The sequence below is a fragment of the Pseudomonas sp. B21-015 genome (assembly GCF_024749285.1).
GTDB lineage: Bacteria > Pseudomonadota > Gammaproteobacteria > Pseudomonadales > Pseudomonadaceae > Aquipseudomonas.
In genome coordinates, this window is sequence record NZ_CP087196.1 from 6,525,999 (window position 1) to 6,583,669 (window position 57,671).

Sequence of the window (57,671 nt, forward strand, 5' to 3'; positions counted from 1 at the left end):
CTTGGTTGGTCGCCTCCGCCGCTGCACCGCGCTCGCGGGAGATCAATGCCTGGGCGCCAATCTGCGCCGCTTGCACGCCGTGATAAGCGTTAGCCGCCCCCGCTGGCGGGTGAATGGCCTCGACCACCGTGGCGAGAATTTCCACGCCGCTGTCGAGTTTTTGCAGGTCCGCCTGCACGGCGCGACCGATCTCTTCGGCGAGCCCTACCCTGTCCTCGCCGAGCAAACCGTCGAGGGTTCTTGAGGCGAAGTCATGAACCAGAATTCGGCTGGCGGTGCTGCGGATCAGCGTCGGCACGTCGGCGCTGTTATACGTCGCGGCCAGCGCCGCCTGATCGCTCAGACCAATGCGATAGACGAAGCGCACGTCCATGTTGACGATCTGGAAGCTCTGTTTGTCGGCACGGCTGCTGGCAATGACCTGGGATTTGTCATTCACATGGCTGGCGTCCCACAAGCGATTGGCAATCGCCGGTGCCGGGCCGTCGGCAGGTTCGGCCTCGACCGGGGCCGACGTTTCGCCCACGCTGGTGGCCAACTCGTGGACCACACCGTTTTCGACGCTCAGCACCCGGCCCAGCGGCCACGGCAAACCGGTGCGCAAACCGGGGCCGAACACTTCCACCGGTTTGCCGAAACGTTCGTAGATGCCCCGCCCTTGTAGCGGTATTTCATGAATACCGGTGAGCGACCAACCGACGGTCGCCACCACCGCAAGCACCGGCAAAAAAGCGCGGCGCATGTAGGTGAAGGCCCAGATCTGCCGCAGATCGATACCGAAGCGATTGTGTATTTCGTGCTGCAATGCGAGCAGGGGTTGCGGCGGCCAGCGCAGCATGTCGGCGACAAAGCTTCGCGCCAGCAAGGCCGGTTCCAGTTGTTCACGACGAGGACTGAACAGCGACAACACGGCGCGCAGCAACAGCTCAACGGCGACCAGCCCCGGCAACAAGCCGATCAGCACCGCCAGACGCACTGGCCAGACTGACGTTTCACTGCCGAACAATAAACACAGGGCGCTGAGCACCAGGCCAATAATTGCAACCCGCGTCAGCTGCGCCAACGACCCGGCCTCGGGCCATTGGGCGACGTTTTCCTGGGCCAGTTGCCGCTCCAGCACCAACAAACCGAACGCCAGCAGCAACGACAGCGCGGCGCCGACACTAGCCGCGCTTCCCAACATAGCGGGCGGCAGGGCCAGGCTCCAGACTTGCTCGATGCTGTACAACGTCAACAACGCCCAGCCGCCAAGCCAGAGCGTCGGTGCACCGATCTGCCCCAGCAAGCGCAGCCAACGCTGACTGATGCGCTCCAGCAACCGCTCGTACCAGCCTTCGGCGGCAACGACGTCCTCGGCCACAGCCACCGGCACCAACACCGCTGGATTCATCACCCGTGCACGCCACTGCGTCACCCACCAGGCCGATTGCAAACCGGCGACCAGCACCAGCAAACCGGCGCTCTGATTGACCAATAACGCTGGCCAGAGCGACTGCGGTGCAAACAGGCCGACAAAAAACGCCAACACCAGCCCTGCCGCCGCCAAGGCACCCAAACCGATTGCCCATTGGCGCAATCGACGTCCTTGAACGACCGCCTGCTGAAAGCGCGGCAGCCCTGCTATCTGTGCTCCATCGCCATCGAGATCGACTTGCATACCACCCCAGTCATTGCTCACATCACAATTCGTTACGATATAACGAAAATGGTGAAATTTTCGTCCTGAATCGTTCTATCTAAAAGCGCTAAACCTGTCGCCAAGCTGAAGCCTTGACCGAAATGGCTCAAAACGCACATATTACGTTCGTAATTTTTTCGAAGACTACTTTTATCGATCCTGCACCCTTTCACCAGGAGTACCACTATGAGCACCTATGACGTCGTGATTCTGGGCGCAGGCCCCGGCGGTTATAACGCAGCGATCCGCGCCGGCCAGCTGGGTTTGAAAGCCGCGTGCGTGGAAGGCCGCGCCACTCTGGGCGGGACCTGCCTGAATGTCGGCTGCATGCCGTCCAAAGCCCTGCTGCATGCCTCCGAACTCTACGACGCGGCCATGGGGGCGGAATTCGCCAACCTCGGGATTGAGGTAAAACCTGTGCTCAACCTGGCTCAGATGATGAAACAGAAGGATGAAAGCGTCACCGGGCTGACCAAGGGCATCGAGTTTCTGTTTCGCAAAAACAAGGTCGACTGGATCAAGGGGTGGGGCCACATCGACGGGCCGGGCAAGGTCACGGTGACCGACAGCCACGGTGGCAAGACCCAGCTGAGTGCCAAAGACATCATCATCGCCACCGGTTCCGAACCCACTCCCCTGCCGGGCGTCGACATCGACAACAAACGCATCCTCGACTCCACGGGCGCGTTGTCGCTGGGCGAAGTGCCGAAGCACCTGGTGGTGATCGGTGCCGGAGTGATCGGCCTGGAGCTGGGCTCGGTATGGCGGCGCCTGGGCGCTCAGGTGACGGTGGTCGAATTTCTCGACCGGATCTGCCCCGGGGTGGATGGCGAGGCGGGCAAGACCCTTCAGCGTTCATTGAGCAAGCAAGGCATCAACTTCAAGTTGAGTTCGAAAGTCACCAGCGCCACGACGTCGACGAGCGGTGTTCAGCTCAGCGTCGAACCAGCCGCGGGTGGCACCGCCGAGTTGCTTGAAGCCGATTACGTGCTGGTGGCTATTGGTCGTCGTCCTTATACCCAAGGCCTGGGACTGGAAAACGTCGGTCTCGCCACGGATAAACGCGGCATGCTCACCAATAAGGGCCACCGCACGGAAGCCACGGGCGTCTGGGTGATCGGTGACGTCACATCGGGGCCGATGCTCGCCCACAAGGCCGAAGACGAAGCCATGGCCTGCATCGAGCAGATCGTCGGCAAGGCCGGCGAGGTCAATTACGACTTGATTCCCAGCGTGATCTACACCAAGCCGGAGCTGGCCAGCGTCGGCAAGACCGAAGAACAACTCAAGGCCGAAGGTCGCGCCTACAAAGTCGGCAAGTTCCCCTTCACCGCCAACAGCCGGGCGAAGATCAACCACGAGACTGAAGGCTTCGCCAAGGTACTGGCCGATGAACGCACCGACGAAGTCCTCGGCGTGCACCTTGTGGGCCCGAGCGTCAGCGAAATGATTGGCGAATATTGCGTGGCCATGGAATTCAGCGCCTCGGCTGAAGACATCGCCCTGACCTGTCATCCCCACCCGACCCGCTCCGAAGCCCTGCGCCAAGCGGCAATGGATGTGGAGGGGATGGCGACGCAGATGTAAGCCTGGAGGTCGATGGAGACTGAACTACCGCTATCGCGAGCAGGCTCGCTCCCACATTTGATCTGTGGCGTTCACAAAACCAATGTGGGAGCGAGCCTGCTCGCGATGCAGTCGACTCGGTCTAAAGCGGCAAATGCTCCAACGGCAGTGCCCCTGGCGTCTTCACCGTGTGAATCGCAAAGTTGCTGCGAATGTCGCTCACACCCGGCAATTTCAGCAGTCGCCCGGTGAGAAACCGGTCATAGGCGCGTAAATCCGGCACCACCACTTGCAACAGAAAATCAGACTCCCCTGACACCAGGAACGCCGAAATCACCTCAGGCAATGTCGTCACGGCCAGGCGAAAGGCTTCGGCCTGTTCATCGTTATGCCGTTCGACCTTGACCCCGACAAACACCGTCAGCCCAAGGCCCACTTCATCCCGATCCAGATTGGCCTGATAGCCGCGAATCACGCCCGCCTCTTCCAGCATCCGTACTCGACGCAAACAGGGCGAGGCGGACAGGCCGATCTCGTCGGCCAATTGCACGTTGCTCAGGCGTCCGTCCCGTTGCAGTGCCGCGAGAATCTTGCGGTCGTAGGCGTCCAGTTTCATGGCTTGGCAGATCCTGACTGTTCGATCATCACAAAGTGGCAGGTTATGCCAAATATTTAAGCTTTAGAAGCTGACTACGCAACCACCTGCCCTGCCCCTCGGCCGTAGACTGACCTCACCAAATCGACAACGAACGGGGTGCAACGTGGCAGAACTCTGGCTGTTTTTCGTGGCGTTGACAGTGGTTTACCTATTGCCCGGCCCGGATATGATTCTGCTGTTGCAGACCGGCGCGCGTCAGGGCAAAGGCGCGGCGCTGGCCACGGCGTTGGGGCTGGGCGTGGCACGCGGTTGTCATGTGGCCTTGGCGGCGTTGGGTTTGGCGGCGTTGTTCAAGACGGCCCCCTGGACTTTTGATGTGGTGCGCCTGGCCGGGGCCGCGTACCTGCTGTGGATCGGCATTCAGTGCCTGCGCACCACGATGCTGCCGAGCTTGAACGGTGCAGGCGCCACGACTGAAAAACCGCATTGGCGCGAGGCGATCCACCGCGGTTTGCTAACCAACCTGCTCAACCCCAAGGCACTGTTGTTCTGCTCGGTGCTGCTGCCGCAGTTCATTGAGCCTCACGCCGGACCAGTACTCGGGCAATTTGCAACGCTGGGCATGATGCTGGTCGGCGTCGGGTTGTTGTTCGACAGTGCTTATGCGCTGGTCGGCGCCGCACTGGGCCGTTGGCTGCAACGCAGTCCATCGGCCCAGCGGGTACAGCAGTGGTTGTTCGGCAGCCTGCTGATCGGCTTCGCGGTGCGGCTGACCTTTGTGCAACAGGCTTGAGCGTTACCGCGCTTTACGACGACGGCGACTGATCAGCAGCAACGCCGCCGCCGTGATCGCCACAATAGCGCCTACCTGCACCGGCTTCTTGTAAGGCCGCAACATCGAACGCGTAGCATCGGTGGCCTGGGTTACATAACGTTTGCTGGCGTTCTGAAAGTCGGGATAAGGGCATTGGTGACCGAAGTTCACCGCCCAATCCACGTACGGCCCTTCTTTTACATACCGTTGATAGAAGGCACTTTCCTCTTCAAGGCTGGTGTTCCACCCCGCCGCCGCACACAACACTGCCGCAAAAGCCTGGCTGGTATGAGGCAGATTATCGGCAGCACGACTGGCCAAAGCCGTTGCGATATAACGATAGTGATAGCGCTGATCGGGTTGAGCGGCGCTGGCTTGCTGACGCTGGACTTCATCTTCAGCCACTAACGGACCGACCTCGAGCTCGCGGCTCTCAAGGCTGTAATTACCGCCGAACGTGGCGTAATCCGGTGCCATCTCGTAGCCAAGAATCTCCATTCCCCATTGGCGTGCCGTCAAAGCCGCATTGAACAACGCCGCGGCACGTTTGGTCGGCCACCAGGCAGCGTCCGCCTCCTGACGCAACTGTCCATACGCCTTGGCCTTGTTCTGCAGATCGACGTTGTCGAAGTAAGCCGGTGCTTCGTCATAACGCCCTTCACGCAACAGGCGCCGCCCCAGCAGATTGCGCAGGCTCGCGGCCACTGGCAACGGCACATAATTGTCGCGATCCTGCTGGCTGAGCGCTGGCGGTGCCGGCACCTGAGTGTCGACGTACTGCTTGAGCTCATCGAGGGTCAGCACCCGCTCGGCAACCGTAGCCGCGTCGAACCAGTAGATGCCTTGGCTGCGATAGAGTTGATCGAAGGCTTGCAGATAATCCCCGCGTTGCAGGGCCAGGATCGCGCTTTCACCCTCGACCCGGCACTTGGGCTGGAGCGTTTCGTAATCCCAGTCCGGAGTCCGTCGTTCGCCCCAGGATTCGTTCTGCGGGAAGGCCTGGGCGGCCTTGGCATAGGCCGCCGCGGCAGCGTTTTTGTCGCCATCACGCAACGCCAGTTTCGCCCGCAGCCACCACGCGAGGCCGCCGTCACCGGCCTGTTCGAGGAAGGCTTTGGCGCTGGCGTAATCGCCCTGTTGATAATTCATTGCCGCCAGGCGATCTGCGTTATCGAGACTGCCACGGGTGCTGGTTTGCAGCAGTTTGATCAGTTTCTGTTCGTTCGGCGGTTGATCACCGAATGACCAGCCCAGTCGACTGATCAACGACGCCGTCACCAGTTGCTGCACCGCTTTGCCCTTGAGCACCTCGGCCAGTTGATCGTCAGGCATCGCCGCCAGATCGGCCATCAACAGCTTCAGCGAGGTGTAACCCACCGCCGAACCGTGGAGGTTCTGCGTGGCGTAGAGTTGGATGGCGTTGTTCCAGTCGCCAGCGGTGCGAGCCACTCGCGCTTCTTCGCCGAGGCTGGCGACACCCAGTTCCAACGGGTCGCTGAAGCCGTCAATGCTCAACTGACGAGTCTGCTCGAAGGCCTTTCGAGATTGAGCCAGCAGGTCCGGGCCGGCACCCGCTTCTGAACTCATGGCGAACAGTGCCCGCCCCAACGAATAAGCCGCCCAGGTGCTGCGCAACGGGCGTTGATCCGCCGGCAGCGCCAGCACTTTCTGAAAGTATTCGGCGGCCAAACCATGGTCACCGGCGTTGAACGCCACCGCGCCAGCCAGATAGAACGTGAACTCGGTCGGCAGATTCGCGCCTTGCTCTTCTACCTGACGGGCATCGGTCAGGCTGCGCAGCTGTTTCACCCGCGCTTGTTGCTCGGGCGTCAAACCGGCCTGTTCGGCGGTGTCGCGCTGACCGGTGTAATCGGGCGCATCGCCATAACCGTCCCCGGGAATGTTGGTGGCTGCGGTGACATTTTTCAGTCCCGCGATGGCATGCCCGAGGCGGTTGATCTCAAGGTTGAAGTTGCCTTCCGGCAGTTCCGCCAGCGACTGGTCACGGTTGTCCAGCAGGCGCATGGGGAAGTCCGGCCCGCAGGCCAGCACCGAACCCAACGGCAGGCTGAGGCTCAGGCAAAGCACATGGCGGGGCCAGTTACGGGTGAACATTCGAACCTCCTTGATCAATATTTGCGCAGCGTGCCCAACCGATGGCGCGCTGCCCGCCGGCCGGGATTCGACCGTCGCGCAGGCGGGTGAAGGTAAGCAGATCCGGGCGCTGTTGCAACGCATAACCGGCCAGCGCATCGGCACCCTCGCAGCCCCGCACCGCCAACGTCAGGCGTTCGGGCCAGGCACTGTCAAGGTTGCCTTGGTTGCTGACGCTGATGTCGTAGAGGCCGTCCTGCGCCGAGAGCTTCAGCCCCACGCGACTGTCGAGCGTATCGCCACGCGCCACAGCAACCAGCGTCGTCAGGCTCCAGGCCCGGCGATCATTGGCCAGGGGCAGGCGAAACCAGATCAGCCCGGCCAGATGGGCCGGCGGATCGGCGCGCAACTCGGCACCGAGCTTGCTCAGTTGCAGTGGATCCGCCATCAACTCCCGGCGTTTGCCACCCCGCTCGATGGGCACTTCGCTTTCCACAACCGGCGCGCCACCGGCCCCCGGCAACAGCGCCACGCCATAAGCCGGCAGCGCCAGATAAAACGGTTTCGAGGTGATACGGCTCCAGGCCTTGGCCCACTGTCGGGCCTGATCCGGGTCGAACAGCCCACGCCGTGGATCGCTCACCGCATGCACCTGCAAGACGCTGCTGTCGACCGTCGCCAGCAGCGCCGGCAACTCAGGGCTGTCGAGCCAGGCCGGCAACGCGGTGATGCTCAGCGGCAAGGAAGCCGGCAGGTCGGCGCGCAAATGCGTGAGAAATTCGCGGTAGGCCGGTAGCCGGGCGTTACCCGCATCGTGGTCGATTTCCACACCGGAGAGGACCAGCCCCTGCCCTTGCCAATCACTGAGCACTTGCTGGATTTGCGCCGTGACCTCGTCCTGATCCAGCCCCTTGAGCTGGCCATCCAGACGAATCACCGCAATCAGCGGTCGACCATCACGCTTGAGCCGCGCCGGATCGATCCGCGCCCGGCTCCAACCGGCCTGCGGAAATGCCTGCAAGGCCAGCACGCGCAAGCTCGAGAAGTCGGCGCGGCTGTCGCGCAGCGCGGCGTCATGGGCCGACGTCCATTGGCGCTGCCAGACATAGAGTTGCTGATCGAGCGGTGGCGCGTCCGGTCGCTCGCAACCGCTGAGCAACAGCAATGCGGCAAGCAAGGCCGACAGACGAATGAAAAACACAATGAACCCTCATCCTCTGTGGCGAGGGAGCTTGCTCCCGCTCGGCTGCGCAGCAGTCGAAAATGCAGCCAATGTGGTGTGTCTGATGAAATGAGGGGCTGCTTCGCAGCCCAGCGGGAGCAAGCTCCCTCGCCACAATTGATCTATTACGAATTCCCGGCAGCCTACTCAGCCATCGGCTTGCGAGCAATGATCACCTGACTTTTCGCCACGACCGCGTCCAGCGCCCGTTTGATCTGCGCGCCCCGTGGCGAGGACAGAACGGCCTGCCAGGTGTCGGCCCAATGGTTGAGCAACGGGTGGTCGGCGTTGCTGAAATCGACCTTGGCTTCCCAGAACAACAGCATCCACATCGACCAATAGAACCCGTACTGGCTGTGACTGATGACTTCCAGGCCAGCGTCGCTGACCATCGACTTGAACTGCTCTTCGCTGATGATGCGAATGTGGTTGGGCTTCTGGAAATACTCAGGCGCGGCGATGTCTTTTTGCAGGTCTTCGGAACTCGGGTGCGGAACACTGAGCAAATACAGTGCCCCGGGCTTGCCGACCCGCACCAGTTCGGCAAGGAACTGCGCCGGATCGTCGACGTGTTCGATGACTTCGGTGGACACCACCCGGGTCGCGGTCGCGTCGGCAATCGGCAGCGGGTTGCAGTCCGTGACGTGGCACTCGACGCCCCGCGCCGGCGTGTCGCTCAGGCGCTGACGAGTTGCTTCGACCTTGGCCGCGTCAATGTCGGCAATGATGATCTTCGCGCCGCGCATGCCGCAAAAATGCACGTTGCCCCCGTCGCCGCAGCCCACGTCCAACAGCGTGTCCTCGGGGCTGACCGGGAAACCTGTGAACAGCTCGCCGGTTTGCTGGTTGAACCAGCCACTGAGCATCGCGTCGTGCAGACCGAGCATGTACGGGTCGACCTTGTCGGATACCGATGGTGCTGGCGTCAGCGGCTGCGCGGCAGCGGGCGTGCCCGCCGTGAGTTTCTTCAAAAGGCTCAGCATGAGGTGGCTCCAGAGGATGGAAGGGCTGATCGGGACGCACGCAAGCGTTGCACCAGACGGGCACCCCGGTTGCGCATGGGTAGCTCGATGAATCGGTAGTTGAGTTCGCTCAGCAGCACGATCAGGGGCAGGGCGCAAAACAGCGCCAGTGCCGGCTGCGTCGCCACGTCCTGCGAACCGCCGGGCGCGAAACGAAACAAGCCTTCGCGCACGGCAAAAAACGCCGGGATGTGAATCAGGTAGATGCCATAGGACCGGGCGCCCAACCACACCAGTAGTTGTTTGAGCTTGCCCTTGGGCAGCAGGTAATCGCGATTGTAGGAAGCGATCCACACCAGCACCGCGCACAGCAAGGCAAGTGCTCCCGTCCGGTAACTCGCCAGATTGAACGGTGGACTCGCCATCACGCTCAACACCGCCGCCACACCGATCAGCATCAACGGGCCTGCCCAACGGCGGCTCAACAACCGCGGCTCCCAAACCAGATAACTCGGCCTTGAGCTCCACATCGCCAGCAACACGCCCAGTGCCAGGGCGTCGGTCCTGATGCTCATCAACAAGGCCGAGCGCCAGGTAAACAGCTGCACGGCAACCAAGGCCAGCAACACCCATATCAAGCGCTTGCGGCAAGCGAGGATCAGTAACGGCAGCAGCAGGTAGAACTGTTCTTCAAGGGACAGGCTCCAGTAAACGAAGCTGGCGCCGTATTCGAAATTCATGAAACTTTCGGCAAACCGAAAATTGGCAAACTGCAGAAAGCCAGCCAGCGTCGCCTGCAGATTGGCCTGCACCGTGCCAAAGGCGCCCGACTGGTTGAACAACAGCGCACCCGACAACATCAGCAGCAACCACAACCAGGCGGATGGCAACAGACGAAAGGCCCGGCGAACCCAGAAATCGCGGGTTTCCTGCCAAAAGGCCTGCGGTGTCCGGCATCCACGCAGCAGCGGAATCAGGCCACGGGCAATCACAAACCCCGAGATGACGAAAAACAGATCCACGCCCCACCAGAGTTGCCCGTAGTCCATGCCCGACTCGAAGCCCGGCAGCCCCCCCGGAAACGGCACGCTTTGCAGGTGATGCACCACCACGCCAAGCACGGCGATCCCGCGCAACAACTCGATATCGAGGATCCGTCGACTGCTCATGGCAGCGTCCCGGCTTTTGAGCCGCTCGTCATGGGTTTGCGCGCAATGATCACCTGGCTCTTGGGCATGAACTGATCGAGCATCTGCTTGATCGCCAGGCCATCAGGTTGCGCCAGCAGGTCTTGCCAGGTTTTCGCCCAGCTCTCCATCAGCGGCGGATACGGCGCCTGAATCCGATCCCGCACCGCGCCGCCCAGGTCGCGCCCGGCCGCGCGCTCGCTGGCCCAGAAGAAGATCATGCCCATCACCCAGAAAAACCCGGTGGCCTGGCGATGTTCGATCACCAGACTGGCGCCCTCCACCAGCGCGGCGAAGCGTTCCGGGGTAAAAATCTGTACGTGATTGGGTGACTGGAAATAGCTGGCCGGCGCGATACCCTGCTGCAAGTGCTCGCCCACCGGTGCCGGCACGCTGAGCAGATACTGCGCACCGGGACGACCCATGCGCACCAGCTCGGCCATGAACGGCTCGGGCCGGTCGATGTGTTCGAGCACTTCCATGCACACCACTTTGCTCGCGCAACCATCGGCCAGCGGCAACGGCAGGCTATTGCTGACCAGCCCCAGTCCTGGCTTGTCCGTCTGCACTTCCACTTGCCGGGCCAGGTCACGGACCTTGTCGTGTTCACTGTCGGTAAAAATCACCGACGCGCCCTGACGCACCGCAAACAACGTCGCAACGCCTTCGCCGCAACCGACATCCAGCAAGGTGTCGTTCGCGGTGATGGCAAAGCCCTTGAGCAGTTCACCGCTGTCGCCCGAAAACCAGCCGTCGAGCATGGCGTCGTGCAAGCCGACATCTCGCGGCGACACGCTGCCTTGCGCCACCGGTGCCGGCACAGGCACCGGTTCGGGTTTTGTCGCCGGACGCAGCCAACTCATCAATGCGCGGATCATGCCTCGGGGGTTTCCACGGCGGACGCAGTGCAGGGTTCGAACAGCCGGGCCAAAAATCCTTTCAGTCGCTGTTCAGCGGTTGCCTGGCTGCAGAAGTTCTGCAGGCTGGCCACCGCGTGGGTGGACATCCTTGCATAGCGTTGCGGGTCGTCCCGGGCCACGTCATAGCTGGCCCGATAGGCCGTGCATAACGAGGCCCAACTGGTGATGTAACGCAGGGTGCGAAACGCCTTGCGCGGGTCATGGGGCCAGGCCGTCAGCTCATCCGTGGAGTCGATGAGGAAAGCATTGTCGGCGTCCAGGTAATCGATCATCGCCGTGGTGCGCGGTGCCACCGCCGGTTTGCCGCACGACATGAATTCCATCAGTGGCAGGCACTGGCCCTCGCCGTAAGAAGTGTTCACCACGTAGCTGGTTGCTTGCACCAGACGCTCGTAGTCCGCATCCGCGAGGTAGCCGTAAATCAGCACGATGCGGCAGCGATAGGACTGGTTTTTGTACAAATGGTGAAGGATATCGGTCAGCGCTTCTTCGGCATCGTGATGCGTCAGTTTGAGCACCAGCGTTGCGTCTTCTACTTCGCGGAAAGTCACGCAGAAGGCACTGAGCATGTCTTCCCAATTCTTGCGCCCGTCGCCGGGGTTGAACACCGACGTGTAGATCACACCGTCGAGCACCAGCTCTTGTTCACGGACGGGCGCCTGAAAGTCGATGCCCTTGCCGGCACGCAAATGCGCAGGCCCAAAGGCTCGCAGATCAAGTTGACGACTGTCGGCCAGCAAACCTTTGATCTTCAAGCGCACCTGGCAGGCCAATGGCTGACGCTGCAATTGCGCACCACGTTCGGCAAAGCGATCCCACACCGGCGCCGGTACCGCGACGATCGGATAGTCGGCGCCCATGGCTTCGCGCACGGCATTGACGGTGTAGCTGGAATGGGTGATTGCCGCACCGCACGCACGCAACACGGTGCGCCAGTCATTACGCGGCTCGCCGGCGAACGGTTCGTTGGGAATGGTGCTGAATTCCCAGGCAAACACCGCCAGGGTCGGACAGGCGAAATGCACAGGCGTGCGATGGGGCGGCGAGAACGACAGGAACACGCAATCTTCGCCACGGGCCAGGCAGTCGAGGTACAGGGCATCGACTTCGGTTTGCGGGTCGCTGACTTCCACCACCCGACCCAGTCGCTCCAGCACCGGCCGATACTCCTTGAGCACGAAGTAGTAGCTGTACTCCGAACGGCCCAGGTTCTGGGCAATGGTGCGCTGGTTGGTTTCCGAATGAATGATGATCAGCATGAGGCGTTATCCGTCACGGCCGTTGCCGGCAGCACGTGCGGCGCCAGCTCGAAAAAGTCCGCCAGGCGCTGTTGCACCGGGGCGAAGGCGCAGTAATCGTGCATGCGCCCGACCGCGGCGTGAGACATGCGCTGGTACTCCAGCGGCTGTTCCCTGGCGATCCGGTAGCTGTTTTCGTAGGCCGTTTTCAACGACCCCCAGTCCGGTCGATAACGCAGGGTACGGTAGATGATGCGGGTGTCCTGGGGCCAGACGGTCAGCTCTTCGCTGGACTTGACCACAAACGCCACGCGCTCATCGATGTAATCCTCCATGGCCGTGTGGTCCGGGGCGATCACCGGTTTGCCGCTGGCCATGAACTCCATCAGCGGCAGGCACAGGCCCTCGCAGCGCGAGGCGTTGACGTAATAACTCGCCGCCTCATAGAGCCGGGCATATTGCGGATCGTCCAGGTAACCGTGCATCACCACCACCCGACAGGCGAACGGCGACAGCTGCGCCAGCAAGGTCATCAGCTCGGCGTAGTAGGACGACAGATCGCTCTGGGTAATCTTCAGCACCAGCGTGGCGTCCTCGGTTTCCCGGAATGCCCAGCAAAATGCGCTGATCAGTTGATGCCAGTTCTTGCGCCCGTCCTTGGGGTTGAACACGGTGACGTAGACCACGCCATCGACCTGTGTTTGAACCTGTTCCGTCGTGTCCGGCAGGTCCACCGGTGCCGGTACATGGACCGGCACCGACTGCGGACCGGCAATGGCCGGGAGGTATTTTGCGAGCCTGGAGTGAGCCGGAGCGGACAGCAGATCGCGAATCCCTTCCCAGTACCACTGGCTCAGAAAATGTGTGCGATGGACCGGTACCTGTTGCGCCTTGCCCAGGTCCAGCACCCACAGGCGCAGGTAGTGCCTGGCGATGACGAAGCGACGTCTCAGGGTCAGCGGCGGCGGCCGCAAGGCATCGAGTTCGGCCTGCTGCTCCGGGGTCAACGGCGGTGGAATCAGCGAGTCGGCGGACAGTTCGAGCGTGCGGGTATCGAAGATGCAGCCCTTGATGTCGAGGGTCGAACCGGCATTGACCGGTACACTGGTATGTCGGCTACGGATGGCCGCGAAGTTTTCCCACAACGGAGTCGGCAAGACCAACACCGGAAAGTCTTCGCCCATGGCCCGACGGATCGCCCGGGCGGTATGACTGGAGAGCGTGATCACCCGGCCCTGGCGCGCCAGCATGTGGGTCCAGTCCTGCCGTGGATCGTTGTCCCACTGCTCATCGGGAATCGAATCGAACTCCCAGGCCACCACGCAGATCGTCGGGCATTCAAGGTCGTTCGGGGTTTTCTGCGGCGGGGTGAAGGACAGGAACAGGCTGTCTTCGCCGGCGGCAAGCAGTTGCCTGTAGAGGGGGTCGACCTCGGCGGTGGAGGACACCACATGCACCCGCCCCAGGCTTTCGAGCACCGGGCGATAAGCCTTGAGCACGAAGTAATAACTGTATTCGGGACGACCGAGGCTCTGGCTGATGGAGCTGTCGTTGACGTCCGAGTAAAGAATGAAATTCATGGCATTCCACGATGAGGCCGCCATCCCGGCAGCCTCACTCTATGACGGCGAAACCACGGATCGAGTCGGCGTTTGCCCGCCCTCGTCCATCGTCTTCGTGCCCGTCTACGTTCTTGTTTTAGTGGTCAGGTTTCGCGGAGTTTCAGACAACCCTGCCGAACCCCGGGCGATCGTGACGAGGGGCATTCTAAACACATCCATTAAGGGTTCGTGAACCGTCCGGCGAGAATAAATAGGACGGCAAAAACGAGAACTGACCAGTCACGCTGAGAGCTGTTGAAATTGCTGCACAATTGGCACAGATTGGCGACCAAACAACCACAACAACGAACTTCGCCTGTCTTTCGACCCAGTAATCCACCCGGTCTGTCAGGCATTTCCGTCAAGCTTGTAGGGAATGGCGAAGTTTTATGATCAAGGGGTTTCGTTGCTTGAAAAAGCGTCTGTTCGTGACGGGTCTGAGTGGATTCGTGGGGCAACACATCCAATCTCGTCTGAAGACTGACGCCTCGGAATGGGACCTGCTGCCTGCCCCTTCCCGGTACGATCTCGCACAGCCAGAAAGCCTTGAAGGCCTATGGCCGGAGATGCCCGATGCGGTCATTCACCTGGCCGGCCAGACCTTCGTTCCCGAAGCCTTCCGTGATCCGGCGCGCACGCTGAACATCAACCTGCTGGGCACCCTCAACCTGCTTCAAGCCCTCAAGGCCCGCGGCTTCAACGGTACCTTCCTGTATGTCAGCTCCGGTGATGTCTATGGCCAGGTCAACGAAACAGATTTGCCCATCACCGAACTCCAACCGCCCTGCCCGCGCAATCCTTATGCGGTGAGCAAACTGTCGGCGGAGTTCTTGAGCCTGCAATGGGGTTTGAGCGAAAGCTGGCCGGTGCTGGTCGCCCGCCCGTTCAACCACATCGGTACCGGGCAGAAGGACAGCTTCGTCATCGCCAGCGCCGCGCGGCAGATCAGCCGGATCAAGCAAGGCCTGCAAGCACCACAACTGGAAGTCGGCGACATCGATGTCACCCGCGACTTCCTCGATGTGGGCGACGTGGTGTCGGCCTACCTGGCGTTACTGGAAAAAGGCACGCCGGGGCAGGTCTACAACATTTGCTCGGGGCGCGAGCAGAGCATTCGCAGTTTGATCGAACAACTGGGGGACCTCGCTCAGGTCGATATGCAACTGATTCAGGATCCGGCGCGTCTTCGTCGCGCGGATCAGCGTCGCGTTTGTGGCAGCCATGCCAAGCTCGCCCAGACCACAGGATGGACGCCTGACATCACAACACAACAATCCCTGCGGGCGATCCTGTCCGACTGGGAGACGCGAGTACGACAAGAATGACAAAAAGTGCACTGATCACAGGGATCACCGGCCAGGACGGCGCGTATCTGGCAAAACTGTTGCTCGATAAGGGTTACAAGGTCCACGGTCTGGTGGCGCGGCGCAGCAGCGATTCGCGTTGGCGGCTGCGCGAGACGGGGATCGAGGGCGATATCGTCTATCTGGACGGCGACATGGCCGATGCCTGCTCGGTGCAGCGCGCGGTGATCAAGTCGGCGCCGGACGAGGTCTATAACCTGGCCGCGCAAAGCTTTGTCGCCGCCTCCTGGGATCAACCGGTGAGCACCGGCATCGTCGACGGCCTGGGCGTGACTCACCTGCTCGAAGCGATCCGCCAGTTCAGTCCGCACACCCGTTTCTATCAAGCGTCCACCAGCGAAATGTTCGGCTTGATTCAGGCCGAGCAGCAGGATGAAAACACACCGTTCTACCCGCGCAGCCCTTACGGTGTGGCCAAGCTCTACGGTCACTGGATCACCGTGAACTACCGCGAAAGCTTCAACCTGCACGCCAGCAGCGGAATCCTGTTCAACCACGAATCACCGCTACGCGGCATCGAGTTCGTGACCCGCAAAGTCACCGACGCCGCCGCCCGCATCAAGCAGGGCAAACAGCAGGAACTGCGCTTGGGCAACATCGACACGAAACGTGATTGGGGGTTCGCCGGCGACTACGTCGAAGCCATGTGGCTGATGCTGCAACAGGACAAGCCTGACGATTACGTGGTCGCCACCGGCGTGACCACCACGGTGCGCGAAATGTGTCGCATCGCCTTTGATCACATCGGCCTCAATTACCGCGATTACGTGAAGATTGACCCGGCCTTCTTCCGCCCGGCCGAAGTCGACGTCCTGCTCGGCAACCCGGCCAAGGCCCGACGTGTACTGGGCTGGAAACCAAAAACCGACCTGGACACCTTGATCCGCATGATGATGGATGCGGACATGAAACGGGTTGCCAAGGAGTAGGTCATGCTGATCCCCGTGATTCTTTCCGGTGGTGCCGGGACCCGTTTGTGGCCGGTGTCTCGTGAAGGCCATCCCAAGCCGTTCATGGTTCTGCCCGATGGTCAGTCGCTGCTGGGCAAAACCTATCGACGTGCGGCCGGTTTGCTCGATGGCTGGGGCGATATCGTCACGGTGACCAACCGCGACTACTACTTCCAGAGCAAGGATCACTATCAGGACGCACGCCTGGAGCGCCATCGCGGGCATTTTCTGCTCGAACCGACGGGTCGCAATACGGCCCCGGCCATCGCGGCGGCGGCCCTTTCGCTACAAGCCCTGCACGGCGACGAAGCGATCATGGTGGTGATGCCTGCCGACCATCTGATCCTCAACGAAGACGCGTTGAAGAGCGCGGTCGAGCACGCCGTGACGCTGGCCAAGGCCGGTCATCTGGTGACGTTCGGCGTCGTGCCGACAGCCCCGGAAACCGGCTTCGGCTACATCGAAACCGGTGTCCCGCTGGACGACAAAGGCGCCGCCAAGGTGCAGCGCTTCGTCGAAAAACCCGACCTGCAAACCGCCACGCATTATCTGGAAAGCGGCAATTTCCTGTGGAATTCGGGGATGTTCTGTTTCTCGATCGCCACGCTGCTGGCCGAGTTGCACCTTCATGCGCCCGAGCTGCTTGAACAGGCTCGGGCCTGCATGGCGGCCAGCGCGCCGCTGGAAACCGGTGGTTGCCTGCAACAGGAGCTTTCGCCGACCCATTTCGCCAGGATCACCGACATCTCCATCGACTACGCCCTGATGGAACGCTCCGACAAAGTGGTGGTGGTGCCGGCCGGCTTCGACTGGAGCGACATCGGATCCTGGGGCGCGGTGGCGGCATTGGTGCCGGCCGATACACAGAACAATCGCGCCAGCGGCGATGCGATCTTCATCGACAGCCGTGACAACTTCGTCCAGAGCGAAGACCGGTTGGTAGCCGCAGTGGGTGTGGATAACCTGATCATCATCGACACCGCCGACGCGGTGCTGGTGGCCCACGCCGGCCGCGCCCAGGACGTGCGCCGGGTAGCCCGGCAACTCAAGGACAAAAAGCACGAAGCCTATCGCCTGCATCGCACGGTCAGCCGCCCCTGGGGCACCTACACCGTGCTCGAGGAAGGCCCGCGCTTCAAGATCAAACGTATCGTGGTCAAACCCGGCGCCAAGTTGTCGCTGCAAATGCATCATCACCGCAACGAACACTGGGTGGTGGTCGAAGGAATGGCCAAGGTCACCAACAACGGCGCCGGTTCGCACCTGGTGGCCAAGAACGAGTCGACGTTCATTGCCGCCGGGCACAGGCACCGCCTGGAAAACCCCGGGGTGATCGACCTGGTGATCATTGAAGTGCAAAGCGGCGAATACCTGGGGGAGGACGATATCGTTCGCTTCGAAGACCAATACGGCAGGACGGTTTGAATGCTGCTGTCCCTGTATCGCTCACTGTGGAGCTACCGGGGTTTCATCCTCGGTAGCGTCAAGCGAGAGTTTCAAGCGCGTTATCGCAATTCGCTGTTCGGTGCCCTGTGGACCGTGCTCAACCCGCTGTCGATGATCGTCGTCTATACCGTGATTTTTTCCCACATCATGCGCGCCCGCTTGCCGGGGGTGGATGACGGCATGGCCTACAGCGTCTACCTCTGCGCCGGTCTGCTGACCTGGGGCCTGTTCTCGGAAATCACCCTGCGCAGCCAGAACATGTTTCTGGACAACGCCAACCTGCTGAAGAAAATCAGCTTCCCGAGAATCTGCCTGCCGGTGATCGTGCTGTTCAACGCCGGCATCAACTTCGCGATCATCATCGGACTGTTCCTGGGCTTTCTGCTGATCAGCGGCCGCCTGCCGGGCATGGCCCTGCTGGCGTTGCTGCCGCTGATGGCGTTGCAAGTCATCTTCTGCGCCGGGCTGGGGATGATCCTCGGCGTGCTGAACGTGTTCTTTCGTGATGTCGGGCAATTCTTCGGCATCTGTCTGCAATTCTGGTTCTGGCTGACACCGATCGTGTACCCGCTGAACATCCTGCCCGAATGGGTGCAGCGGTTGTTGCAACTCAACCCGATGACCAACCTGATTGGCAGCTACCAAAACCTGTTCCTCTACGGCCAATGGCCGGCCTGGAGTTCGCTGCTGCCGATCTTCGTGACGGGTGTGTTGTTCTGCGTGATCGGGCTGCGGCTGTTTCGTCAGCGGGTCGGCGAAATGGTGGATGAACTCTAATGGGGCACATACGCGTGACCGGCCTGGGCAAGGCCTACAAGCAATACCCCACGCGCTGGAGCCGACTGGCCGAGTGGCTGATCCCGTTTTCGCCCATCCGTCATCGCCAGCACTGGGTGTTGCAAGACGTGGCGTTCGAGATCGCTCCCGGTGAAGCGGTGGGCATCGTCGGGGTCAACGGCGCCGGCAAAAGTACCTTGCTGAAGATGATCACCGGCACCACCCAACCCACCTGTGGGCAGATCCAGCTCGAAGGCCGCGTCGCCGCCCTGCTGGAACTGGGCATGGGCTTTCATCCGGATTTTACCGGCCGACAGAACGCGGTCATGGCCGGGCAACTACTCGGTATGCAGGTTGAAGAAATCGAAACCCTGATGCCGCAAATCGAACACTTCGCGGAAATCGGCGAAGCCATCGATCATCCGGTACGTACCTACTCCAGTGGCATGCAGATGCGCCTGGCGTTCAGCGTGGCCACCGCCCGGCGCCCGGACATCCTGATCGTCGACGAAGCGCTGTCGGTGGGTGACGCCTACTTCCAGCACAAGAGCTTCGACCGCATCCGCAGCTTCCGCAAGGCCGGCACCACGTTACTGATCGTGTCCCACGACCGCTCGGCGATCCAGTCGATCTGCGACTCGGCGATCCTCCTGGAAAACGGCCGCATGGCCATGCACGGCAAGCCCGAAGCCGTCATGGATTACTACAATGCCCTGCTCGCCGAGCGCGAGGGCCAGACGGTGCGCCAGGAAATGCTCGCGGGCGGCCAGGTGCAAACCGTTTCCGGCACGGGTGAAGCCGCAATCCTCAGCGTGCGTCTGCTGGATGAGCGCGAGCGCGCCATCGACGCTGCCGAAGTCGGCCAATCGGTAGTCCTTGAGGTACAGGTCGAAATCCGCCAGGGCATCGAACGACTGGTGCTGGGTTTCATGATCAAGGATCGCCTGGGCCAGGCCATGTACGGCATCAACACCCATCGTCAGGACCTCGCCCTCACTGACCTGCAGGCCGGCGAGCAGGTGACCTACCGCTTTGCTTTCGTCATGGGCCTGGGCAAAGGCAACTATTCCGTGGCCCTGAGCCTGTCGCGGCTGGACTCGCACCTGGACCGCAATTTCGAGTGGCGTGACTATGGTCTGGTGTTCCACGTGATCAACAACCGACACGAAGACTTCATCGGCTGCTCGTGGCTGGGGGCGAAAACCAGCATCACTCGCACAGCCGAATCGATTGTCTCGGAAAACACCCCATGACGCGTCTTCTGGTGGAATGCACCCACGTGTTCCTGCACCCCAAGGTCAATTCGGGCATTCAGCGGGTGGTGCGTAACGTCGTCAATCAGTTGCCTGAAAGCGTCGAGGGCGTTGAGTGCATCCCGGTGGTGATGCTCAAGGGCAAGCTCTACCGGGTATTGAGCCTGGCCCCTTTGGACACACCGCTTTTCAATGGGCTGATGGAATTCGGTGGGCGTCTGGAACGTTTGGCCCATCGTTTCTGGCAACTGCACCAGCGCCTCGACAAGCGCTGCACATCGCGATGGACCCGACGAGCGCTGTACGCGGCCTACTGCCTCACAACGCTGGCGGGCTTCAGCGTGCCGCTGCGCCTGATCGATTGGATCAACCAATATCAGCTGCCCAACCGTTGCTCGCCGTTGCAGCATCAACCGGGCGATCAGTTAGTGCTGCTGGATTCGTCTTGGCACGCCGACTCCTTCCCATTGATTGAACAACTCAAACGCGAAGGTGTAGGCATTGTCTCGGTGATCTACGACCTGATTCCCCTGACCCACCCGCAGTTCTACGACACGCGACTGGTGCAGATTTTCAACGAATGGTTCGACTGGATCACCCAAACCGCCGACGGCTACGTGGCGATTTCCGCCACCGTACGCGATCAGGTGCGCGAGGAATTGCGTCGTCGAATCGGTCCTGCCAAAGCCGATACAGTGTGGTTCGACTACTTCCACCTGGGCTCTGAGCTGGACCTGCACGAAGAAGCTGCCGCCGTCGAAGCACGCCTGACACGGCTGTTCGATACCCCGGAACCGGTGTTCCTGATGGTCAGCACCATCGAGCCGCGCAAAAACCATGACTACTTGCTGGACGCCTTCGAACTCGCCTGGGCCGCGGGCTCCACCGCCCGTCTGTGCATCGCCGGGCGCATTGGCTGGAAGTGCGATGCCCTGCTCACCCGGGTGCGCAGTCACCCGCAGCTGAACACCCGACTGTTCATGTTTAACGACCTGAGCGACACCAGCCTCGAACATGCCTACTCCCACGCCAGTGCGCTGGTGTTTCCGTCCTACGTCGAAGGCTTCGGCCTGCCTCTGGTGGAAGCCATGCAACGCGGCTTGCCGGCCATGGGCAGCGACATTCCAGTCTTCCGCGAAATAGGCGGCGAGTTCATGGCGTACTTTGATCTGGCCGAGCCACAAAGCCTGGCCGATCTCGTCACTCGATTCGAGAGCAGCAGTCAATTCCCGGCAGCCCGCAACGTGACGGACTGGCACTGGATCGGCTGGCGTGAAGCGAGTGCGCAAATGGCCGAACGAACCCTGCGCAACCTTGTGCAAACACCTGTGGTGCAAGAGAGGCAACATGCGAATTGCCCTTAACGCCCGAATCCTCCAGGCCCCGCGTACCGGCATCGGCCATTACGTTGCCGAATTGGTGAGCGCCCTGGCCAGCGAGCCGGATGTCGAGTTGTCGCTGTTCCATGGCTGGGGCTGGAGTTCTTCACTACCTGATGCGGCCATGCCGGGTTACTCAAGACTGACGCCGTTGCTACGGCAGATACCCGGTGCGTATCAGGCGCGACGCTGGCTGGCGCAGAAACGTTTCGATCAAGGCTGTTCCCGGGCAATCGACCTTTATCACGAACCCAGCCTGTGGCCGCTGTCGTTCGACGGCCCGACAGTCATCACCCTGCATGACCTGACGCACCTGCACTATCCCGAGACGCAACCACCGGCACGCCTGCGAGAAATCGAGCGGCGACTGGCCGATGGCGTGCAACAGGCGCGGCTGATTCTCACCGACTCGCAGTACATCGCCGACGAAGCCCAGGCCTGTTTCGCCCTGCCGGCCGAGCGTTTTGTGGTCGCACCGCTGGGCGTGGCGACACGTTTCCACCCGCGCGAACCCGAGGCCATCGACGCCGTGCTCAAGGCCCATGGGGTCGAGGCGCGGGAATACTTCCTCTGCGTCGGTACCCTGGAACCACGCAAGAACCTCACGCTGGCCCTGCGCGCCCATGCCCAACTACCGGAAGCGTTGCGTCAGCACTTTCCGCTGCTGATCGTCGGCATGGCTGGCTGGCAGCGCGAGCAATTCAGCGATGAGCTGCACCAGGCATTGGCCAGCGGTCACGTGTGCTTGCTCGGTTATCTGCCCGACGAGCAGGTTGCACAGCTGTTGGCCGGCGCACGGGCGCTGATTTTTCCGTCGCTCTACGAAGGCTTCGGCCTACCCGTGTTGGAGGCCATGGCCAGCGGCACGCCGGTGATCCTGACCCGACGCTCGGCCATGCCCGAGGTCGCAGGCAACGCGGGTAACTACATTGAACCTGACGATCCAGACGGCTTGCGTGATGCCATGCACCGGCTGATCGACGATCACACACATTGGCAAACGTGCACGGACGCCGGGTTGCAGCAGGCAAGGCTTTTTTCCTGGGAACGTTGCGCGAAGGTCACCGCCCGCGCCTACCGCCAGGCTATGGGAGGTTGAATGCGAGTGCTTCATTTCTTCAAGACGTACCTGCCTGACTCGGTCGGCGGGATCGAACAAGTGATCTTCCAGTTGTGCGAAAGCGGCGCCCAGCATGGCATTGAAGGTCAGGTGCTGACCCTCAGTGCCGATCCAACACCGCCCGTGGTGCAGCTTGGGCAACACGAAGTCCATCGGGCCAAACTCGACATTCAGTTCGCCTCCACGGGTTTTTCCTACAGTGTCTTCAAACAGTTTCGTGAAATGGCCGCCGAGGCGGACGTGGTCAATTACCACTTCCCCTGGCCGTTCATGGACCTGGTGCATTTCCTCAACGGCATGAACAAACCCAGCGTGGTGACCTACCACTCGGACATCATTCGCCAGAAACACTTGCTCAAACTTTACCGGCCCCTGATGAACCGCTTTCTCGCCAGCGCCGACCGGATCGTCGCCGCGTCCCCCAACTACCTGCACACCAGTGATGTGTTGCAGCAGTTTCAGGACAAGACCCGGGTCATCCCCTATGGCCTGAACAAGGCCGGTTATCCACAGGCCGACAACGAACGCATGGCCCATTGGCGGCAAACGCTTGGGGATAAGTTTTTCCTGTTTGTGGGCGTGATGCGTTATTACAAAGGCCTGCACATCCTGCTCGATGCCTTGAAAGGCGTGGATTACCCGGTAGTGATCCTCGGCGCCGGGCCGCTGGAAGCCGAACTGCACGCCCAGGCGGCGGCATTGGGTTTGTGCAATATCCACTTCCTCGGGCGTCTGGGGGACGAAGACAAAGTCGCGCTGCTGCAACTGAGTTACGCCATCGTGTTTCCATCGCACCTGCGCTCCGAGGCGTTCGGCATCTCGTTGCTCGAAGGCGCGATGTACGGCAAACCGATGATCTCCAGCGAAATCGGCACCGGCACCAGCTTCATCAACATTCACAACGAAACCGGGCTGGTGGTGCCGCCAAGTCATCCACAAGCATTCCGTGAAGCCATGCGCACCCTGTGGGACAACCCGACGCTTGCGGCGCAAATGGGCGTGAAGGCTGAAGCCCGTTATCGGCAATTGTTCACCGCCGACGAAATGGGCCGCAAATGGACGGAGTTGTATCAGGGCCTACTGGAAGAGAAATCCCTGTCCTACGCATAACTGATTTTTTGTGGGAGCGGGCTTGCCCGCGATGGCTGAGTGTCAGCCAACATTAATGTTGAATGTTAATCCGCCATCGCGGGCAAGCCCGGCTCCCACAGGGATCAGCTGTGTGGGGCAGGTTTTGGTACGCCCACGTTATCCAGCATCCGATTCACCGCCAGTTCCGCCAGCATGACGATCTGTTGAATCGCCATCGCCGTATGCCGGTGCGGCCCTTCCAGATACCCCGCAAAATCACTCGCCATCACACTGGCCTGGGCCAACGACTCACAGGTGTGGGCCAGCAGGTCTTCGTCTTTGATATCCGGCGCAACCATAAACATCGTGCTCGGCTTGCGGGCCACGGGGGATTTGAGGGCGGAGGGGTTGAGGTAGTGATCGAGCGCGCGTTCGGCGGCTTCGTTGAGTTTTTTTGAGTTGAGGGATTCGTAAGGGGAAGTGCTGTCCGCTTCGGGCGGATTTGGTGTCGGCTTGAACATGGCAAAGATCCTTAAAGAGATGGAGCTGCCATTTTTCGTTTTCCAGACGAAAGGGGTGGCAGCTGTACGCGGACTGGAAAAACCGGTAAAGGATCAAACCCGGCAGACCCGAAGGTCTCCCACGCACAGCCGCCATAACTGCAGAGCTGAAAAAGCGCCGCATTATGTCATCTGCTGTGATCCTATACTTCGGGTTTTCCAGGCCCGATCGCTGAATTGCCAGCGACCCCCAAAGCCTATCCACTCCACTTCCCACCCGACAACCGTCAAAACTTGTCGGAAACATCCCCCCAAAATCATCGTCTGTAGGACTGCCTGCGATCTTTTTCTAAACCTGAGCTCGCAGACGAGCATTCGCCTGCGCCCAAGTACCGGTCAGCAAACTTTTGGGTGACACGCCGTCAAAGCGCCAGCGCAAGGCCAGCGCCGCGGGCCGCCGCACCACGCGCTCCACCTCGAAGGTCCACAGCCGCTCGGCCCCTTGAAAGGCTTCGACCTGCGAGCCTTCGAGAATGACTCGGGTGCGACCACTGAGGTGCAGCAGGTCGCCCGAATCGAAATCGATGAACAGCAAACCGGCTCGTGGATTGATCAGCAGGTTGCCCAAGGTATTGAAGAACAGGTTGCCGGCGAAGTCCGGGATGGTCAGGCGATTGCCCTCTACCTGGACGAAACCGGCCTGGCCACCCCGATGAGAAACGTCCACCGAGCGTTGGCCATCGACGTCCACATAACTGGCGACAAAGAAAGTATCAGCGCCCGCGATCATGGCTTTGGCTGCGTCATCCAGCCCGTTTAGGTGCTGTGCGATACGCGTCGCCGGATCCGCCAAGGGCACCGAGCGAAACTCGCGCAATTGAATGTATTGCGGACAATTGCCGAAAGATTGCTCCACCTTCACCTCGAAACCGCTCGCCGTTACAGCGCCGACTCGACCATTGAGACGGTTGCGACGTCGGGTATGCAGTTCGATACCGAGCAGCCCGATTGCCGCCCCGTCTTGCAGTTGCGCAGGATCGTCGTGGCCGGGCAGGCTGCCGAACTGCAACAGCGTAGGCTCGGGAGAATGGGCAAAACCCAGCGGCCCTTCAAGAATGCTGGCCCAAGGATTGCCATCAGCATCCACCGCGCCGTACAGCATGAACGGCAGTTGCTGATAGAACGTGCGGTGTTGATCCGGCATCTCGCTGCGAATCACCCTACGACCTAATTCGTCCATTCGCTCGGCGACACCCACGCGAGCCTGCAACTGTTTCTCGCCTGCGTGCCAAGGTGTACGTTCCATAACGGCTTCTCCCCTGCGCTCCTCGCGCAATAAGCACGGCCCGACCGAGTCGGGCCGTGGGCATCAGGCAGTTTTTTGCAAACCGGCGACGGTGCGCGGCATGCCGACAAACCCTGGCAAGGCTTCAATCCGCGCCAGCCAGGCGCGGATGTTGGCGTAGTCGTCCAGCGACACATTGCCTTCCGGTGCATGGGCGATGTAGCTGTACGCGGCGATGTCGGCGATGGTCGGCTCGCTACCGACCAGATAGGGTGTTGCGCCCAGTTCCTGATCGATCACTTTGAGCCAGGTGTGGGCATAAGCGATCACCTCTTCAGCATTGAAAGGCGCACCAAACACCGTGATCAGCCTTGCCCTGCCCGGGCCAAAGGCAATCGGCCCGGCAGCGACCGACAACCAGCGCTGAACCTTGGCCGCCCCGACCGGGTCGGTTGGCAGCCAGTGGCCGTTGCCGTATTTCAGCGCAAGGTAAACCAGGATCGCGTTGGAATCGGCCAGCACCATGCCTTGATCATCAATCACCGGCACCTGACCAAACGAGTTGAGCGCCAGAAAATCCGCTTGTTTGTGGGCGCCCTTGGCCAAATCGACGAAAATCAGTTCGGTTGGCAGTTGCAGCAGCGACAGCATCAGCTCCACACGGTGAGCATGGCCAGAACGGGGAAAGTTGTAGAGCTTGATGGCTTGCATGGTCGACTCCGCTGGGTAGTGGCGCCGTTCAGGAAGATAAGCGCCAATAGAGGGCTATCTTCCATCCGCCACCAAAACAACAGAATAACCAGAAAACGCAATCCATTATTTCAGCCAGAGCAATAAACCTTCAGCCGTGCAACGCCGGGTGTTCGCGTAGAGCCTTCACTGCAAAATCCACGAAACTACGAATCCGCGCCGGGGCCTTGCGCCCCCCCTGATAGACCAAATGAATAGGCAATGGCGGCAGTTCGAAGTCGGCCAGAACGATTTCCAGCTCACCGGCGGCGACCTTGCTCGCCACTTGATACGACAGCACTCGGGTCAGTCCCAGCCCCATGGCGGCGGCCGTGATAGCCGCCTGATTGGCAGTGACCACAAAACGCGGTTCCAGACGAACGCTGATCGGCTCTCCTCCGTCAAGGAACGGCCAGCTTCTGTGCTGCCCAATGGACGAGGTAGCGATGATCGGGGCTGCGCTCAAATCTGCAGGATGCCGGGGCCGACCATGGTCAGTCAGGAATCCAGGGGAAGCGCAGATCACCCGCCGCACTTCGCCCACGCGAATTGCATGTTGATTGCTGTCAGGCAACTCACCGATGCGCACAGCCACATCGACGCCCTCCTCGACCATGCTTACCACCCGGTCGACCAGTAGTGCGTTGATGCTGACTTCAGGGAATTGAGTCAGGTAACCGACCATAACCGGCGTAACGAACAAATCACCGAACAATACCGGCGCCGTGATCGTCAGTTGCCCACGAGGGTGGGCGTGGCTCCCGGCTGCTGAATCCTCGGCTTCCTGCACCTCGGTGAGAATTCTCCGACAGTCCTCCAGATAACGCTGACCCGCCTCGCTCAAATGCACGCTGCGGGTGGTACGTGTCAGCAATTGGGTGCCGATGCGTTTCTCCAACGCCGCCACGGCGCGGGTGACACTGGCCGCCGACATCCCCAAACGCCGCGCCGCCGCCGAGAAGCCTTGTTCTTGAGCAACGGCGGCGAAGACTTGCATTTCCTGGAAGCGGTCCATGGGGCATGTCCTTCATTCAGATAAAAAAAATCGCAACCGTAGGCTGCGATTTTTAGTGTTTGGTGCCAAACAATATATTTTGACACCAACAACTCAATAAATACGGGGGTTAAGCAGCTTACAGGGCCATACGCCAGAATAAATATTTTTGACACTTAGAAGGTGAGCGCCCCAGATCCAGCATCGATGTTTGACAAAATATTATGACAACACAAGCTCAAACTAAGTTTGAGCTTGGTTCAGCTCACTCTATGATTTGATCGACACCGAATTCACGACTATTGAAGCCTAACCTGAGGCGCTGCAAGACGTCGTCCTCGACGCTAAATTGTCTAGGAATACTGACCAACTGGCTGGGCTGAAACGGAGCGACCACTGTACTTCTGGATGGCATTCAGCAACGGCGAGGTGATCAGCGTTGAAACCAGGGCCATGATGACCAAGATGGAAAACAGCTGGGGCGGCATCAAGCCAAGGCTGTGGGCGATATTCAGCACCACTAACTCCATAAGGGCACGCGTATTCAACAACGTGCCGATTCTCAAGGAGTCAGTCATTGAGAATCCCGCCAGCCTGGCGGCCAGGGTGCAACTCAGCCCTTTGCTTAGGCAGGCGCATAAGACCCACGCAAGGCACAAAAGAATGTCCTGAGCAGTCACCATGGATCCAAGTTCAACTTTCATACCTGTATAGAAGAAGAAAACCGGTACCAAAACGATGTTAACGAAAGGGCGCATCCGCAGGTTCCATTGCTCAAGCAAGGCTTTGCATTGATACAACGCGGTGCCCACCAGAAAGCCACCAACAATGGCGAACACACCCAACCACGCGGTGATGACCGCGGTCACGAACACCCCGCCGATGATCGCGCCAAAATGCGCATCGCTCAGTACGGCAGCATGCTGAGTATCAGCTTGCAAGCGTTTGACCAGCCAAGGACGCACACAGCGGAAGAACACCACCAAGAACAGCGCAATAGCCGCCAGTTTCAGCAGCGTTTGCGCCGCGCCTTGACCGCTGGTGAACACCACCACTGCGCCCAGGGCAATCCAGCCGATCAGGTCGTTGATCCCGGCGGCGGCAATCGCGGTCACCCCGGTCTCGCTGTTTTCCATGTTCCGTTCCAGGAGGATTCGGCCAAGGATGGGCAGCGCGGTGATGGAGAACGAGATACCGCAGACCAGCATCAGCCCGAGCAGATCAGGAACCGGGTAGTAGCGGGCATAAATGAAGGCGCAGAACATCCCGGTCAGGTAAGGGATTGGAATGCCCAGCAAGGTAATCCAGCCCAGGGCACGCTTGAGACGACGCTCGCGCAGCAGTCCGAAATCGAACTCCATGCCGATCTGGAACATCATCAGCACGATGCCCAACTGGGACATGACCGTCAGCACCTGTCCGGCGTTAGTATGCAGATACGCACCGCCCTGCGGCCACAGGCCACCTAGGAGCGCACCGAGAACAATGCCACCAGTGATTTCACCCACCGCGATGGGTTGCCCAAAACGCTGAGCGATTTTACCGGCAACCTGGCTGCAAAGGATGATGACGACCAAAGCCGCCAACACAATGACTAATAGATTTTCGTGGGGATTGTTCATTACAAAATCCTAGGGAGTGGCGAGAAGCTAAGTTCGTGCAACAGCCCGTCAAGGGCCTGCTTGAACCGTTCCACGTCCAGCGTGGAGGTTTGATAGTTACTGATGGCAACGCGGATATAACGCTCGCCTTTCCATTCCAGCACGCTGGGGTAAGCTAGGTTTCGCTGCTGACAGAGCGCGACCAGACGAGTCACACACTCGGCACTGGCGGTCACAGGCCGAAAGGCAACCACCGGCATGATCTGCTGATCGGGTATCAAGCGATAAGCCGGATCGGCGCTCAGCAGCGCCCGCAAGTGCGCCGTCGCCCCGGTCATATTCCTCAGCAGTTGCCGATAGCCTTCCAGCCCCAGATGCTGCAGCAGGCACCACACGCCCAGCGAACGAAATTGGCGAGTGCCATAGAGGTTCATCTTGAAGGTGTCGAGTTCACCGCGCTCTTCCCAGTAAGGTCCGCCAGCCCAGAAACTGCTGCCAAGCACCTCGCCGTTGCGCACCAGCAGGCAACCGACACCGAAGGAGGCGAACATCCACTTGCAGGGGTCGAAGGTGATGGAGTCCGCGTCGCTCAACCCCTGCATGTGACGCCGGGCCTCGGGCAACGCCGCCAGCGCCAGCCCGGCAGCACCGTCAATGTGGAACCAGGCGTTGTAACGGCGAGCTAGCTCGCCGATGCGCCGCAACGGATCAATCGCCCCGGTTGCGGTGGTGCCCAGTACGCCGATCAGGCACATCGGCGTGTAGCCGAGCGCAACGTCGTGCGCCAGTCGCTGCTCCAGTTGCTCCGGGAGCAAGGCGCCCTGCTCATCGGTGTCGATCTCCACCAGCGCATCCGCGGCAAAACCTAGCACGTCCAGGGCCTTGGCGATGGAAAAGTGCCCCTCTCGGGACATGTAAATCCGTGGCCCCAAGCCGCCGGCCCGAAGCATTTCCGGATGCTGGCGGTGCAGCTGCTCGCGGGCCAGCTTGAGCCCGATCAGGTTGGCCAGCGTACCGCCCCCGGTGAATACCCCGCCGGGCAAACGCCCGACAACCGGGTCGAGACCAAACAGCGAACGCAGGGCGTGCAGCACCTCGACCTCGACCATGGTCGCCGATGGCCCCGCACGCCAGGCACCGGGGGTCTGATTCAGCGCACTGCCGAGGAAGTCCCCCAGCACCGCAGCAGGGTGAGGCCGCGGCGAAATATAGCCGAAGTACAACGGGTGGCTGACGTTGCACAGGCCCTGCTGCATCAACTCCACGGCCTGGGCCAGGGTATCGTCCAACGACTGACCGTGTTCGGGCATCGAGGCTGGGTCCTGGGTTCGGGCGGCGATCGAATCGCTCGCGTACCACAGGGGGAATTGCTCGGGCGTGCCCTGGACGCTGGCAAACAACTCCAACACCCGCTGGCCCGCGGCGAGGATCTGCGGGTTGGCGCCCCACTCGCGCGGCTCAGCAATCATGAGTCACCTCCTGCACCGCAACCTGCAACCGAACCTGCTGCTGAATACCTTGGTGAATCTCCAGCAATGCCTCACGACTCTCCCCCGTCAGAAGGTAATAACAGTAATGGGGCTGAGCAGAGTCGGGCATGGCCTGCACCCAATCACCGGGACGGGCGAGCACTACCAGCTCGCGCAACTCCGCCAGTTGCTCAAAGACCTGCATGCCTTCGACAGCGAGCAAGGTCCCGCTGGTTTCGATCACCACACCGCCAAACAGCACCGCACCACACTCGCCCACCGCCGTGGGCAATGGCACCTGTTCCAGAAGTAGGCGGACCTGAGCGGCATACACGTCGACCCCGCTCAACAGCTCGATGGTCTGCGCGGTGAAGCCGCCCCCAGGACGCAACCCCGCTTCAAGTACCCGGGGCACGCCATGCTGATAGCGGATTTCGACGTGTGCGGCGCCCTGGGTCAGACCTAGCGCCCGCGCAGCGCGCAGCGCAAGCTGACCAATCGAATGCTCCTGTTCGGCCCCCAGCGAGGTGGGCCAGACAGAAGCCGATTCAGCAAAGTAAGGCCCTTGCCCGCCTTCTTTCTCCAGCACCGCCAGGACCTGATCCGTGCCGTCGGGCCGCAGCAACAGATCGACGCTGACCTCCCGCCCTTCGCAAAAGCTCTGGGCAATCAATTGAAGGCTGCTGTGACCGTAGGCAAAGCGATTGCGGTCCTTGAGGGGATCGACATCGGTGGTCTGCTGGATCAGCTCATGCAGTGCCGCAAGGGCTTGCCGGTACTGATATGCATCACTGACCGCAATCACTCCCTGGCTGTTCATCGAGTCGCTAAGCTTGACCACCACCCGTGACCCTAACCGCTGGCAGACCTGCTCCCACGGGGTTTCCAGGGTCAACGGCAGCGTCGCCGGCACCGGTACGCCCTGTGCTTCCCACAACAGTGTGGCCAAGTACTTATTGCGACTGCAGGCAGCAGTGGCCACCGACATGCCCGGCAGGCCCAGACATTCGGACAACTGCGCGGTTGCCACTACCGCGCCCTCATTGACTGGCAGCAGGGCACTGAAAGGATGCGCCGCGTGGTACTCGGCCACGGCACTAAACAGAGCATCAGTCGGCCACAGGGGCACCTGCAGTACGGCCTCGACCGCTGGGTGCTCAGCCAGAGACCGTCCGTTGCCGATCAACACCACCCGATAACCCGCGGCGCCCAGACAATCCAGCAGTCTCCGGCTGGGATAGGCATGAATAACGCCAATACGATGTGCTGACATAATATCCCTCCTTAGAATGAGCCCGTCCGAGCACCCGGCTTGTGCTCCAGTACCGTCAGCACCTGCCCGCCAACCTGCCGCTGGGTGGCTTCGAACAAGTCGGTGGTCATGTTGTTGGTCCACAGACGACCACGTTGGGACACCTCGAACGCATCCTCGGTCTCCGAGAGCAGGCCATGTTCGATCCAGCTGGCGATAAGCTCGGGATTGACCGTGGCCAACGCACGCTCGCTGGACTTGTCCAGGCGTAGGAACTTGGGAAACATCACCGCACCACGGTTCTCCGGACGGTCCAGCGCCACCGAGCTTTTCTCGATGCTCGGCAGCCCCTGTTCGATGGCGTCCATATACTTGTTGACGTTGCTGTGCTTCATGTAGCTGAAGCCGTCCACATAACCTCGAGCCGAGGAGCCTACGGCCAGTGTTTCGGCACGATGCTCACCATTGCCACCGCCCCAGAGCAGGCGGAAGTACTCACAGACCTTCGCCTTACGGGTGTAAATCTGATCGGCGACATTGGCATAGCCAGCCTCGGCCAAGCGGTGGCGCAACTGCTCGAACAGCGCGAGCATAATTTTCTCCGAAGGCTTGGCTGGAATGCTGCCCTCGTCCATCTGGCGCTTGAACTTCGGCGGGAACGCGAAGTAGTGCAGATTGTAGTAATCGACGCTGTCAAAACCGTCGTCGATCAGCCGTGTCAGGTCACGGTCTAGGGAGGCCAAGGTCTGGCCCGGCAGGTTGTACATCATGTCGACATTGATTTCGTCGAAGCCGAAACGCCGTCCCTGCTCGCGGACATTGGCCACATCGTCTAGGGTGGCGGCGATGTTGAAGTGCTTGCGCAACATCGGATCGTAAGTCTGCAGGCCGAAGCTGATGCGCTGCACGCCTTCGTTCTTGAGTACCTCGAGCCGGTAGGGATCGCCCAAGGTCTTGGGCTCGCCTTCAAAGGAAATCTCGGCATCGGCGCTGAGGCTGAAACTCTCTCTGATAGTGTTGAAAATTCGCTGCAGTTGCTCGGGCGACAGCACCGAAGGCGAGCCGCCACCGAAATACACAGCCCGCAGTTCGCTGGAGCGGCCACGCACGCTGGCCGCCTCAGTGCGGATGTCCTGGCACAGGGCGTTGGTGTAGCGCTCATAGACAGCGGTGTCCTTGTCGACCCGCACATGAAACGGGCAGAACCTGCACATGTCCTGGCAGTACGGAATATGCACATAGAGCAGGGTTTCCACCCCTGCGGCCACCGGACGCTCGAAGACCTGGGGCAGACGCTGATGTACAGCGTCCCCCAGCAGTGGGTAGAAGTAATAGGTCAGCGGATAATAGGCCTCGTACATGGAGTTCCCCTTATCCGGCCAACACTTGATTGGCGTTTCCACTGAGCACCGCTTGCAGCAGTTCGCGATCAAGGCCGGCGCCGAGAATCTTCTGGCACACCGCCGAGTAGCTACCGCACACCGGCAGATCGGAGCCGAAAAGTACTTTGCTGTGCACCGCCGGACGCTCGTGCAGCCAGTCCACCAGCACCTCAGGCGGGACCAGGGCGGTATCCAGGTACACCCCCGGATAACGACAGGCCATCTCAAGCGCCTCGTCGTACCAGGTCGGCTTGCCGCCGTGTGCAAAGATCACCTTGAGCCGTGGGAAGGTTTCTACCAGGCGGCGAAAATCCCCAGGCCGGATGAACTTCTGCTCGGTGTCGCGCTGCGCAGTCAGGCCGGTGTGGAACATGATGGGCTGGCCGACTTCAGCACACATTTCATAGACCGCCATCATCGAGTCGAGGTACGGATCAAACCCATGGTCGGCGGGGTAGAACTTGTAGCCCTTGATCCCCCGCTCGAAATCCTTGTGCCACTCTTGGAGTGGATCAGCGTGGTGCAGCGGATTGATATTGCCGAACGGTACAAAGAAAGGATCGCTGCCGCAGAAGTCCAGAATCAACTGGCTGTCGATGGAAAAGTTGGTCCCCGGCCCGCACTCTGCGAGGATCACCGCACGTGCCACCCCGCGCTCTTGAAGATAAGCCTTCAACGCCAATGGATTGGAAAATATCTCACGAACATCGATCCCTTCCTCAAAAGGAAATTTGGTCAATAGCCCTTGAATGTCGTCACGCAGCAGCGAGAATCTTCCAGCATGAATATGAAAGTCTACGAAGTTCATTATTAAATCCTTTTAAAATGTCGAAATCACGTTCCACAGTTTCGGAGCTTCAAAAACTGGAGCGATTTGCTCTACTAGCAATTGCTGCCGCAGGAACTCCGATAGTGGTTCGATGTGTTCCGCTTCGCGCCACTCAGCGGCCAAGTCTTCAATAATGTGATGCTCCGCCAGCAACTCTCCGCCGTGGTAATGCCGGATAATCGGGTGTAGAAAGTTTGAATCTTCGGCGCGTTTGACGTTCTCTCTGGCAATACGCGAAACATTGAAAGGGTTGTCAAACTTGCGCTGACCAAACTCCAAGGTCAGTGTCATGTACTCATCAGCGGCAAAGCGTTGTGCGACGTAGTCCTGGGGCAATTCAAGATGCCATTTCAAGCGCTGTTGTTGCCGGTCTATCAGCATCACATCTTGCAGGAAGCCTGGTTGCTGCCAGAGGGCCGAGGACTGATTGACCCGCTCGATGATGCGCTCGCATGCCGGCGCCACCTGCAACTCATGGGTAGCCTGCGGCAGGGCGACTCCGTCGTAGCGCTCCAACAGCAACTGGCACAGAGTGCGCACGTTGTAACGGAAACCGTGAATGAACCCCGACATGTACTTCTTGTAGTCGAGGTACTGCATCAAGGTGCCGGCAAAGTAAAGGTCTGGAATATTCTTTGACTGCCAATCCACCTGCTGCGCGGGCAATCGGCCCATGGAGCACAGCTCAGGGCGGCAAGACTCGTCGAACATCGAATCATCAAAGCGAAAGCCGGTACAGGCAATAACGCGATCGTATTCGATGACTTCCTGCTCACCCTCGGCGTGCTCGTAGCTGAAGTAGGCCTTGAACTTATCACCCTCACGCTCGATGCGATGCAGTTTAGCGTCGAGAATCGCGTTCTGCGATTTAAGCTGGTACGTGTCGAGCAGGTTGTTGTTGACCGCCCGCACATGCCCGACGTAGTGAGTCGACCAGGCCATACGCAATGGATTTGGGCTCGCCACATGGATCATCGCCGCATGCTCGATCAGTGCGTCGGCGGTCTCGAAGCCCGAGTTGCCCTTGCCCAGGATCAGCACTTTCTTGTTGGTCAACGGCACCGGGTCGATGTCCATATCGACATAGTGCTCGACGTGCTCGATCCCCTCGATGTCCGGCAGCCAAGGCAGTTGCACGCCGGTGGCGACGATCAGCACACGGGCCCGCAGCTCCTCGCCCGTGGACAAGGTGACGATAAAGTCCTGGTCACGACGTACGTTCACTACTGAGCTATCGGTACGCACATTAAGCTGATGCTCTTTGGCAAAACCGTCCAAATAACGCGGCATGTCATCGGCATCGGGGAAATAGCGCTGGCTGTAGTCGGTGAACCGTGCCGCGGTGCTTTCGCTGCTTAACAGCGAGTTCCAATCCCAACGCAAGTTAATCTCAGGATCAGAATAACCGGTATGGACTTTATTGATTGAGATCAACTTTCTATGCCGCGGAAATCGTTCAAATGATGTGCCCGCGCGACCACCGCTCTCAACAATCAGATAATCACGCCCTTGTTGTTGTAAGCAATAACCGGCCTGCAGCCCTCCCGGGCCAGCGCCAACAACCAAGTATCCATACGTCTTCTCAGCGGACATTTGAAGCTCTCCTTATGTTTCACTTATTGACCAGAACAGCGCGCACGTAGACGTCCACGCTGTTACAGTGCGGAATTAATGAGTTGGGCAGATCAACAGTAAAACTGGCCTGATAGCCACAGACTTACATCAAAGTTAAACCGGCTTGGAGTTATAGATATCCAATGACCGCATGTTTCTCACCGTTGGATCTGATCACTTGGGTGCGAGTAAAACCAGCTTCATGCAACAGCGCCTGAAACTGAGCCGCCGTGCGATGTTGCCCGCCGGTTTCCAGGAGCATCGCCAGGTCCTGCATGACCGCGGCAAACGGCTCGGCGCCTGACGCTTCCAACAAGCGATCGAGCACCAGAACTCGCCCTCCGGGATTCAGCGTCTGGCGAACCCGGCGCAGCAGCTGCAGAGATTGCTCGTCATTCCAGTCAGAGAGAATGAACCCCAGTGAGTAGGCATCCGCGTGGGGCAGCTCACCGGACCAGAAGTCACCCGGCGCAAAGCTGACCCTTGAGGCCAGCCCCACCCCGCTGATCCGCGCCAGGCAATGGGGCTCCACGGCAGGCAGGTCGAACACCACCGCCCTGAGCTCGGCATGCTGTTGTGCGGCGGCGATGGCGAAGGTACCAATGCCGCCCCCCAAGTCGACCAGGCTCGACGCGTCGCCCAGCACCCCCAGCTTCACCAACTCTGCTGAAGGCTCGCGGCTGAGGTTCCACATCGCATCATGGAACGCTGCGCCACGGTCCTCGGCCAGCAGGTAATCGAAGGGTGCCGACGCGTCTTGCGCCAGTTTCGACCATTGCGCCTGGCCGCTGCCCACGGCATCGCCGAGGTGGCGAAACAGCGGCAGAGTGTTGCTGTCGAAGTGTTCGAGCAAAGGCCCCAGATACTGCGACGACTGAGGATCCAGCGCGCCACGGGCGGACGCCGACAGTCGATAGCCACCCGCTTGTTCCTCGACCAGCCCCCAAGCAATCGCGCCGCGCAAAAACCGCTCCAGTGTGGAGCCATCCAGCGCCAGGGTTTGTGCCAGAGCGTCTGCCCCGGAGCCCACGTCAGCGCTTGCAAGGGACTGGAAAACCCCTAGTCGATGCCCCTGCAGTAGAATTGCGCTGCCCATGAAGCCATAGAGCGCCAGACTCACGGGATCCAGGACCTTCCCGGCCATTGGTGGTACTGCCATATCAACCTCCCTGTCCAACTGATGTAGTGATTAAACGCCCAGCTCGAAAGAGCCTTGGGCCACGACTTGCCCGTTGATGATCAGATGCACCTCGTGTGCGCCAGGGTAGTAACTTCTCAGCGAACTGCTTTCGATACTGTGATCGCGCTGCAGCTTCACCGACCCCTTGACCAGCTTCTGGCGCTTGCTCCACTTGAACACCCGGCGGTTGATCTGGCCTCGGGCACCCGGTGCGAGAATCGCGTAGTCGACCATCAGCCCATGCTCGCTGGTGCTGTCGATCTGGATATCGCAATCCAGGGAAATACGCTCCCCTGGCTTGATCTGCGAAGGTCCGACCTGGAAGCGCTTGACCTGCACCGGCGCGGCCATGGAATACCCAAGCAGCTCCAGCGCACGGCTGTCACCGCGCCGCGCCAGGGTACGCAGCGAATGGCGGATGACCCAATCGGTGTGCGGCCCACGCTCCTCGACCTGCCAACGCTCCAGCACATCGAGCACGGCGCTGGGATGGTCCTTGCTGATGTCATTGAGGTTGTTGGCCACCGAGCGGCGTACATACTCGCTGCGATCGTTGCGCAGACGCTCCAGTAGGGCCAGGACCGGTGCTGGGTCAACCAACAGGCTCGGGACCCGGGAGGCCCACGGCAGGCGCGGACGCGTGCCCTCGGAAACCAGCCTGCGCACGTCGGGGCTGTCATCGCTGACCCAGCCGGCCAGCACCTGCAATGTAGGCTCCAGGTAGGCATCCAGATAAGGCCGGATGGCGAACTCGCCGGTGAAGTGCTGAGTCACCTTCTTGATCGCCTGCATGGCGGGCTCAAAGTGCTCAAGACCGCGGGTTTCGAAAATATCGGCGATCACCCACACCGGAAACCCGGTCATGCGACCAAAGCGGGTCCCGGGGATCGGGTCAAGCATGCGAACCAGTACCTGGGCCGCCGGCACAAACTCCAGGCCCAAACCATCCCAGAGGGCGCTGGCCATGGCCTTGACCCGGGCCTTCATCTCCAGCGGTCGCAGGTCCGCTGGCAACGAGGCGCTGTAGCGCTGCTGATCGAAGCTCGCTAGCAGCGCGGCAGCGCGACCGCCCAACTCGACGCCGAGCGGATGATCGAAGTAATCCTTGAAGTCCATGACATCTCCCTTGAATCAACGCTGAGCGTCGAGGCTGCTCTTATCAAATGTCAGCTCGTTGTAGCCATTGCCAAAGCGGTAGTTGCTCCAGCGCATCCAGGTCTGCTTGCCGGTCTGGTGGTTGACCATTCGCATCTCGCTGGCCCGCCAGTAGCGGTCCAGGTAAACACCATAACCGCTGTAGGTCTGGGTTTTGAGCAGCGCATTCTTGCGGTCGTAGTATTCGACCTTGAGCGGCCGGTAATACTGTTTGTCGAGCCAGGTGACCTGACGGGTGTAGCCGGAGCGCGGGTAAGCTGGGGTCATTTCCAGCTTGTACGCGTCCAACCCATCGACTACCTCGTCCCCCAGATACTGGTACTGATACTTATCGAGTTCCCAACTGGCCATGTCCTCGTAGGCGAACTCACTGCCCATAAATGGGCCTGACTTGTTCTCCGAAGCAATCCGTTTGACCCGACGCAGCGACGGGAAAAACTGCCACTGATCATCCGAGGTCAGGCTATGGGCGTGGGTCAGTAAGGTGGTGCCACGCACGTCCGCCGGACTCAGAAAACGCACCAGGCTCTTGTCGCCATCGGCATGCACTTCAAAAAACTGCACCGCTAACTCACGGGTACTTACCGCGCCGTAGGCATTACGCAATTCCATTTGCAGATCCGCCGACATGTCCTTCCAGCCGATGTTGTGCTGGTCCGCCTGCCTGGCGATCTCCTGACCTTTCTCATCCGCCACGGCCACGCTCATCTCAACGAGGCAGAACAGCATCGCCAGGTACTTCACGCTCTTCAGTCCTTTCACGCTTCTTCTCCAATGTCAGTTCAAGCAACCCTGGCAGCAGGAAAAAATCCGCCAGCAGAGCAATCACTAATGTCAGGGCGGTCATCAGCCCCATTTCCTGGTTCAAGGCGAACTCGGATGTTGCCTGGACCAGGAACCCGGCCGTCAAGGTCAGCGAGGTCACCAACAAGGCCGGTGCCGTGCTGGCGAAAGCCTCGCCAACCGCTTCACCCACCGTCTGGCCGTGGGACTTGACCCGCTGCAACACCGCGTACATAAAGTGGATGGTGTCATCGACCACCACCCCCAGGGTCATGGAGGCGACGATGGCCACCGAGAACCCAACCTGCCCAACGCAGAGCCACCAGATACCCAGGGCCATGGCTGCCGGAATTACGTTCGGCACCATGGACAGCAGGCCCAGTTTCCAGGAGCGGAACAGCAGCATCAGCAAGAACGCAACCACCGCCGCCGAGGCGATGATCCCCCACATCATGCTCTCGATATTGCGCTGGCCGATGTGGGCGAAGATCAATGTGGTGCTGGCGGCCTTGGCTTCGATTCCCGGCGCGTTGCTGGCCAGCCACGACATCGAGCGACGCTCGAAGTCGAGCATCTGCCGGGTACTCAGTTCGTGCAGGGCCACCACGCTCCGGGTGACCGTACGGCTGACATCGATCTGGTTGTTCAGGTCAAGGCCATAAGGTAAGGACTGCTCGTACAGCAGCAGGCTCTGCGCCGCCACTTCGGTGCTTTCCGGCAGCCGATAAGCTTCCTCGGTGCCAGTGGTCAGGCTACGGTTGACTCGCTTGACCACGTCCGAGAGCGAACTGACATGGGCGACTTCCGACTGTTGGCGCAACCAGGTGGTATAGGCTTCCACCTGAGCCAGAAAGACCGGGTCATTCACGCCGCTGCTTGATTTGGACTTGAGCGCATACTCGATGGTGTAAAGACCGGTGAGGTTCTGCTCGGTGTAGTCATTGGCCTGCCGGAAAGCAGTCTCCGGGCTGAACCAGCGCAGATACTGGTCATTGAGCTCATTGCGCCCGGCCAACGAGGCCAGCACCACTACTACAGGGATGCTTAGCCACATCAACATCCGCGAGCGTGATTGTACCCAAGTGCCGAAGCGGGTCATTGCATGTTCAAGCGGATCACCTTTGGCGCTGGGCTTGAGTGGCAGCAGCGCAACCAGGCCCGGCAGCAGAAACAGGGTGAACAACCAGGCCAGGGCGATGCCGATCGAGACGATGTTGCCCAGGTCACGGAAAGGCGGGATCTCGCTGAAGTTCAGGGACAGGAAAGCCACCGCGGTGGTCAGACTGGTCACGGTGACCGGCACAAGGGTTTCGTGCAGCGCTTCACGCAATGCATCCAACCGGGTAGCACCCTTGCGCAGATGCATCAGGGTGACCGACAGCACATGCACCGAGTCCGCCACGGCGATCATCAGAATCACCAGCGGCGCAGACGCCGAGAGCGACGTCAGGCTCATGCCCAGCCAGCCCGCGATGCCCTCGGCGCTGGTCATGGCCAGATACACCACCGCCACCGCTGCCACTGTGGCCAGCACGCTGCGCAGCATGATCAGCGCGGCGATCAGGATCACCAGATAGACCCAAGGGGTCAGGTTGGCGGCGTCACCCAAGGCGGCTTCTAGGAAGGCGTTGTTGTACATCGCCATGCCCGTCAGGTGCACTTTGATCCCGGGAAACTTGGCTTGCGCCTCCTCAGCCAGCTGACGGGCGAAGCTCACCACCTCGCTATTCTCATAAGGAGAAACCCCGGCCAGGTGATACACCACATTGACCGCGGCGACGCTGCCGGCTTTGGACACCAAGCGGCCCACCAGCTGCGGCTCTGACAAGGCGATGGTGCGGACCCGCTGACGCTGCTGCTCGTTCAGGGCAGCGGCATCACGCACCAGATCGGCGACCTGGATGTTGTCCGCGTCGGCGTCGATATTCTGGAAGTTACTGAGGGAATCCACCCGCACCGAATAAGGTGTCTGCCAGGCGCGCTGGGTGATCCATTGCAGCGCTTCAAGGGACGACTGGCTGAACACGTCGCCCGACTCCGGCGCCACCACAATGAACAGGTTGTCCGACCGGTCAAAGGTCGCCTGCATCTGCTCCTGCGCCATCAGCTCCGGGTTGTCCGGGGCAAGATACACCCGGTAATCGGTACTGAAGCCGAGTCGGCTCTGCCCCAGGCTGGCCAGATATGCCAGCCCTAGAAACAGCAGCAGGAACCCCCATCGCAAGCGCACTACACCTGACACTATCGTTCTCATCATTTTGACATCCGTTCCAAAAGGGCTATGTGATCGACGGTGCGCAAGCTATAGAACAACATCTTTTACGTCAACAGTTGACGTGCAAACATTTAGCTTGTAGTTTTTTTACGTCAAATATGACGTCATATAAAGGAGCAAGACATGAAGCTGAACGTAATCAGCGAAGCAAATCAGCCCACCGCGGCATCGGCTGTAGTGCTGGACGGTCGGGTTTCCCAACCGATGTTTGGGGAACTGGAAGTGCGTCGCCTGCAACTTTCCCCTGCGGCGGACGGGCAACCGGGGGTTCACGTGACAGGCGTCAAACAGGATCTCGCGCGCTGGGCCGAAGTCCAGGGCCCCACCATGCTGGTGGCCTTTCAGTTCCAGGCACCTAATGCCTCAGACAACGCCGATGCCCTGGCCAAGTATGTCGCCGACCGCGAACCAGCCCTAGCCCGCCACGGTGGGCACGTGGTGATCAGCGCTGTCACAGAGCGTGGTGAGCAGTGGTCCTTCGACGGCTTCGAGATCATCGAATTCCCGTCGGCGGACGCCGTGGGCCAACTGATGCAAGACCCCGACTACCGCAATCGGACTGCGGCTTCCAGCGCGGTATTCGGTGGCGCCTTCGCCATGGCACCGATCCAAGCCGCCTAAAGCTGCAATCAAGGACGATAGGATGAACGCTTTTGCGCCAGGCCCTCGCGGGCATATGCTTTTCGGCTGCTCTGAGCGGTTTCGTAACGAACCGCTGGCACTCTTGAACGAGTGTCGGCAGCGCTACGGTACCCTCGTACGATTGCCCGTCGGTTTTGGGGCTTCCTTCTGCCTGGCCTTCGACCCGGCCGATCTCGATACCATTTTCCAGGGCGAAAACTTCGGTCGCAGCGATATCGCCGCGGCCTTCGGCCCCCTGGCGGGTGGCAGCATGATCATCGCCGACGGCCAGAAGTGGAAGGAGCAGCGCAAGGCGGTCATCCCGTCGTTTGCCCTGCCGCGCCTGCGTGAGCTCGCGCTGAATGTCGACGCCCTGGCTCACGAACGCGTGGCCGACTGGTCCAATCGCGTGGACCACAACGGCGACATCGACCTGCAACACGAAATGGTCGAGTACGCCATGGACGTGCTGACCCAGTTTCTCTTCGGACACCGCATCGGCGCCCAGGCTATTGCGCGCATCTCGCAAGGCTGGACCCTGAGCCTGCGCTACATGAATATCCGTCTGTCCTCGCCGGTTCCGCTTCCCGATTGGTTGCCGACGCCGAACAACCGCCGGCTGCACAACGCCGCCGGGCAGATCGCCACGGTCCTGCTGGAAATCATTGCCCAGCATCGCAGCAGTGCCGACGCAGCCGCTGGCGGTTTTCTTGGCGACTTGATCGACTACCGCGATGAACAAGGCCAGGCCCTCGATGATCAGCTCATCCTGCGGGAAATCATGGGCGTGTTCCTGGCCGGCTTCGACACCGTCGCCTCAGCCATGATGTGGACCTTGGGCGATCTTGCCAAATACCCGAGCTGGCAGCAGGCGGTACGCGATGAATTGAATTCAGTCGCCACCAGCAGCCGGCTCGACCTGAAAGACACGCCCGTGCTGGAACAATGCTTTAACGAATCCATGCGCCTGTCGCCACCGCTGTGGCTAATCGATCGCAAAGCCGCCCAACCATGCGTACTCGGTGGCCAACGGGTGCCGGGAGGCACCAACATCATCATGAGTCCTTGGGTGACTCACCGTGACCCAACCTTCTGGGAGCGGCCTCTGGACTACCATCCCGAGCATTTTGCGGCGACGGCGCCCAGCCGTCCCAAGTACGCCTTCTTTCCCTTTGGCGGCGGACGGATGAAGTGCATTGGCATCGGCTTGGCACACTTGCAATTGAAGGCGCTGCTCCGGCAGGTGCTGACAAACTACGAGCTCAATGTGCGCCCGGAACACTTGCCTGAAATTGAACCGGCATTCGTTCTACGGACTCGCAATGGCCTGAAGACTTCTCTGACCAGGCGCGTAGCTCATGGCGTATCCACTGTCGCGATTTAGCCGAGGACTGCTGCTGGCTTGCCTGACAATCACCTTGAGCCCCTGCGCAAGCAGCACAGAGGAGCAGTACAAGCTGACATTCCAGGGCAATGGCTACGAGCCGGCGCGCACGTCTTTTGCAGGTCTGCAGTTCAAGTGGGATCGCCATGAACCACTGCTCGAGCAGATGTCGTTGGACATGGAGGTGGAATTACAGTGGGCGGGGCTGGACCGATACGACGCCGCGGACCTGCGCGAGTTTTCGTTGTCCTACCGACCTGGGCCTTGGCAACTGGGGGTCGGACTAAGCCGGGTGTTTTGGGGAGTCACCGAGTCCCGGCATCTGGTCGACGTGGTGAATCAGGTTGACCTCAGGTTCGACCCAGATGGAGACGCTCGCCTCTCACAACCTATGGCCTCGGTGGGCTATCGCGGCCTGGGGCAGAACATGACGTTGTATGTCCTACCCTGCTATCGCGAGCGTCCGGACGCGCTGATCTTCGGTGAACATGGCGCGCAGGACCCTGCCTATGAGCAGGACCTCTTCACGCCACTGCGCTGCTCCGGGCAGACCGACTTTGCCGTGCGCGCCACCCAGGTAGCCGGCCCTGCGGATATTGGCCTCAGTTACTTTCGGGGTCACAGCCGCGACCCCTACGCGGGGCACTCACCTTCCAGCTTCGACCCGGCGTACCCTGAGGTGGACAGGCTCGCCGTCGACACCCAAGTCACCCTGGGCGCCTGGCTGTTGAAGCTTGAAGCGTTGCTTCAGGACAGTAAGTACGGGGTTGATCGGGCCAGTGTCTCGGGCTTCGAATATACCTGGGTGTCGGCCTTCAATGGTGCCAGTGATCTATCCCTGCTGTACGAGCACCTGACCGACACCCGATGCGACAGCATCATTGCGTCATGCGGCGAGATGCTGGGAGTCCGATGGATTGCCAACGACGTCGCGGACACCAACCTGCTGGTATCCACCGTGAGGGATCGCCAAAGTGGCTTATGGGGTCTGAAAGTTCAGGGCAGCCGGCGCCTTGATGAGCAACTGAGTCTGCTGCTCAACAGCGGTGGTATGTACCGAGCAAGGTACCTGTCCGTTGGGCTATCCTATGCGTTTTGATCATATTGGCAGCCCGTTTTTAGCTCTGCCCTGCTTTACGCGTGGCAACAACAAACTACAGGATGGTTTTCAGGGCATGAGGCCAGCTTGAACGCGTTTTGCTCGATCGCCCACTGCATTCAGAGGTACGAATAGTGGCACGTAACAGCAATGCTGAACCCGTACTACGCAACCTGTTTTGCTTCAACTTCTATCGTGGATGGCGAGGCATTTCTGAGTTCTACAGAAAGTACCTGCCTGAAGGTATATCCGCACAGCAGAGCTACCTTCTGGAGCTTTGCCAAACGGATAAGGGCATTCTGGTGGGAGATATTGCGCATCAGCTTGAAATAGACATCTCGGCAGTGTCCGGGCTGCTAAAGCGCATGGAGGGCAGCAGCCTGATCAGACGAGAAGTCCTACCGTCGAACCGACGTCAAACCTTAGTGTTCCTTACTCTTCAGGGGAAGAGCTACGTAAGGAAGTCCATCAGTCGATGATGGTTGCTGATCGTTTGTTATCTGAAGCTATCCGAAAAGAGGACAAGCTTTCGCTGATCAGAGTGGTCGATCAGATCAGACACCTCATAGACGCCGAGTGAGCATTAAAATTCTGCTGAATCGTCCCTAGTTTCTAAACACCTCCATGTAAGCGTACGCCGAACTCACCCTGCGTGGATTAGGCAGAAATGTGCCAATTGGTCGTCAGGCAACCGCTGCTAAGCTGTAAGCATGTCCAGGAGCCCTTTCAATGTTGTAATGGAGCGCTCCGCTGGCGCTATGCTCGCTGGCCACGGATGGAATCCGCTCAACCAGACGGCAAGCATTCCGGCTGCTGTGGCCACAAGGTCGGACATATGGTGGAGGCCATGAAATAGAAAAAGCCCCTGAAATCAGGGGCTTTGGGCATTGTGTCAAAATTTATCGTCTAAAACCAAGTGTTTCGATCACCTGTGGATAACTTATTCCACCGTCACCGACTTCGCCAGATTTCGCGGCTGATCAACGTCAGTGCCTTTCAACACGGCCACGTAATACGAGAGCAACTGCAACGGAATGGTGTAGAGGATCGGCGACAGGATGTCGTGGATGTGCGGCATCTGGACAACATGAGTACCTTCGCCATTGGTCATGCCGGCCTGCTCGTCGGCAAAGACGACCAGCTGACCGCCACGGGCGCGGACTTCCTGGAGGTTGGACTTCAGCTTCTCCAGCAACTCGTTGTTCGGCGCCACGGTGACCACCGGCATGTCGTTATCCACAAGCGCCAGCGGGCCATGTTTCAGTTCGCCCGCCGGGTAGGCTTCCGCGTGGATGTAGGAGATTTCCTTGAGCTTGAGGGCCCCTTCCATCGCCACCGGGAATTGCGCGCCGCGACCGAGGAACAGCGTGTGGTTCTTCTCGGCGAACAGTTCGGCGATTTTCTCCACGGTGCTGTCCATGGCCAGGGCTTCGCCCAAACGGGTCGGCAAGCGACGCAGTTCTTCGACCAGTGTGGCTTCGACGCCTTCAGCCAACGTGCCGCGAACCTGACCCAGGGCCAGGGTCAGCAACAGCAGGCCAACCAATTGAGTGGTGAAGGCTTTGGTCGAGGCCACGCCGATTTCGCGACCGGCCTGGGTCAGCAGCGTCAGGTCCGACTCACGCACCAGGGAACTGATGCCGACGTTGCAGATCGCCAGGCTGGAAAGGAAGCCCAGTTCTTTGGCATTGCGCAGGGCGGCCAGGGTGTCGGCAGTTTCACCAGACTGGGAGATGCTCACGAACAGGGTGTCGGGCTGCACGACCACTTTGCGGTAACGGAATTCGCTGGCGACTTCGACCTGACACGGGATACCGGCCAGTTCTTCGAGCCAATACCGAGCAACCATGCCGGCATGATAGCTGGTGCCGCAGGCGACGATCTGTACATTGCGCACCTTGGCGAACAGCTCGGCAGCTTGGGGACCAAATGCCTCGACCAGCACCTGGTTCTGACTCAGACGACCTTCAAGAGTACGTTGCACCACAGCCGGCTGCTCGTGAATCTCCTTGAGCATGTAATGCCGGAATTCGCCCTTATCAGCGGCTTCGGCCCCGTCACGGTACTGGACGCTTTCACGCTCGACGAGTGCACCGTTGATATCCCAGATCTGCACGCTATCGCGGCGAATTTCGGCGATATCGCCTTCTTCCAGGTACATGAAGCGGTCAGTGACCTGGCGCAGTGCCAATTGATCGGAGGCCAGGAAGTTTTCGCCCAGGCCCAGACCGATCACCAATGGACTGCCACTGCGGGCCGCCACCAGACGATCCGGTTGGCGGGCGCTGATCACCGCCAGACCGTAAGCACCGTGCAGCTCTTTAACAGTCGCTTTCAAAGCCGCAGTCAGGTCCGGTTGCACCTTGATTTTTTCGTGCAGCAAATGCGCGATGACTTCAGTGTCAGTGTCCGACGTGAATACGTGGCCCAGCGCCTTGAGTTGCTCACGCAGGGCTTCGTGGTTCTCGATGATGCCGTTGTGCACCACCGCCAGATCGCCTGAAAAATGCGGGTGAGCGTTGCGCTCGCACGGCGCGCCATGGGTCGCCCAGCGGGTATGGGCGATGCCCAGACGGCCAATCAGAGGCTCTTCGACCAGCGCCTGTTCCAGTTCGCTGACCTTGCCCGGACGACGCACGCGCAAGAGTTTTTCATCGTTGGTGTACACCGCCACGCCGGCGCTGTCATAACCACGGTATTCCAGACGCTTGAGACCTTCGAGCAGGATGGCGGTAATGTTCCGTTCTGCGACTGCACCAACAATTCCACACATGCTAGTTCTCCTGACTGACAGCGGCGCAAATCACATTGATGCCGCGGGCCTGAATCTGATCGCGTGCCGCAAGCGGCAGGCGATCATCGGTAATGAGGGTATGGACGCTGCTCCAAGGCAGCTCCAGATTGGGAATTTTGCGGCCGATCTTGTCGGCTTCGACCATCACGATCACTTCGCGGGCGACCTCGGCCATGACACGGCTCAGGCCCAGCAACTCATTGAAGGTGGTGGTCCCGCGCACCAGATCGATGCCATCGGCGCCAATAAATAACTGATCGAAGTCATATGAGCGTAGTACCTGCTCTGCCACCTGGCCCTGGAAGGACTCGGAATGCGGATCCCAGGTACCACCGGTCATCAACAGCACTGGCTCGTGCTCAAGTTCAGTCAAGGCGTTGGCGACATGCAGAGAGTTGGTCATCACCACCAGACCCGGTTGTTGGCCGAGCTCCGGGATCATCGCGGCGGTGGTACTGCCGCTGTCGATGATGATGCGCGCATGCTCGCGAATCCGCGTGACGGCGGCGCGGGCAATGGCCTGCTTGTATTTGGAAACCGGTTGGCCGATGTCGGCGACCAGCTCCTGAGGCATGGTGACTGCTCCGCCATAACGACGCAGCAACAGACCGTTGCTTTCGAGCGCCGCCAGATCCTTGCGAATCGTAACTTCCGAGGTTTCGAAGCGCTTGGCCAGTTCGTCCACGCTGACTTCCCCCTGCTCGTTGAGCAAGGCGAGGATATTGTGGCGGCGTTGGGGCGTGTTGCGTTTCGACATAATTAGGTAAGTTTCGATTCGAAAGATAACGTAAGCAATCAAAACCTATCGGCGAAACTTCGTCAAGCCAGCATCAGAAAAAAAAGGATGTGTGGATAACCCATAAAAAGATCGCAGCCTGCGGCAGCTCCTACAGGGAATTCTTGTTCACTCTGTAGGAGCTGCCGCAGGCTGCGATCTTTTGATCTTTCAATTTGTGGATAACTTAACTCTTCTTGATCTTCTCCGGCCGCTTCCAGCCATCAATGTTCTTCTGCCGCGCCCGGCCGACAGCCAACTGGGCTTTATCCACATTCTGGGTAATAGTCGAACCGGCCGCCGTGGTCGCACCCGCAGAGATATCCACAGGCGCCACCAACGAGTTGTTGGAGCCGATGAACACATCTTCACCCAGCACGGTTTTCCACTTGTTGGCGCCATCGTAATTGCAAGTGATGGTGCCTGCGCCGACGTTGGTACGCGCACCGATCTCGGCATCGCCCAAGTACGTCAAGTGACCGGCCTTGGCGCCTTCACCCAGGTGAGCGTTCTTCAGCTCGACAAAGTTACCCACATGCGCGCGAGCTTCCAGCACTGTGCCGGGACGCAAACGAGCGAACGGACCGGCATCGCTGCCTTCGCCGAGAATTGCGCCTTCGATATGGCTGTTGGCCTTGATCACCACGCCTTTGCGCAGGGTGCTGTCCTTGATCACGCAGTTCGGGCCGATCACTACGTCGTCCTCGATGACCACTTTGCCTTCGAGGATCACGTTGATGTCGATCAGCACATCGCGGCCGACGATCACTTCGCCGCGCACATCGAAACGTGCCGGGTCGCGCAGGGTCACGCCTTGAGCCATCAAACGCCGAGCAGCGCGCAGTTGGTAGTGACGCTCCAGCTCGGCAAGCTGCCTGCGATCGTTGGCACCCTGCACTTCCATGGCGTCATGGGGTTGTTCGGTGGCCACCACCAGACCATCGCTGACCGCCATGGCGATCACGTCAGTCAGGTAATACTCGCCCTGGGCGTTGTTGTTGGAGAGGCGGCCCAGCCAATCGCCCAACCGTTGAAAAGGTACTGCCAGAATGCCGGTATTGCCTTCGGTGATCGCACGCTCGGCTTCGTTGGCGTCTTTCTGCTCGACGATGGCAGTCACATTGCCGGCGGCATCACGGACAATGCGACCATAACCGGTCGGGTCATTCAGTTCGACGGTGAGCAGGCCCAATTGCTTCGGTGCAGCCTGCTTGAGCAGACGTTGCAGGGTTTCGACTTCGATCAGCGGCACGTCACCGTAGAGAATCAGCACGGTGTCGGACTCGATGAACGGCACAGCCTGGGCCACCGCATGACCGGTACCCAGCTGTTTGTCCTGCAGGACAAAATTCAGGTCATCGGCGGCCAGACGCTCGCGCACCGCTTCGGCGCCATGGCCAATCACTACATGGATGCGCTGTGGATCAAGTTGCCGGGCGCTGTGGATAACATGACCAAGCATTGAATTACCGGCAATCGGATGCAGGACTTTCGGCAAGGCCGAACGCATGCGAGTGCCTTGGCCGGCAGCGAGGATAACGATTTCAAGGGACATGACTGGCTACCAATCCTGGGTGGTCAGCAACTGCGACCAAGTGATGAAAATCGGAAAAGAAAAAAGGGTAGCCGAGGCTACCCTTTTTAATCAATCGCACAACAAGTTGATGGCCGATTAGTGGCCGAACTTCTTGCGGATCTGCTGGACGGTGCGCAGCTGAGCTGCGGCCTCGGCCAGACGTGCGGCAGCAGAACCGTAATCGAATTCCGCGCCTCGCTCATGCAAGGCCTTCTCGGCAGCCTTAACGGCTTCCTGAGCGGAGGCTTCGTCCAGGTCGGCAGCACGTTGCACGGTGTCGGCAAGAACCTTGACCATGTTCGGCTGAACCTCGAGGAAACCGCCGGAGATGTAATACACCTCCTCTTCCCCGCCCTGCTTGATCAAGCGGATAGGACCCGGCTTGAGATTAGTGATCAGCGGCGCGTGACCCAAGGCGATACCAAGATCACCCAGTGCACCGTGCGCAACCACCATCTCGACCAGGCCGGAAAAGATTTCCCCTTCCGCGCTGACGATATCGCAATGGACTGTCATAGCCATCTGATTGCCTCAACCTAAATTAGCGCCCGTTGCCGGGCGCCGGGATTACAGTTTCTTGGCTTTCTCGATCGCTTCTTCGATGCCGCCGACCATGTAGAACGCTTGTTCTGGCAGGTGGTCGTAGTCACCGTTGAGGATGCCTTTGAAGCCAGCAATGGTGTCTTTCAGGGAAACGTATTTACCCGAAGCACCGGTGAAGACTTCAGCCACGAAGAACGGCTGCGACAGGAAGCGCTGGATCTTACGAGCACGGTTTACCAACTGCTTGTCGGCTTCCGACAGCTCGTCCATACCCAGGATCGCAATGATGTCCTTCAGTTCTTTGTAACGCTGCAGAACATACTGTACACCGCGAGCGGTATCGTAGTGGTCCTGGCCGATTACGTTCGGGTCCAGCTGGCGCGAAGTCGAGTCGAGTGGATCGACCGCTGGGTAGATACCCAGGGAAGCGATGTCACGGGACAGAACGACGGTGGCGTCCAAGTGGGCGAAGGTGGTCGCTGGCGACGGGTCAGTCAAGTCATCCGCAGGTACGTATACCGCTTGGATCGAGGTGATCGAACCGTTTTTGGTCGAAGTGATACGCTCTTGCAGAGTACCCATCTCTTCGGCCAGGGTCGGCTGGTAACCTACTGCGGAAGGCATACGGCCCAGCAGTGCGGATACTTCAGTACCGGCCAGGGTGTAACGATAGATGTTGTCGACGAACAGCAGAACGTCGTTACCTTCGTCACGGAACTTCTCGGCCATGGTCAGGCCGGTCAGTGCTACGCGCAGACGGTTACCCGGCGGCTCGTTCATCTGACCGTAAACCAGTGCCACTTTGTCCAGAACGTTGGAGTCCTTCATCTCGTGGTAGAAGTCGTTACCCTCACGAGTACGCTCACCCACACCAGCGAACACGGAATAACCGCTGTGCTCGATGGCGATGTTACGGATCAGTTCCATCATGTTTACGGTTTTGCCTACACCGGCACCACCGAACAGACCAACTTTACCACCCTTGGCGAACGGGCAAACCAGGTCGATAACCTTGATGCCGGTTTCCAGCAGGTCGTTGCCGCCCGCTTGTTCAGCGAAGGTTGGCGCAGGACGGTGAATGCCCCAGCGCTCTTCGGTGTCGATCGGGCCAGCTTCGTCGATCGGGTTGCCCAGTACGTCCATGATCCGGCCCAGAGTCGCTTTACCGACCGGTACGGAGATGGCAGCGCCAGAGTCGGTGACTTCCAGACCGCGCTTCAAGCCCTCGGTGGAACCCATCGCAATGGTACGAACCACGCCGTCGCCCAGCTGTTGCTGAACTTCCAGAGTGGTTTCGGCCGCGCTTTGTACTTTCAGCGCGTTGTAGATGCTCGGTACGCTGTCGCGTGGAAATTCCACGTCGATAACGGCGCCGATGATTTGAACGATACGTCCGCTACTCATAGCTGGATCCTCTGAATATTTGAACCGTTAAACCGCGGCAGCGCCGCCGACGATTTCCGAGATCTCTTGGGTGATCGCAGCCTGACGCGCCTTGTTGTAGACCAGCTGCAAATCGCTGATCAAATCACCGGCGTTGTCGGTAGCGTTCTTCATCGCGATCATCCGCGCAGCTTGTTCAGCCGCGTTGTTCTCGACCACCGCCTGGTAGACCTGCGACTCCACGTAACGGACCATCAAGCCGTCAAGCAGCTCTTTGGCGTCCGGTTCGTACAGATAATCCCAGTGGTGCTTGAGTTCCTGATCCGGGGTTGCCACCAGTGGAATCAACTGCTCCACGGTAGGCTGTTGTGTCATGGTGTTGATGAACTTGTTGGACACCACGGACAGGCGGTCAATACGGCCGTCCAGGTAGGCATCCAGCATCACCTTGACGCTGCCGATCAGGTCATTGATCGACGGCTCTTCACCCAGGTGGCTGATAGCTGCAACGACGTTACCGCCGAAGTTGCGGAAGAAAGCCGCACCCTTGCTACCAACGACACACAGATCGATCTCGACGCCGTTTTCGCGGTTTACCGCCATGTCCTTGACCAGAGCCTTGAACAGGTTGGTGTTCAAGCCACCACACAGACCACGGTCACTGCTCACCACGACGTAACCGACGCGCTTTACTTCACGGTCGATCATGAACGGGTGGCGATATTCCGGGTTGGCGTTGGCCAGATGGCCAATAACCTGGCGGATGCGCTCCGCGTAAGGACGGCTAGCAGCCATGCGCATTTGTGCCTTGCGCATTTTGCTGACCGCCACTTTTTCCATGGCGCTGGTAATCTTTTGCGTGCTTTTGATGCTCGCAATCTTACTGCGAATCTCTTTTGCGCCTGCCATGTAACACCTATCAGGTTAGCAAGCGGGAGCCTTGCGGCTCCCGCTGCGGCTTACCAGGTTTGGGTGGCCTTGAACTTCTCGATACCGGCTTTCATGCCAGCGTCGATTTCGTCATTGAAGTCACCCTTCACGTTGATCTTCGCCATCAAATCGGCGTGATCGCGGTTGAAGAAAGCAATCAGCGCTTGTTCAAAGCTGCCGATCTTGGCGATTTCGACGTCAGTCAGGAACCCACGCTCAGCGGCATACAGCGACAGCGCCATGTCAGCGATCGACATTGGTGCGTATTGCTTCTGCTTCATCAGCTCGGTAACGCGCTGACCATGCTCAAGTTGCTTACGGGTCGCTTCGTCCAGGTCAGAAGCGAACTGGGCGAATGCCGCCAGTTCACGGTACTGAGCCAGAGCGGTACGGATACCACCGGACAGCTTCTTGATGATCTTGGTCTGAGCGGCACCACCCACACGGGATACCGAAACACCGGCGTTCACTGCAGGACGGATCCCGGAGTTGAACATGGCCGATTCCAGGAAGATCTGACCGTCGGTGATGGAAATCACGTTGGTCGGAACGAACGCGGAAACGTCGCCAGCCTGGGTTTCGATGATCGGCAGTGCGGTCAGGGAACCGGTTTTGCCGGTCACTGCGCCGTTGGTGAACTTCTCTACGTACTCTTCCGAAACGCGGGATGCGCGCTCCAGCAGACGGGAGTGGAGATAGAACACGTCGCCTGGGTAAGCTTCACGGCCTGGTGGACGGCGCAGCAGCAGGGAAATCTGGCGGTAAGCCACTGCTTGCTTGGACAGATCGTCATAAACGATCAGCGCGTCTTCACCGCGGTCGCGGAAGTATTCGCCCATGGTGCAACCGGAGTACGGTGCCAGGAATTGCAGTGCTGCAGATTCCGAAGCGCTCGCAGCCACGACGATGGTGTTAGCCAATGCGCCGTTTTCTTCCAGCTTGCGAACCACGTTGGCGATGGTCGATTGCTTCTGACCGATCGCTACGTAGACGCAGAAAATGCCGCTGTCTTTCTGGTTGATGATCGCGTCGATCGCCAGAGCGGTTTTACCGATCTGACGGTCACCGATGATCAGCTCACGCTGGCCACGGCCGACAGGGATCATGGCATCGACAGCCTTGTAGCCAGTCTGTACAGGCTGGTCTACCGACTTACGCCAGATCACGCCTGGAGCAACTTTCTCGACCGCATCGGTCTCGGTGTTGTTCAGCGGACCTTTGCCGTCAACTGGGTTACCCAGTGCGTCGACAACGCGACCCAGCAGTTCCTTACCTACCGGAACTTCGAGGATGCGGCCGGTGCACTTGGCGCTCATGCCTTCAGCCAGAGTCTGGTAGGAGCCCAATACTACGGCACCTACAGAGTCTTGCTCGAGGTTGAGAGCCATACCGAAGACGCCGCCCGGAAACTCGATCATCTCGCCGTACATGACGTCGGCCAGACCGTGAATCCGCACGATGCCGTCAGATACGCTGACGACAGTGCCTTCGTTACGGGCTTGGGAGGTCACATCGAGCTTGTCGATGCGGCCCTTGATAATTTCACTTATTTCGGAAGGATTGAGTTGCTGCATTGCTCTGCTGCCCCTTCAAACTCAAGATTTCAATGCTTCGGCAAGGTTTGCGAGTTTTCCGCGAACCGAGCCATCGATAACCAGGTCGCCGGCGCGAATGACAATGCCCCCGATGAGGGATTTGTCTTCCGCAACTTGCAGGCGCACTTCCCGGTTGAGTCGTGCACTGAGAACCTTGGCGAGTTTGTCTTGCTGTTCTTGGTTCAATGCAAAAGCACTGGTGACTTCAACGTCTACCGACTTCTCTTGTTCGGCCTTGTACAGGTCAAACAGAGCGGCGATCTCCGGCAACAGCGGGAGACGGTCGTTTTCGGCAACGACGTTAATGAAGTTCTGTGCCTTGGCATCAAACTTGTCGCCGCACACGTCAATAAACGTGGCGGCCTTGTCTGCGCTCGTCAGTCGCGGGGCCTTGAGCACGCGCTGCATGGTGTCGTCTTGCGACACTGCTGCAGCCAGGCCGAGCATGGCTGACCAAGAGGCCAGTTGCTGGTGGGCCTGGGCGTGCTCGAAGGCTGCCTTAGCGTAAGGTCGGGCCAACGTGGTCAATTCTGCCATGATCGCCCTCGCTTAAATTTCAGCAGCCAGTTTGTTTACCAGCTCCGCGTGCGCGTTTTGATCGATTGTGGCACCCAGGATCTTCTCGGCGCCGCCGACAGCCAGTGCACCCAATTGGGCACGCAGCGCGTCTTTGACACTGTTCAGTTCCTGCTCGATCTCGGCCTGAGCCTGAACCTTCACACGTTCAGCGTCGAGACGGGCTTTTTCAACAGCCTCGTCAACGATCTGATTACCGCGTTTCTTGGCTTGCTCAATGATTTCAGCTGCCTGAGCTTTCGCTTCGCGCAGTTGCTGACCCACTTTCTCATGGGCCAACTCCAGGTCGCGAGCTGCTCGGCTGGCAGCGTCCAGTCCATCCGCGATCTTCTTCTGACGTTCGTGCAAAGCCGCGATGACCGGAGGCCACACGAACTTCATGCAAAACAGTACAAAAATGAAGAACGCAACGGACTGGCCAATCAGGGTTGCATTAATGTTCACGCCAACACCTCGCTCGTTCGTTGCACATCACACCAATCAACTCGAAGGTTCGAGTGATTAGCCAGCGAGTTGACCAACGAATGGGTTCGCGAAGGTGAAGAACAGAGCGATACCAACACCGATCATGGTTACGGCGTCGAGCAGGCCGGCAACGATGAACATTTTGACTTGCAGCATTGGAACCATTTCTGGCTGACGCGCTGCGCCTTCCAGGAACTTGCCGCCCAACAGGCCGAAACCAATTGCGGTACCCAGTGCGCCCAGGCCGATCAACAGTGCAACAGCGATAGCGGTTAGACCAACTACAGTTTCCATCTTTCCTCCCGACTTTTACGTCGTATGGTTTAGGTTTTTTAGATTTTAAAGCGGTAAAACAAATCGTTTCATAGCCCTGTTCGGGCACCCTCTCGTTTGACCGAGAGGGACATCAGACTAGTCGAGACTGGTCTTAATGGTTCTCTTCGTGCGCCATCGACAGGTAGACGATGGTCAGCATCATGAAGATAAACGCCTGCAGGGTGATGATCAGGATGTGGAACACAGCCCACGCCCACTGCAGAACTACGCCCAGGCCGCTAAGCCAGAGCAGACCGCTGCCGAACATCACAGCAATCAGAATGAAGACCAGCTCGCCGGCGTACATGTTGCCGAACAGACGCAGTGCCAGGGAGATTGGCTTGGCCACCAGCGTCACGAACTCCAGCAGGAAGTTCACCGGAATCAGCAGGGCTTGAACGAAGATGTTCTTGCTGCCGAACGGGTGCAGGGTCAGTTCGCCAATGAAGCCGCTGATGCCCTTGACCTTGATGCTGTAGAAAATGATCAACGCGAATACCGACAGGGACATACCCAGGGTCGCATTCGGGTCAGTAGTAGGAACGGCACGGAAGACCAGATGCGGGTCACCGGAAATGATGGCCGCCAGCTTCGGAATCCAGTCAACCGGTACCAGGTCGACGGCGTTCATCAGGAACACCCAGACAAAAATCGTCAGGGCCAATGGCGCGATCAATGGATTACGGCCGTGGAAAGTATCTTTCACGCTGCCGTCGACGAACTCGATCAGAACCTCGACGAAGTTCTGCAGGGCGCCAGGCTGACCGGAAGTCGCCTTCTTTGCCGCCATGCGGAAAAGAAGAACGAAGATCAGACCCAACGCGACCGACCAGCCGAGGGTATCGACGTGGAAAGCCCAGAAGCCCATTTCTTTGGCTTCTGCTGCGGTGTGGGCAAAACCCCACCCGCCAGTTGGGTGCTGACCGAAGGTCAGGTTCTGCAAGTGGTGCTGGATATAGCCCGAAGCGGTTGTTTCTGCCATGGTTGCCTCAAACGCCCTAAGGTCTCGAAAGTCTTGTTCTCATCAGCAGGGGCGCGAACCAGCTGACCAGTTGGGTCAACACGAAGACGCCGAATACAGCTAGCGGCGCCAATGGCTTCACACCTGCAAACGTCAATGCAAAGAGCACTGCCGTCAAAATCAGTTTGCCCGCCTCGCCGGCATAAAAAGACCGGACGATGGCTTGAGCTGCTCGGGCGCCGGAAAACCGAAATGCCCTGTGAGCGAAATAAATATTGGGAAGCAAGGCTATCAGGCCTCCGCAGAGTCCTGAGTACCCGGCAACGACTCCATACCATTGCCAGAGCGCCAAAGCGCCAATCAGCAAAACGACAAATTGAGCCATTAACACCGGAAAAACTGCCAGGCGATGGAACGGCAAGCGGTCTGGCGTGCGGTTTTCCATCACTTTTGCTCCCCAATGGTCGGCTGCCGGAGTTCAATAACTTGGCATAATTTGTGCCGACAAAATGCGCGCAGAGTATAGGGGCGGTTCTGCCCCTATTCAACTGTCAGGTAGTGATTTCCGACTTCACGCTACACGGGGAATTGTTTCAGCGGATGTGTGCGAGTACACCTTGAAGCTCATCGAGGGAGTTGTAACCGATCACCAACTGCCCTTTCCCCTTCTTTCCGTGACGGATCTGCACCGCAGAGCCTAGGCGCTCGGCCAGGCGCTGCTCGAGACGGGCGATATCCGGGTCCGGTTTTGCCGGCTCCACAGGCTCCGGTTTGCCACTCAACCACTGGCGAACCAGTGCTTCAGTCTGGCGCACAGTCAGCCCCCGTGCGACAACATGTCGCGCCCCTTCGACCTGTTGGTTTTCCGGTAAACCCAGCAAGGCACGGGCATGACCCATTTCCAGGTCACCGTGAGACAGCATGGTCTTGATGACTTCCGGCAACGCAATCAGGCGCAACAGGTTGGCCACAGTGACGCGGGACTTACCCACAGCCTCGGCCACTTGTTGCTGAGTCAGCTGGAATTCCTGCTGCAAACGCTGCAAGGCCACCGCTTCTTCGATCGGATTGAGGTCTTCGCGCTGGATGTTCTCGATCAGCGCCATGGCGATGGCGGTTTCATCCGGTACATCGCGAACCATCGCCGGGATGGTTTCCTGGCCCGCCTGCTGGCTGGCGCGCCAGCGGCGTTCGCCGGCGATGATTTCGAAGCGGCCACTGCCGATCGGGCGAACCACGATCGGCTGCATCACGCCCTGGGCCTTGATCGACTGCGCCAGCTCTTCCAGCGCCTGAGGATCCATGTCCCGACGCGGCTGGTACTTGCCGCGCTGGATCAGGTCCAGGGGCAGGTGCTGCAGCTCACGCTGATCGGCTTGCACCGCTTGTTCTTCCAGCGAGCTGACAGTCGGACCGCTCAGCAGTGCATCCAGTCCACGTCCGAGACCTCGTTTCTTGACGGCCATGGGGATTCCTTAAGTTGCCTGAGCAGCGGCGGTGCGTGAATTTTTGCGTTGCCGACGAACCATCTCGCCAGCCAATGCCAGGTAGGCAATCGCGCCCCGTGATGCTTTGTCGTACGCCAGCGCCGGCATGCCATAGCTAGGTGCTTCGGCCAGGCGAATGTTGCGCGGAATCACGGTGTCGTAGAGTTGATCGCCGAAGTGTTCCTTGAGCTGCGCCGATACGTCGTTCATCAGGCTCAAACGCGGGTCGTACATGGTCCGCAACAGGCCTTCGACTTTCAGGTTCGGGTTCAGCAGTTCGGCAATGCGTTTGATGTTATCCACAAGGTCGCTCAACCCTTCGAGCGCGAAGTACTCGCACTGCATGGGGATAATGACCCCATCGGCGGCAACCAGTGCGTTGAGCGTCAACATCGACAGCGACGGCGGGCAGTCGATCAAAATGTAATCGTAGTTGTCACGGATTGGCGCCAACGCACTGCGCAGACGGCTTTCCTTCATCTGCATTTCCAGCAGAACGACTTCGGCCGCGGTCAGGTCGCGGTTGGCCGGCAGTAACTGGTAACCACCGTGTTCGGAATAGTGCATGGCCTGGGCCAGATCACATTCGCCGATCAACAGGTCATAGACCGAGTTTTCCAGGCCATGTTTATCCACACCGCTACCCATGGTGGCGTTGCCCTGTGGATCGAGATCGATCAACAGCACCCGACGCTTGGTAGCGACCAGGGAAGCTGCGAGGTTGATGCAGGTGGTGGTCTTGCCCACACCACCCTTTTGGTTCGCTATCGCGAATACCTTAGCCATTCTTGCTTGTGTTCCCAATCATGCCGTGCGGCGCAGTATCAGCAGATGGCGTTGGCCTTGGCAACCGGGTACGGCCAGGGCGTGTTCGCTATC

General features: G+C 59.6%; 51 protein-coding genes and 1 pseudogene (2 of these 52 cut by a window edge). 14 read left to right on the forward strand and 38 right to left on the reverse strand.

Annotated elements, in window-relative coordinates; genetic code table 11:
- Positions 1-1,657 carry the 5' portion of a protease modulator HflK gene (gene hflK, locus LOY38_RS29890; protein ID WP_258700821.1) on the reverse strand. 308 nt of this gene lie to the left of the window's left edge, so 1,657 of the gene's 1,965 nt are visible here — the first part of the coding sequence; the start codon lies at positions 1,655-1,657; its stop codon lies beyond the left edge, outside the window.
- A gap of 207 nt (positions 1,658-1,864) precedes the next feature.
- On the opposite strand from hflK, the gene lpdA reads away from it, so the two are divergent.
- Entirely contained in the window at positions 1,865-3,265 is a 1,401-nt protein-coding gene (gene lpdA, locus LOY38_RS29895; protein ID WP_258698286.1) for a dihydrolipoyl dehydrogenase, read from the forward strand.
- Between the two features lie 121 nt (positions 3,266-3,386).
- Here the strand turns inward: lpdA and LOY38_RS29900 are convergent, their stop codons facing one another.
- A complete protein-coding gene (locus LOY38_RS29900; protein ID WP_258698287.1) occupies positions 3,387-3,860 on the reverse strand; it encodes an Lrp/AsnC family transcriptional regulator in 474 nt (157 codons plus the stop codon).
- Positions 3,861-4,005: 145 nt separating this feature from the next.
- On the opposite strand from LOY38_RS29900, the gene LOY38_RS29905 reads away from it, so the two are divergent.
- Positions 4,006-4,635: a LysE family translocator gene (locus LOY38_RS29905; RefSeq protein ID WP_258698288.1), complete on the forward strand. Its 630-nt coding sequence runs from the start codon at positions 4,006-4,008 to the stop codon at positions 4,633-4,635.
- Positions 4,636-4,638: 3 nt separating this feature from the next.
- Here LOY38_RS29905 and LOY38_RS29910 read toward each other — a convergent pair whose 3' ends face one another.
- The 7 genes from LOY38_RS29910 to LOY38_RS29940 all read right to left on the reverse strand — a co-directional run bounded on the left by LOY38_RS29910 (position 4,639) and on the right by LOY38_RS29940 (position 13,859).
- Positions 4,639-6,771 carry a hypothetical protein gene (locus LOY38_RS29910; protein ID WP_258698289.1) on the reverse strand — a complete coding sequence of 711 codons (2,133 nt, stop codon included), beginning with the start codon at positions 6,769-6,771 and terminating at the stop codon, positions 4,639-4,641.
- On the reverse strand, positions 6,758-7,954 hold the full coding sequence (locus LOY38_RS29915; protein WP_258700822.1) for a DUF3142 domain-containing protein: 1,197 nt from the start codon (positions 7,952-7,954) through the stop codon (positions 6,758-6,760). Before LOY38_RS29915 ends, LOY38_RS29910 begins: the two co-directional genes overlap by 14 nt.
- 161 nt (positions 7,955-8,115) lie before the next feature.
- Entirely contained in the window at positions 8,116-8,955 is an 840-nt protein-coding gene (locus LOY38_RS29920; RefSeq protein ID WP_258698290.1) for a class I SAM-dependent methyltransferase, read from the reverse strand.
- On the reverse strand, positions 8,949-10,103 hold the full coding sequence (locus LOY38_RS29925; protein ID WP_258698291.1) for an acyltransferase: 1,155 nt from the start codon (positions 10,101-10,103) through the stop codon (positions 8,949-8,951). The genes LOY38_RS29920 and LOY38_RS29925 overlap by 7 nt, the downstream gene beginning before the upstream one ends.
- A complete protein-coding gene (locus tag LOY38_RS29930) occupies positions 10,100-10,999 on the reverse strand; it encodes a bifunctional 2-polyprenyl-6-hydroxyphenol methylase/3-demethylubiquinol 3-O-methyltransferase UbiG (protein WP_258698292.1) in 900 nt (299 codons plus the stop codon). The genes LOY38_RS29925 and LOY38_RS29930 overlap by 4 nt, the downstream gene beginning before the upstream one ends.
- On the reverse strand, positions 10,996-12,300 hold the full coding sequence (locus LOY38_RS29935) for a glycosyltransferase (RefSeq protein ID WP_258698293.1): 1,305 nt from the start codon (positions 12,298-12,300) through the stop codon (positions 10,996-10,998). Before LOY38_RS29935 ends, LOY38_RS29930 begins: the two co-directional genes overlap by 4 nt.
- Positions 12,294-13,859, reverse strand: a complete 1,566-nt coding sequence (locus tag LOY38_RS29940; protein ID WP_258698294.1) for a glycosyltransferase — start codon at positions 13,857-13,859, stop codon at positions 12,294-12,296. Before LOY38_RS29940 ends, LOY38_RS29935 begins: the two co-directional genes overlap by 7 nt.
- Before the next feature lie 431 nt (positions 13,860-14,290).
- Here LOY38_RS29940 and LOY38_RS29945 point away from each other — a divergent pair, with 431 nt between their 5' ends.
- From LOY38_RS29945 to LOY38_RS29980, 8 genes are read left to right on the forward strand one after another with little or no spacing between them, the layout of a single operon-like run.
- Complete coding sequence (locus LOY38_RS29945) at positions 14,291-15,205, forward strand: GDP-mannose 4,6-dehydratase (protein WP_258698295.1); 915 nt, start codon at positions 14,291-14,293, stop codon at positions 15,203-15,205.
- Entirely contained in the window at positions 15,202-16,173 is a 972-nt protein-coding gene (gene gmd / locus LOY38_RS29950; RefSeq protein ID WP_258698296.1) for a GDP-mannose 4,6-dehydratase, read from the forward strand. The genes LOY38_RS29945 and gmd overlap by 4 nt, the downstream gene beginning before the upstream one ends.
- A 3-nt stretch (positions 16,174-16,176) precedes the next feature.
- Positions 16,177-17,619, forward strand: coding sequence for a mannose-1-phosphate guanylyltransferase/mannose-6-phosphate isomerase (locus tag LOY38_RS29955; RefSeq protein WP_258698297.1), 1,443 nt, complete (start codon positions 16,177-16,179; stop codon positions 17,617-17,619).
- Positions 17,620-18,417 carry an ABC transporter permease gene (locus tag LOY38_RS29960; protein WP_258698298.1) on the forward strand — a complete coding sequence of 266 codons (798 nt, stop codon included), beginning with the start codon at positions 17,620-17,622 and terminating at the stop codon, positions 18,415-18,417.
- A complete protein-coding gene (locus tag LOY38_RS29965) occupies positions 18,417-19,670 on the forward strand; it encodes an ABC transporter ATP-binding protein (protein ID WP_258698299.1) in 1,254 nt (417 codons plus the stop codon). The genes LOY38_RS29960 and LOY38_RS29965 overlap by 1 nt, the downstream gene beginning before the upstream one ends.
- Positions 19,667-21,034, forward strand: a complete 1,368-nt coding sequence (locus tag LOY38_RS29970) for a glycosyltransferase family 1 protein (protein WP_258698300.1) — start codon at positions 19,667-19,669, stop codon at positions 21,032-21,034. Before LOY38_RS29965 ends, LOY38_RS29970 begins: the two co-directional genes overlap by 4 nt.
- Positions 21,018-22,148, forward strand: coding sequence for a glycosyltransferase family 1 protein (locus LOY38_RS29975; RefSeq protein ID WP_258698301.1), 1,131 nt, complete (start codon positions 21,018-21,020; stop codon positions 22,146-22,148). The genes LOY38_RS29970 and LOY38_RS29975 overlap by 17 nt, the downstream gene beginning before the upstream one ends.
- Positions 22,149-23,279, forward strand: a complete 1,131-nt coding sequence (locus LOY38_RS29980; protein WP_258698302.1) for a glycosyltransferase family 4 protein — start codon at positions 22,149-22,151, stop codon at positions 23,277-23,279.
- Between the two features lie 104 nt (positions 23,280-23,383).
- On the opposite strand, the gene LOY38_RS29985 is transcribed toward LOY38_RS29980, so the two are convergent.
- The 14 genes and pseudogenes from LOY38_RS29985 to LOY38_RS30050 form a co-directional block, all read right to left on the reverse strand.
- Entirely contained in the window at positions 23,384-23,761 is a 378-nt protein-coding gene (locus LOY38_RS29985) for a DUF6124 family protein (RefSeq protein WP_258698303.1), read from the reverse strand.
- A gap of 334 nt (positions 23,762-24,095) precedes the next feature.
- Positions 24,096-25,046 (reverse strand): annotated as a pseudogene (locus tag LOY38_RS29990) (pyridoxamine 5'-phosphate oxidase family protein); the annotation flags it as partial.
- Between the two features lie 63 nt (positions 25,047-25,109).
- Complete coding sequence (locus LOY38_RS29995; protein WP_258698304.1) at positions 25,110-25,736, reverse strand: glutathione S-transferase family protein; 627 nt, start codon at positions 25,734-25,736, stop codon at positions 25,110-25,112.
- A gap of 130 nt (positions 25,737-25,866) precedes the next feature.
- Positions 25,867-26,769 (reverse strand): LysR family transcriptional regulator, encoded by a 903-nt coding sequence (locus LOY38_RS30000; RefSeq protein ID WP_258698305.1) that lies wholly within the window; start codon positions 26,767-26,769, stop codon positions 25,867-25,869.
- 332 nt (positions 26,770-27,101) lie between these two features.
- Positions 27,102-28,370 carry a cation:proton antiporter gene (locus LOY38_RS30005; protein WP_258698306.1) on the reverse strand — a complete coding sequence of 423 codons (1,269 nt, stop codon included), beginning with the start codon at positions 28,368-28,370 and terminating at the stop codon, positions 27,102-27,104.
- On the reverse strand, positions 28,370-29,818 hold the full coding sequence (locus tag LOY38_RS30010) for an aminotransferase class V-fold PLP-dependent enzyme (protein WP_258698307.1): 1,449 nt from the start codon (positions 29,816-29,818) through the stop codon (positions 28,370-28,372). The genes LOY38_RS30005 and LOY38_RS30010 overlap by 1 nt, the downstream gene beginning before the upstream one ends.
- Positions 29,808-31,091, reverse strand: coding sequence for an ATP-grasp domain-containing protein (locus LOY38_RS30015; protein WP_258698308.1), 1,284 nt, complete (start codon positions 31,089-31,091; stop codon positions 29,808-29,810). Before LOY38_RS30015 ends, LOY38_RS30010 begins: the two co-directional genes overlap by 11 nt.
- 11 nt (positions 31,092-31,102) lie before the next feature.
- Positions 31,103-32,431, reverse strand: a complete 1,329-nt coding sequence (locus tag LOY38_RS30020) for a coproporphyrinogen-III oxidase family protein (RefSeq protein WP_258698309.1) — start codon at positions 32,429-32,431, stop codon at positions 31,103-31,105.
- Between the two features lie 10 nt (positions 32,432-32,441).
- A complete protein-coding gene (locus tag LOY38_RS30025; protein ID WP_258698310.1) occupies positions 32,442-33,260 on the reverse strand; it encodes an amidohydrolase family protein in 819 nt (272 codons plus the stop codon).
- Positions 33,261-33,272: 12 nt separating this feature from the next.
- Positions 33,273-34,874: an NAD(P)-binding domain-containing protein gene (locus tag LOY38_RS30030; RefSeq protein ID WP_258698311.1), complete on the reverse strand. Its 1,602-nt coding sequence runs from the start codon at positions 34,872-34,874 to the stop codon at positions 33,273-33,275.
- Between the two features lie 151 nt (positions 34,875-35,025).
- Positions 35,026-36,054 carry a methyltransferase gene (locus LOY38_RS30035; protein WP_258698312.1) on the reverse strand — a complete coding sequence of 343 codons (1,029 nt, stop codon included), beginning with the start codon at positions 36,052-36,054 and terminating at the stop codon, positions 35,026-35,028.
- A gap of 30 nt (positions 36,055-36,084) precedes the next feature.
- The gene (locus LOY38_RS30040; RefSeq protein WP_258698313.1) at positions 36,085-37,191 is read right to left on the reverse strand and encodes a DNA alkylation repair protein; all 1,107 of its coding nucleotides are present in this window, start codon (positions 37,189-37,191) and stop codon (positions 36,085-36,087) included.
- 15 nt (positions 37,192-37,206) lie between these two features.
- A complete protein-coding gene (locus LOY38_RS30045) occupies positions 37,207-37,992 on the reverse strand; it encodes an outer membrane lipoprotein-sorting protein (RefSeq protein WP_207238837.1) in 786 nt (261 codons plus the stop codon).
- Positions 37,940-40,270 (reverse strand): RND family transporter, encoded by a 2,331-nt coding sequence (locus LOY38_RS30050; RefSeq protein WP_258698314.1) that lies wholly within the window; start codon positions 40,268-40,270, stop codon positions 37,940-37,942. The genes LOY38_RS30045 and LOY38_RS30050 overlap by 53 nt, the downstream gene beginning before the upstream one ends.
- 141 nt (positions 40,271-40,411) lie before the next feature.
- Between LOY38_RS30050 and LOY38_RS30055 the strand changes: the two genes are divergently transcribed.
- The 4 genes from LOY38_RS30055 (at position 40,412) to LOY38_RS30070 (ending at position 43,871) form a co-directional block, all read left to right on the forward strand.
- Positions 40,412-40,909, forward strand: a complete 498-nt coding sequence (locus LOY38_RS30055) for a DUF1330 domain-containing protein (RefSeq protein WP_258698315.1) — start codon at positions 40,412-40,414, stop codon at positions 40,907-40,909.
- Positions 40,910-40,931: 22 nt separating this feature from the next.
- The gene (locus LOY38_RS30060; RefSeq protein ID WP_258698316.1) at positions 40,932-42,293 is read left to right on the forward strand and encodes a cytochrome P450; all 1,362 of its coding nucleotides are present in this window, start codon (positions 40,932-40,934) and stop codon (positions 42,291-42,293) included.
- Positions 42,268-43,392 carry a hypothetical protein gene (locus tag LOY38_RS30065; protein ID WP_258698317.1) on the forward strand — a complete coding sequence of 375 codons (1,125 nt, stop codon included), beginning with the start codon at positions 42,268-42,270 and terminating at the stop codon, positions 43,390-43,392. Before LOY38_RS30060 ends, LOY38_RS30065 begins: the two co-directional genes overlap by 26 nt.
- A gap of 134 nt (positions 43,393-43,526) precedes the next feature.
- Positions 43,527-43,871, forward strand: a complete 345-nt coding sequence (locus tag LOY38_RS30070; RefSeq protein ID WP_258698318.1) for a MarR family winged helix-turn-helix transcriptional regulator — start codon at positions 43,527-43,529, stop codon at positions 43,869-43,871.
- Between the two features lie 461 nt (positions 43,872-44,332).
- Here the strand turns inward: LOY38_RS30070 and glmS are convergent, their stop codons facing one another.
- From glmS to rsmG, 15 genes are all read right to left on the reverse strand, one after another.
- The gene (gene glmS, locus LOY38_RS30075; RefSeq protein ID WP_258698319.1) at positions 44,333-46,165 is read right to left on the reverse strand and encodes a glutamine--fructose-6-phosphate transaminase (isomerizing); all 1,833 of its coding nucleotides are present in this window, start codon (positions 46,163-46,165) and stop codon (positions 44,333-44,335) included.
- A 1-nt stretch (position 46,166) separates the two neighbouring features.
- A complete protein-coding gene (locus LOY38_RS30080; protein WP_258700823.1) occupies positions 46,167-46,946 on the reverse strand; it encodes a DeoR/GlpR family DNA-binding transcription regulator in 780 nt (259 codons plus the stop codon).
- A 202-nt stretch (positions 46,947-47,148) separates the two neighbouring features.
- Complete coding sequence (gene glmU / locus LOY38_RS30085) at positions 47,149-48,516, reverse strand: bifunctional UDP-N-acetylglucosamine diphosphorylase/glucosamine-1-phosphate N-acetyltransferase GlmU (RefSeq protein WP_258698320.1); 1,368 nt, start codon at positions 48,514-48,516, stop codon at positions 47,149-47,151.
- Between the two features lie 117 nt (positions 48,517-48,633).
- Complete coding sequence (locus LOY38_RS30090) at positions 48,634-49,059, reverse strand: F0F1 ATP synthase subunit epsilon (protein ID WP_010465460.1); 426 nt, start codon at positions 49,057-49,059, stop codon at positions 48,634-48,636.
- A gap of 45 nt (positions 49,060-49,104) precedes the next feature.
- Positions 49,105-50,484, reverse strand: coding sequence for a F0F1 ATP synthase subunit beta (gene atpD, locus LOY38_RS30095; protein WP_105342556.1), 1,380 nt, complete (start codon positions 50,482-50,484; stop codon positions 49,105-49,107).
- 27 nt (positions 50,485-50,511) lie between these two features.
- Positions 50,512-51,372, reverse strand: a complete 861-nt coding sequence (atpG, locus tag LOY38_RS30100) for a F0F1 ATP synthase subunit gamma (protein WP_007934344.1) — start codon at positions 51,370-51,372, stop codon at positions 50,512-50,514.
- A gap of 50 nt (positions 51,373-51,422) precedes the next feature.
- Positions 51,423-52,967 (reverse strand): F0F1 ATP synthase subunit alpha, encoded by a 1,545-nt coding sequence (gene atpA / locus LOY38_RS30105; RefSeq protein ID WP_105342560.1) that lies wholly within the window; start codon positions 52,965-52,967, stop codon positions 51,423-51,425.
- Between the two features lie 21 nt (positions 52,968-52,988).
- Positions 52,989-53,525, reverse strand: a complete 537-nt coding sequence (locus tag LOY38_RS30110; protein WP_258698321.1) for a F0F1 ATP synthase subunit delta — start codon at positions 53,523-53,525, stop codon at positions 52,989-52,991.
- 12 nt (positions 53,526-53,537) lie between these two features.
- Positions 53,538-54,008 carry a F0F1 ATP synthase subunit B gene (locus tag LOY38_RS30115; RefSeq protein WP_258698322.1) on the reverse strand — a complete coding sequence of 157 codons (471 nt, stop codon included), beginning with the start codon at positions 54,006-54,008 and terminating at the stop codon, positions 53,538-53,540.
- A 57-nt stretch (positions 54,009-54,065) separates the two neighbouring features.
- The gene (atpE, locus tag LOY38_RS30120; protein WP_002555987.1) at positions 54,066-54,323 is read right to left on the reverse strand and encodes a F0F1 ATP synthase subunit C; all 258 of its coding nucleotides are present in this window, start codon (positions 54,321-54,323) and stop codon (positions 54,066-54,068) included.
- Between the two features lie 133 nt (positions 54,324-54,456).
- Positions 54,457-55,326, reverse strand: a complete 870-nt coding sequence (gene atpB / locus LOY38_RS30125; protein WP_258618470.1) for a F0F1 ATP synthase subunit A — start codon at positions 55,324-55,326, stop codon at positions 54,457-54,459.
- 16 nt (positions 55,327-55,342) lie between these two features.
- Positions 55,343-55,750, reverse strand: a complete 408-nt coding sequence (locus tag LOY38_RS30130) for a F0F1 ATP synthase subunit I (RefSeq protein ID WP_258698323.1) — start codon at positions 55,748-55,750, stop codon at positions 55,343-55,345.
- A gap of 148 nt (positions 55,751-55,898) precedes the next feature.
- Positions 55,899-56,771: a ParB/RepB/Spo0J family partition protein gene (locus tag LOY38_RS30135; protein WP_008007888.1), complete on the reverse strand. Its 873-nt coding sequence runs from the start codon at positions 56,769-56,771 to the stop codon at positions 55,899-55,901.
- A 9-nt stretch (positions 56,772-56,780) separates the two neighbouring features.
- On the reverse strand, positions 56,781-57,578 hold the full coding sequence (locus LOY38_RS30140) for a ParA family protein (RefSeq protein WP_258698324.1): 798 nt from the start codon (positions 57,576-57,578) through the stop codon (positions 56,781-56,783).
- An 18-nt stretch (positions 57,579-57,596) separates the two neighbouring features.
- Positions 57,597-57,671 carry the end of a 16S rRNA (guanine(527)-N(7))-methyltransferase RsmG gene (rsmG, locus tag LOY38_RS30145; RefSeq protein WP_223489396.1) on the reverse strand. The gene runs 570 nt beyond the window's last position, so only the last 75 of its 645 coding nucleotides appear in the window; its start codon lies off the right edge, out of view; the stop codon is at positions 57,597-57,599.

Coding starts and splice junctions, on each gene's coding strand:
- LOY38_RS30065 (WP_258698317.1), top strand. CDS start 42,268: ATGGCGTATCCACTGTCGCGATTTAGCCGAGGACTGCTGCTGGCTTGC.
- LOY38_RS29925 (WP_258698291.1), bottom strand. CDS start 10,103: ATGAGCAGTCGACGGATCCTCGATATCGAGTTGTTGCGCGGGATCGCC.
- LOY38_RS30055 (WP_258698315.1), top strand. CDS start 40,412: ATGAAGCTGAACGTAATCAGCGAAGCAAATCAGCCCACCGCGGCATCG.
- LOY38_RS29985 (WP_258698303.1), bottom strand. CDS start 23,761: ATGTTCAAGCCGACACCAAATCCGCCCGAAGCGGACAGCACTTCCCCT.
- LOY38_RS30020 (WP_258698309.1), bottom strand. CDS start 32,431: ATGTACGAGGCCTATTATCCGCTGACCTATTACTTCTACCCACTGCTG.
- atpD (WP_105342556.1), bottom strand. CDS start 50,484: ATGAGTAGCGGACGTATCGTTCAAATCATCGGCGCCGTTATCGACGTG.
- LOY38_RS30140 (WP_258698324.1), bottom strand. CDS start 57,578: ATGGCTAAGGTATTCGCGATAGCGAACCAAAAGGGTGGTGTGGGCAAG.
- LOY38_RS29960 (WP_258698298.1), top strand. CDS start 17,620: ATGCTGCTGTCCCTGTATCGCTCACTGTGGAGCTACCGGGGTTTCATC.
- LOY38_RS30010 (WP_258698307.1), bottom strand. CDS start 29,818: ATGATTGCTGAGCCGCGCGAGTGGGGCGCCAACCCGCAGATCCTCGCC.
- atpG (WP_007934344.1), bottom strand. CDS start 51,372: ATGGCAGGCGCAAAAGAGATTCGCAGTAAGATTGCGAGCATCAAAAGC.
- LOY38_RS30015 (WP_258698308.1), bottom strand. CDS start 31,091: ATGTCAGCACATCGTATTGGCGTTATTCATGCCTATCCCAGCCGGAGA.
- gmd (WP_258698296.1), top strand. CDS start 15,202: ATGACAAAAAGTGCACTGATCACAGGGATCACCGGCCAGGACGGCGCG.
- LOY38_RS29970 (WP_258698300.1), top strand. CDS start 19,667: ATGACGCGTCTTCTGGTGGAATGCACCCACGTGTTCCTGCACCCCAAG.
- LOY38_RS29910 (WP_258698289.1), bottom strand. CDS start 6,771: ATGTTCACCCGTAACTGGCCCCGCCATGTGCTTTGCCTGAGCCTCAGC.
- LOY38_RS29930 (WP_258698292.1), bottom strand. CDS start 10,999: ATGATCCGCGCATTGATGAGTTGGCTGCGTCCGGCGACAAAACCCGAA.
- LOY38_RS29900 (WP_258698287.1), bottom strand. CDS start 3,860: ATGAAACTGGACGCCTACGACCGCAAGATTCTCGCGGCACTGCAACGG.
- atpA (WP_105342560.1), bottom strand. CDS start 52,967: ATGCAGCAACTCAATCCTTCCGAAATAAGTGAAATTATCAAGGGCCGC.
- LOY38_RS30030 (WP_258698311.1), bottom strand. CDS start 34,874: ATGTCCGCTGAGAAGACGTATGGATACTTGGTTGTTGGCGCTGGCCCG.
- LOY38_RS29935 (WP_258698293.1), bottom strand. CDS start 12,300: ATGCTGATCATCATTCATTCGGAAACCAACCAGCGCACCATTGCCCAG.
- glmS (WP_258698319.1), bottom strand. CDS start 46,165: ATGTGTGGAATTGTTGGTGCAGTCGCAGAACGGAACATTACCGCCATC.
- LOY38_RS29975 (WP_258698301.1), top strand. CDS start 21,018: ATGCGAATTGCCCTTAACGCCCGAATCCTCCAGGCCCCGCGTACCGGC.
- LOY38_RS30130 (WP_258698323.1), bottom strand. CDS start 55,750: ATGGAAAACCGCACGCCAGACCGCTTGCCGTTCCATCGCCTGGCAGTT.
- LOY38_RS30025 (WP_258698310.1), bottom strand. CDS start 33,260: ATGAACTTCGTAGACTTTCATATTCATGCTGGAAGATTCTCGCTGCTG.
- LOY38_RS30000 (WP_258698305.1), bottom strand. CDS start 26,769: ATGGACCGCTTCCAGGAAATGCAAGTCTTCGCCGCCGTTGCTCAAGAA.
- LOY38_RS30050 (WP_258698314.1), bottom strand. CDS start 40,270: ATGATGAGAACGATAGTGTCAGGTGTAGTGCGCTTGCGATGGGGGTTC.
- LOY38_RS29995 (WP_258698304.1), bottom strand. CDS start 25,736: ATGCAAGCCATCAAGCTCTACAACTTTCCCCGTTCTGGCCATGCTCAC.
- LOY38_RS29920 (WP_258698290.1), bottom strand. CDS start 8,955: ATGCTGAGCCTTTTGAAGAAACTCACGGCGGGCACGCCCGCTGCCGCG.
- glmU (WP_258698320.1), bottom strand. CDS start 48,516: ATGTCCCTTGAAATCGTTATCCTCGCTGCCGGCCAAGGCACTCGCATG.
- LOY38_RS30040 (WP_258698313.1), bottom strand. CDS start 37,191: ATGGACTTCAAGGATTACTTCGATCATCCGCTCGGCGTCGAGTTGGGC.
- LOY38_RS30035 (WP_258698312.1), bottom strand. CDS start 36,054: ATGGCAGTACCACCAATGGCCGGGAAGGTCCTGGATCCCGTGAGTCTG.
- LOY38_RS29965 (WP_258698299.1), top strand. CDS start 18,417: ATGGGGCACATACGCGTGACCGGCCTGGGCAAGGCCTACAAGCAATAC.
- atpB (WP_258618470.1), bottom strand. CDS start 55,326: ATGGCAGAAACAACCGCTTCGGGCTATATCCAGCACCACTTGCAGAAC.
- lpdA (WP_258698286.1), top strand. CDS start 1,865: ATGAGCACCTATGACGTCGTGATTCTGGGCGCAGGCCCCGGCGGTTAT.
- LOY38_RS30135 (WP_008007888.1), bottom strand. CDS start 56,771: ATGGCCGTCAAGAAACGAGGTCTCGGACGTGGACTGGATGCACTGCTG.
- LOY38_RS30110 (WP_258698321.1), bottom strand. CDS start 53,525: ATGGCAGAATTGACCACGTTGGCCCGACCTTACGCTAAGGCAGCCTTC.
- LOY38_RS29980 (WP_258698302.1), top strand. CDS start 22,149: ATGCGAGTGCTTCATTTCTTCAAGACGTACCTGCCTGACTCGGTCGGC.
- LOY38_RS30090 (WP_010465460.1), bottom strand. CDS start 49,059: ATGGCTATGACAGTCCATTGCGATATCGTCAGCGCGGAAGGGGAAATC.
- LOY38_RS30060 (WP_258698316.1), top strand. CDS start 40,932: ATGAACGCTTTTGCGCCAGGCCCTCGCGGGCATATGCTTTTCGGCTGC.
- atpE (WP_002555987.1), bottom strand. CDS start 54,323: ATGGAAACTGTAGTTGGTCTAACCGCTATCGCTGTTGCACTGTTGATC.
- LOY38_RS29940 (WP_258698294.1), bottom strand. CDS start 13,859: ATGAATTTCATTCTTTACTCGGACGTCAACGACAGCTCCATCAGCCAG.
- LOY38_RS29955 (WP_258698297.1), top strand. CDS start 16,177: ATGCTGATCCCCGTGATTCTTTCCGGTGGTGCCGGGACCCGTTTGTGG.
- LOY38_RS30005 (WP_258698306.1), bottom strand. CDS start 28,370: ATGAACAATCCCCACGAAAATCTATTAGTCATTGTGTTGGCGGCTTTG.